Annotated in this window: 39 protein-coding genes (2 of these 39 running past the window's edge); 19 read left to right on the top strand and 20 right to left on the bottom strand. The window is 39.3% G+C overall.

Translation table 11 applies throughout. The features are described 5' to 3' along the window. Nucleotides 1–133, bottom strand: partial view of a DUF3120 domain-containing protein gene (locus tag AACU33_RS27100; protein WP_339376318.1) — the 5' end (the start) only. 647 nt of this gene lie to the left of the window's left edge; 133 of the gene's 780 nt are visible here — the first part of the coding sequence; its start codon is at nt 131–133; the stop codon falls past the left edge of the window. A 363-nt stretch (nt 134–496) separates the two neighbouring features. Between AACU33_RS27100 and AACU33_RS27095 the strand changes: the two genes are divergently transcribed. From AACU33_RS27095 to AACU33_RS27060, 8 genes are all read left to right on the top strand, one after another. Next, nucleotides 497–1,459, top strand: a complete 963-nt coding sequence (locus AACU33_RS27095; RefSeq protein WP_096592555.1) for an undecaprenyl-diphosphate phosphatase — start codon at nt 497–499, stop codon at nt 1,457–1,459. 90 nt (nt 1,460–1,549) lie between these two features. Beyond that, nucleotides 1,550–2,872 (top strand): TIGR03279 family radical SAM protein, encoded by a 1,323-nt coding sequence (locus AACU33_RS27090; protein ID WP_096592552.1) that lies wholly within the window; start codon nt 1,550–1,552, stop codon nt 2,870–2,872. Between the two features lie 211 nt (nt 2,873–3,083). Beyond that, on the top strand, nt 3,084–5,909 hold the full coding sequence (locus tag AACU33_RS27085) for a family 10 glycosylhydrolase (protein ID WP_096592550.1): 2,826 nt from the start codon (nt 3,084–3,086) through the stop codon (nt 5,907–5,909). Between the two features lie 613 nt (nt 5,910–6,522). Continuing rightward, complete coding sequence (locus AACU33_RS27080) at nt 6,523–9,798, top strand: PAS domain S-box protein (RefSeq protein ID WP_096592547.1); 3,276 nt, start codon at nt 6,523–6,525, stop codon at nt 9,796–9,798. Further along, complete coding sequence (locus tag AACU33_RS27075) at nt 9,776–10,969, top strand: two-component system response regulator (RefSeq protein WP_096592545.1); 1,194 nt, start codon at nt 9,776–9,778, stop codon at nt 10,967–10,969. The genes AACU33_RS27080 and AACU33_RS27075 overlap by 23 nt, the downstream gene beginning before the upstream one ends. 240 nt (nt 10,970–11,209) lie before the next feature. Then, nucleotides 11,210–13,513, top strand: coding sequence for an NACHT domain-containing protein (locus AACU33_RS27070; protein ID WP_096592542.1), 2,304 nt, complete (start codon nt 11,210–11,212; stop codon nt 13,511–13,513). A gap of 165 nt (nt 13,514–13,678) precedes the next feature. Beyond that, the gene (locus tag AACU33_RS27065; RefSeq protein WP_096592539.1) at nt 13,679–15,022 is read left to right on the top strand and encodes a PQQ-dependent sugar dehydrogenase; all 1,344 of its coding nucleotides are present in this window, start codon (nt 13,679–13,681) and stop codon (nt 15,020–15,022) included. 160 nt (nt 15,023–15,182) lie between these two features. Beyond that, complete coding sequence (locus AACU33_RS27060) at nt 15,183–15,587, top strand: phosphomannose isomerase type II C-terminal cupin domain (RefSeq protein ID WP_096592537.1); 405 nt, start codon at nt 15,183–15,185, stop codon at nt 15,585–15,587. 144 nt (nt 15,588–15,731) lie between these two features. Here the strand turns inward: AACU33_RS27060 and AACU33_RS27055 are convergent, their stop codons facing one another. After that, entirely contained in the window at nt 15,732–16,445 is a 714-nt protein-coding gene (locus AACU33_RS27055; protein ID WP_096592534.1) for a response regulator, read from the bottom strand. Nucleotides 16,446–16,745: 300 nt separating this feature from the next. Here AACU33_RS27055 and AACU33_RS27050 point away from each other — a divergent pair, with 300 nt between their 5' ends. Further along, entirely contained in the window at nt 16,746–17,849 is a 1,104-nt protein-coding gene (locus AACU33_RS27050; RefSeq protein WP_096592531.1) for a sensor histidine kinase, read from the top strand. Nucleotides 17,850–17,924: 75 nt separating this feature from the next. Here the strand turns inward: AACU33_RS27050 and psb35 are convergent, their stop codons facing one another. Further along, nucleotides 17,925–18,134, bottom strand: coding sequence for a photosystem II assembly protein Psb35 (psb35, locus tag AACU33_RS27045; protein WP_339376522.1), 210 nt, complete (start codon nt 18,132–18,134; stop codon nt 17,925–17,927). A gap of 123 nt (nt 18,135–18,257) precedes the next feature. Beyond that, entirely contained in the window at nt 18,258–18,440 is a 183-nt protein-coding gene (locus AACU33_RS27040; RefSeq protein WP_096595404.1) for a CsbD family protein, read from the bottom strand. 305 nt (nt 18,441–18,745) lie between these two features. Between AACU33_RS27040 and AACU33_RS27035 the strand changes: the two genes are divergently transcribed. Next, nucleotides 18,746–19,429 carry a hypothetical protein gene (locus AACU33_RS27035; protein WP_096592529.1) on the top strand — a complete coding sequence of 228 codons (684 nt, stop codon included), beginning with the start codon at nt 18,746–18,748 and terminating at the stop codon, nt 19,427–19,429. Between the two features lie 237 nt (nt 19,430–19,666). Here AACU33_RS27035 and AACU33_RS27030 read toward each other — a convergent pair whose 3' ends face one another. After that, nucleotides 19,667–19,882: a hypothetical protein gene (locus AACU33_RS27030; RefSeq protein ID WP_096592526.1), complete on the bottom strand. Its 216-nt coding sequence runs from the start codon at nt 19,880–19,882 to the stop codon at nt 19,667–19,669. A 328-nt stretch (nt 19,883–20,210) separates the two neighbouring features. Here AACU33_RS27030 and AACU33_RS27025 point away from each other — a divergent pair, with 328 nt between their 5' ends. From AACU33_RS27025 to AACU33_RS27005, 5 genes are all read left to right on the top strand, one after another. Beyond that, nucleotides 20,211–23,807 carry a response regulator gene (locus tag AACU33_RS27025; protein ID WP_096595403.1) on the top strand — a complete coding sequence of 1,199 codons (3,597 nt, stop codon included), beginning with the start codon at nt 20,211–20,213 and terminating at the stop codon, nt 23,805–23,807. A 156-nt stretch (nt 23,808–23,963) separates the two neighbouring features. Continuing rightward, nucleotides 23,964–25,622, top strand: coding sequence for an alpha-amylase family glycosyl hydrolase (locus AACU33_RS27020; protein ID WP_096592524.1), 1,659 nt, complete (start codon nt 23,964–23,966; stop codon nt 25,620–25,622). Between the two features lie 556 nt (nt 25,623–26,178). Continuing rightward, the gene (locus tag AACU33_RS27015) at nt 26,179–27,009 is read left to right on the top strand and encodes a CheR family methyltransferase (RefSeq protein ID WP_096592521.1); all 831 of its coding nucleotides are present in this window, start codon (nt 26,179–26,181) and stop codon (nt 27,007–27,009) included. Nucleotides 27,010–27,011: 2 nt separating this feature from the next. After that, a complete protein-coding gene (locus tag AACU33_RS27010) occupies nt 27,012–27,584 on the top strand; it encodes a chemotaxis protein CheB (protein WP_096592517.1) in 573 nt (190 codons plus the stop codon). A 474-nt stretch (nt 27,585–28,058) separates the two neighbouring features. Then, nucleotides 28,059–28,529: a response regulator gene (locus tag AACU33_RS27005; RefSeq protein ID WP_096592515.1), complete on the top strand. Its 471-nt coding sequence runs from the start codon at nt 28,059–28,061 to the stop codon at nt 28,527–28,529. On the opposite strand, the gene AACU33_RS27000 is transcribed toward AACU33_RS27005, so the two are convergent. Then, nucleotides 28,487–29,203 carry a response regulator gene (locus AACU33_RS27000; RefSeq protein WP_096592512.1) on the bottom strand — a complete coding sequence of 239 codons (717 nt, stop codon included), beginning with the start codon at nt 29,201–29,203 and terminating at the stop codon, nt 28,487–28,489. The two genes, AACU33_RS27005 and AACU33_RS27000, sit on opposite strands and share 43 nt — an antisense overlap. Nucleotides 29,204–29,661: 458 nt before the next feature. Between AACU33_RS27000 and AACU33_RS26995 the strand changes: the two genes are divergently transcribed. Together AACU33_RS26995 and AACU33_RS26990 are read left to right on the top strand one after the other, a co-directional pair. Next, the gene (locus AACU33_RS26995) at nt 29,662–30,408 is read left to right on the top strand and encodes a metal-dependent hydrolase (protein ID WP_096592510.1); all 747 of its coding nucleotides are present in this window, start codon (nt 29,662–29,664) and stop codon (nt 30,406–30,408) included. Between the two features lie 382 nt (nt 30,409–30,790). Next, nucleotides 30,791–31,165, top strand: a complete 375-nt coding sequence (locus AACU33_RS26990) for a hypothetical protein (RefSeq protein ID WP_096592507.1) — start codon at nt 30,791–30,793, stop codon at nt 31,163–31,165. A 212-nt stretch (nt 31,166–31,377) separates the two neighbouring features. On the opposite strand, the gene radC is transcribed toward AACU33_RS26990, so the two are convergent. Next, nucleotides 31,378–32,106, bottom strand: coding sequence for a RadC family protein (gene radC, locus AACU33_RS26985; RefSeq protein WP_096595402.1), 729 nt, complete (start codon nt 32,104–32,106; stop codon nt 31,378–31,380). A gap of 307 nt (nt 32,107–32,413) precedes the next feature. Here radC and AACU33_RS26980 point away from each other — a divergent pair, with 307 nt between their 5' ends. Beyond that, nucleotides 32,414–33,904 (top strand): outer membrane protein assembly factor BamB family protein, encoded by a 1,491-nt coding sequence (locus AACU33_RS26980; RefSeq protein WP_096592504.1) that lies wholly within the window; start codon nt 32,414–32,416, stop codon nt 33,902–33,904. A gap of 96 nt (nt 33,905–34,000) precedes the next feature. On the opposite strand, the gene AACU33_RS26975 is transcribed toward AACU33_RS26980, so the two are convergent. The 7 genes from AACU33_RS26975 to AACU33_RS26945 form a co-directional block, all read right to left on the bottom strand. Then, nucleotides 34,001–34,693: a Rho termination factor N-terminal domain-containing protein gene (locus AACU33_RS26975; protein ID WP_096592502.1), complete on the bottom strand. Its 693-nt coding sequence runs from the start codon at nt 34,691–34,693 to the stop codon at nt 34,001–34,003. Beyond that, nucleotides 34,690–36,021, bottom strand: coding sequence for an AAA family ATPase (locus AACU33_RS26970; protein WP_339376317.1), 1,332 nt, complete (start codon nt 36,019–36,021; stop codon nt 34,690–34,692). The genes AACU33_RS26975 and AACU33_RS26970 overlap by 4 nt, the downstream gene beginning before the upstream one ends. 220 nt (nt 36,022–36,241) lie before the next feature. Beyond that, complete coding sequence (locus AACU33_RS26965) at nt 36,242–36,610, bottom strand: hypothetical protein (protein WP_096592496.1); 369 nt, start codon at nt 36,608–36,610, stop codon at nt 36,242–36,244. Between the two features lie 597 nt (nt 36,611–37,207). Further along, on the bottom strand, nt 37,208–38,038 hold the full coding sequence (locus AACU33_RS26960) for a class I SAM-dependent methyltransferase (protein ID WP_096592494.1): 831 nt from the start codon (nt 38,036–38,038) through the stop codon (nt 37,208–37,210). A gap of 79 nt (nt 38,039–38,117) precedes the next feature. Continuing rightward, nucleotides 38,118–38,507: a type II toxin-antitoxin system VapC family toxin gene (locus tag AACU33_RS26955; protein WP_096592491.1), complete on the bottom strand. Its 390-nt coding sequence runs from the start codon at nt 38,505–38,507 to the stop codon at nt 38,118–38,120. After that, a complete protein-coding gene (locus AACU33_RS26950; RefSeq protein ID WP_096592489.1) occupies nt 38,497–38,748 on the bottom strand; it encodes a DUF6364 family protein in 252 nt (83 codons plus the stop codon). The genes AACU33_RS26955 and AACU33_RS26950 overlap by 11 nt, the downstream gene beginning before the upstream one ends. 85 nt (nt 38,749–38,833) lie before the next feature. After that, nucleotides 38,834–43,534, bottom strand: coding sequence for a non-ribosomal peptide synthetase (locus AACU33_RS26945; protein WP_096595401.1), 4,701 nt, complete (start codon nt 43,532–43,534; stop codon nt 38,834–38,836). Nucleotides 43,535–43,747: 213 nt separating this feature from the next. Here AACU33_RS26945 and AACU33_RS26940 point away from each other — a divergent pair, with 213 nt between their 5' ends. Further along, nucleotides 43,748–44,857, top strand: a complete 1,110-nt coding sequence (locus AACU33_RS26940) for an alpha/beta fold hydrolase (protein ID WP_339376316.1) — start codon at nt 43,748–43,750, stop codon at nt 44,855–44,857. Between the two features lie 18 nt (nt 44,858–44,875). Here the strand turns inward: AACU33_RS26940 and AACU33_RS26935 are convergent, their stop codons facing one another. The 6 genes from AACU33_RS26935 to AACU33_RS26910 all read right to left on the bottom strand — a co-directional run. Next, the gene (locus AACU33_RS26935) at nt 44,876–45,148 is read right to left on the bottom strand and encodes a SemiSWEET family sugar transporter (RefSeq protein WP_096592483.1); all 273 of its coding nucleotides are present in this window, start codon (nt 45,146–45,148) and stop codon (nt 44,876–44,878) included. 325 nt (nt 45,149–45,473) lie between these two features. After that, complete coding sequence (locus AACU33_RS26930) at nt 45,474–48,734, bottom strand: non-ribosomal peptide synthetase (protein ID WP_096592480.1); 3,261 nt, start codon at nt 48,732–48,734, stop codon at nt 45,474–45,476. A 109-nt stretch (nt 48,735–48,843) separates the two neighbouring features. Further along, nucleotides 48,844–49,791 carry a heme-dependent oxidative N-demethylase family protein gene (locus AACU33_RS26925; RefSeq protein WP_339376521.1) on the bottom strand — a complete coding sequence of 316 codons (948 nt, stop codon included), beginning with the start codon at nt 49,789–49,791 and terminating at the stop codon, nt 48,844–48,846. Nucleotides 49,792–49,912: 121 nt separating this feature from the next. Continuing rightward, on the bottom strand, nt 49,913–53,995 hold the full coding sequence (locus tag AACU33_RS26920) for a non-ribosomal peptide synthetase (protein WP_096592477.1): 4,083 nt from the start codon (nt 53,993–53,995) through the stop codon (nt 49,913–49,915). Between the two features lie 144 nt (nt 53,996–54,139). Continuing rightward, nucleotides 54,140–56,914 (bottom strand): insulinase family protein, encoded by a 2,775-nt coding sequence (locus AACU33_RS26915; protein WP_096595399.1) that lies wholly within the window; start codon nt 56,912–56,914, stop codon nt 54,140–54,142. A gap of 403 nt (nt 56,915–57,317) precedes the next feature. Continuing rightward, on the bottom strand, nt 57,318–57,671 hold the final stretch of the coding sequence (locus AACU33_RS26910; RefSeq protein WP_096592474.1) for a P1 family peptidase. Its footprint extends 597 nt past the window's final position; the window shows 354 of its 951 coding nt (coding positions 598–951); its start codon lies off the right edge, out of view; it ends in the stop codon at nt 57,318–57,320.

The following is a 57,671-nucleotide window of genomic DNA, read 5'->3' as shown; positions in this document are numbered from 1 at the left end:
TTGGCAGATTAGGAGAGTGAGAAAGTGTAGATTCCAATTCACTGATGGCTTTTTGCCCCGTGTCAGTGGAATGCAATTCAGTAGCTATAGAGGCCGTAGAAGTACTGTATGAGGACAATGTATTATTAATCAATGTTTTTAATAATTGTTACTAAACTTTATCTTACTTAAGATAACACAGCTACAAATCCCCCCCAGGGGCATATTTATCATAGCTTGTTTTTACCTAGATTTTTGAGATGTTACCGATCGAATACAAACCGATCTGATGTTGGTGGGTCACAAAAAATTTAAAAGATTGTAGTTAAGGCGTCATCTATTTCTGAGAAACTCTAGGGCGTGTCAGGTACTCTCTGAAACGGAGGATGGTAAATTAATGGCGCGCCTTTTTGGGGAGAGAAAGACAACCTGAATCATTCTTAGTTATTTTCCTGGCAAGTTCTCTCAGTCTGTGTTTGTTTAATTGGTTGTAATATCAGCGATCGCAGGTACAGTAATGGCTCTATTTAAACATCGATGGTTCTTCATCTTAAGTGCGGCATCTGCTACAGCCTCAGTAGCGGCATTTCCGCTTCAAGTTCTCAGCGCCCAGCCTAATCCAGCAGGTGAGGGCGTACAACAAATGAATATTTTCCAAGCGATTATTTTAGGATTCGTCCAAGGAATAACAGAATTCTTACCGATTAGTAGCACAGCCCATTTAAAAGTTGTGCCTGTAGTTCTGGGTTGGGGCGATCCTGGGGTAGCTTTTACAGCAATTATTCAACTAGGTAGTATTGCCGCTGTGTTGTGGTACTTCTGGGCAGACTTGGCGCGAATTGTTCAAGGATCGGCAACAGCGATCGCTCGTAAAGATTACGATAACTACGACCTACGGCTAGCCCTAGGCATAATTTTGGGTACTTTGCCGATTATCTTCTTTGGACTGTTAATCAAAAAGTTTATCCCCGATTTTGATAATTCTCCCATTAGAAGCTTAGGCGCGATCGCTGTTGCTTCGATAGTTATGTCGCTGTTACTGGGATTGGCTGAACAACTAGGTAAGCGCCAGCGTAACTTTGAAAAACTGACCATGAACGATGGCTTATTGATGGGTTTAGCGCAATGTTTGGCATTAATCCCTGGCGTATCTCGTTCTGGTTCTACTCTGACAGGGGGATTATTTATGGGATTGGAACGGGAAACCGCAGCTAGGTTTTCGTTTTTGCTAGGTATTCCCGCCATTACCCTAGCGGGGTTAGTCGAGTTAAAAGATGTTTTAGGAGAAGGATTAAGTAGTGCAGCAATACTTCCCTTAGTTGTGGGAGTGATTTCTGCCACAATATTTTCCTATATTGCGATCGCCGGGTTACTACGCTTCCTGAAAACCAGAAGTACTTGGGTATTTATTTGGTATCGATTAGCATTTGGTGTATTAATACTGGGGTCGATCGGTGCTGGTTTGTTGAAGAATAGTTAATAGTTAGTTGTCATTTGTCTTTAGTCCTTTGTCTCAAGCAAAAGACCAATGACAAATGACAACTGACCAATGACAAATACCCAATGACCCATGAGTACAATCCGTCCTGCCCGAATTAGCAAAGTATTACCAGATTCCATTGCCGCTGAGATCGGTTTTGAAGCAGGAGATGCGATCGTTGCAATCAACGGTACACCTCCCCGTGATTTGATTGATTATCAATATTTATGTGCTGATGAAGTTCTAGAATTAGAAGTTTTAGATGCTGCTGGCAAAACCCATCATCTAGAAATTGAAAAAGATTATGACGAAGACTTAGGGTTAGAATTTGAATCTGCTCTATTTGATGCTTTAATTCAGTGCAATAATCATTGCCCGTTTTGCTTTATTGACCAACAACCACCCGGTAAGCGTTCTAGCTTGTACTTTAAAGATGACGATTACCGTTTGAGCTTTTTATATGGCTCCTATTTAACTCTGACTAATTTACCAGAACGCGAATGGCAGCGGATTGAACAAATGCGCTTGTCACCTTTATATGTTTCTGTCCACGCTACAGAACCGGAAGTGAGAACTAGGTTGCTCAAAAATCCCCGTGCTGGACAAATTTTGCAACAATTAAAGTGGTTTCAAGCCAGAAGGCTGCAAATTCACGCTCAGGTTGTGGTTTGTCCCGGTATAAATGATGGCTCACATTTGGAACAAACACTACGGGATTTAGCGTCCTTTTATACTGGGGAAGTATCGACAGTCGCATCAGTAGCTGTTGTACCCGTGGGATTAACACGGTTTCGTCCCGAACAAGACGAACTGATTCCTGTAACCCCAGAGAAAGCTCAAGAAGTGATTTCCCAAGTGCGATCGCTCTCTTTAGAATTTCGTCAAAAGTTCGGTTCTAGCGTTGTCTGGTTAGCCGATGAGTGGTTTTTAATTGCTGGTGAAGAATTGCCTAGTGAAGCTGAATATGAAGAATATCCTCAAATCGATAATGGCGTTGGTTCCATTCGATTGTTTCTCAAGCAATTTGAGCAAGCTGCCAGATCGCTACCAACTAAAATATCTCCCAAGAAAAAATTAACTTGGGTAGTAGGTAATGCAGTAGAGAAAGCGTTTCAACCAATTCTCAAACAGTTAAATGCTGTTGCGGGTTTGCAGGTAAATATGCGCGCTCTATCTAGCGACTATTGGGGACAGAATATTAGCGTTACAGGCTTATTAACAGGGCACGATCTACTTTTAAATTTACAAGGGCAAGATTTAGGTGATGGAATTTTGCTGCCAAATGTCATGCTTAAACATGGTGAATTAATATTTTTAGATGATATGAGTATTGAAGAAGTCGCCAGCAAACTAGGAACAAAAATTTTCCCAGTAGCAGGAATTGAAGAATTAATCAATACCTGTATTGCTTAACGGCAAAGTAATAGAGATTTAAAAATCCAATGATTTTGGATTGAAATATCATCTAAGATTTAAAATTTGGTAATTGTGGATTGGTTTCACCCAAGTGTGGGTGATACATAAACCAGCCCAGTCTGAAATAAATATTGCGAAGTATAAAAAACAACTATTAGCAGTTAAAAATTAACTGTTGACAAATAACTAATAAAGTGAGGAGTGAGGAGTGAAGAATCAGGAAGACCGCATTACCAAATTAAAATTAAAAATTAAAAAAACCGGATTCTTCATTTTTAATTTGCAATTTCTACTATTAAATAGTTTGGCTATTTTACCAGCAATAGCCGCAGATGAAGAACCTGTATTGAGCATAGTCTATAGCCAAGATAATACTAATCAATGGACAGGCATCACAAACCGCTTGCAGGCAGCTGGGGTGAAGTATTGTGTGATCCCGCTAGATGCGGTTAGGAGTCCGGCAGATTGGGGCGATCGCCGGGTATTATTTTTGCCTAATGTAGAGACATTAACACCAGCACAAGCGATCGCCTTAGAAGAATGGATGAGTAAAGGCGGGCGCTTGATTGCCAGCGGCCCGGCAGGTAGTTTGTCAGCCCCAGGTGTACGGCAGTTGTTGCGCACGCTGTTAGGAGGTTATTGGGGATTCAGTCTCGGTAATACACAACAGCTGCAACCAGCCAAAACCCCGCTGCCACCGGGATTGGGCAACCAAGACCAAATGTTTGGTAAAGTGCATGGCGGTGTGGTAGTACCAGATAACTTTAGTACACCAGCTGCTGTTTGGAATGCCAAAGATAATCCGGCAGCAGTTGTGACAACCGATCATTCTACGTTTTTGGGCTGGCGCTGGGGTGTAGATGCAGTTACAACAGCAGATGTAGATAATGCTTGGTTAAAAGCTTCTATCGAGCGTTATATGAAATTACCGCCGAGTGCGAGTAGGAAAATAGAAGGCGGTTCGCCAGCTTGTTCGACTTCAGTGGCAGTTGCAGCTAAAACTCCTCAACCACAAGCAGTTTTTTCGCCAACGATTTTACAAGCTATAAAACCAAAACTGCCGCCGCAAAACACACAACCTAAAATTCCTACAACTACTGTTAATTCCAAACCTCAGACTCGGCAATTACCAGCAGCGATCGCTACTGCATCCCAAGCAAAACCAGTTACAAATGTTACGTCCCCAAATCCGCAAGAGCCGATTGACCAACTAGAACAAGCAGTACGTTTGGATGTTGTACCCAACTCTAACGCGCCGATTGGTAGCAACGAAGCGATCGCTCTCCAGAATGAGCTAGAACATCTCATTGGCAGAGTCGAAAGTGCCCATTTAGCTGCCGCAGCTTCTGACTCTGGCAACGCAGAAGCGTTAATTGGTAACACCCAAGCGCTGAAAGTGGATCGTACCAGCTTAGTTGCCAGCAGATCTGGCGTGCAAATCCCAGATACGGCACAAGCGATCGCCAAGGCGAGGGAAATTGCCAAAAACTTACCGCAGTTAATTGCCCAAAAAAACTATGCTCTAGCTCGTCAGCAGTGGTTAACAGCTAAAGCCAGTTTGTGGAAGCAGTTTCCCCTCGATCGCAAATTAGCTCAACCAGAAATTCGGTCGGTGTGGTTAGATCGGGGGACAATTGTCCGTGCTGGTAGCGAACAGGGACTAGCGCAAGTTTTTGACCGACTAGCACAAGCAGGAATTAACACAGTATTTTTTGAAACCGTCAACGCGAGTTATCCCATTTATCCCAGCCAAGTTGCACCGCAACAAAACCCCTTAATTCGCGGTTGGGACCCTTTGGCAGCAGCAGTCAAGTTAGCTCATGCCAGAGGTATGGAATTACACGCTTGGGTTTGGGTGTTCGCCGCTGGCAATCAGCGCCACAATGAAGTAATTAACGTCAAACCTGATTATCCAGGGCCAGTGCTGGCGGCTCATCCTGATTGGGCAAACTACGATAATCGTGGCAACATGATTCCGGTTGGTCAAACTAAGCCATTCTTCGATCAAGCTAATCCCGAATTGCGCGAGTACTTAATGAAGCTGTACGAAGAGATTGTCACTCACTATCAAGTAGATGGGCTTCAATTAGACTACATTCGCTATCCTTTCCAAGACCCAGCCGCAGGTAGAACTTACGGCTACGGAAAAGCAGCAAGAGAGCAGTTTCAACAACTTACAGGCGTAGATCCGTTGAAAATTTCTCCTAGCGATCGCGATTTGTGGCAAAAATGGACAGCATTCCGTACCGAACAAGTTAATACTTTTGTGGATCAACTTTCACAAAAGTTGCGGCAAAAGCGACCAAATTTAATTATGTCCGTTGCCGTATTTCCCCTACCAGAATTAGAACGCATTCAGAAGATCCAACAGCACTGGGAAGTTTGGGCTAGACAAGGAGATATAGATTTAATTGTGCCTATGACTTACGCCTTGGACACTCCTCGCTTCCAAAGACTCGCACAACCTTGGATTGCTTCCACAAAATTAGGCGCAACTTTATTAGTACCAGGAATTCGCTTGCTTTCCTTGCCAGCCGTCGGAGCCTTCGATCAATTGCAACTAGTCAGGGACTTACCAGTTAGCGGTTACGCCCTTTTTGCAGCAGAAAATTTGAACAACGAGTTACAAAAACTTTTCACTAATACCCAAGGTAAGGTGCAACCGACAACTAACGAACCGATTCCACACCGCAAACCTTTTCAAACTGCTGCCGTTCGTTATACTGCTTTGCAACGTGAATGGAAGTTTATTTTGCAAAACGACCAAATGCAGATGCCTGCAACAACTATTTCCGAGTTTAACAATCAAGCACAAGTTTTACAAAATGCTTTAAATCAGCTTGCAGCCTCACCTTCTGCCAGTAAGTTCGTCACAGCAAAAGCTACGCTAACTCGATTCCAGGCTCAATTTAGAACTTGGATGAGCCAGGAGGCTATGGAAAATCCTTATCAAGTCAAAGTTTGGGAGAATCGTTTGGCAACGATTGAAAGGTTATTGCGTTACGGCGAACGGCGCATACTGCCACGTCCTTAAGAGGTAAGGGGAGCAAGGGGAAAAGGGAGACCAGGGAGTGTGGGGAGTTTTCTTCCCCCTCCTCGCCATCTCTCCTCTTGCCCCATGCCCATTAACTCTTGACTCAGCTTTCATCAAATTTGGCACTTTACCATTGAGAAAATGGTAAATTTGAAAAAGATGAATCATTTTCTATTTCTATAACCGATTTCATCAGGTTTATAGCCTCGCTAGCTTTGCTCATTGAGGTTTATTGTGATTTTCTTTATTTCCTATTAATTTCAATGAAAGCTTAGTGTACCTAACTTTTAAATTGGGTTTACTTGTTGTAATTTATAAATAAATTTTCTATTTTGATTTGCAATCGATCGCTACTTGGGCGTTTTGAACGTTAATTTTGTGACGCTAAGTAAACTTAATTCTAGATTGCAATGATGATTCATATTCAGCTTGAGGATTGTAGACATTTATCCTTAAATTCTCATTAGACATACCAAAAAGAATGTTGTATATATAAAGAAAATTTCCCGTATTTCTACTCTCGCAATCATTAACGGCGAAAGAAAAAATATTATAAGTATAGAAAACAGTTTACTTAAATAACTATTTTTAATCATTACTATACTCAATATCTATGCAAGCCATACCACAACTTCTGTGGCTAAAATGCTTAAAGTCAATAGTTGATTTTTCGCCATTGACCGTTGAGCCAGAAACATTGTTGTTAGATGCGATCGCCCTCATGGCGAAGCAAGGCAAAAGCACTTTAGTCGGATTAGCTGGGGATATAGTTGGGTGCTTGACAGAGAAAGATGTTGTCAGGCTTGTAGCTTCAGGGATTGACTTCACAACCACAAGAATTGCTGAAGTTATGCAAACTATCACAATGACTCCGAAGCTATCGGAACTTGGAGATCTGGCAACAGTACTTTTTCTGTTGCGCCAATCGGATTCGGGTTTGCTTCCCGTAGCGGATGAGTATGGTTTAGCAATCGGTGCGATCGTATGGGATAGCATTTACCAACTTTTGGAGCCACAAGTAAAGGAAAGTGCTGCGATAAATCTCCAAAATCGAGAATCGATACATACCGAATGGTCTTTATCATGGTGTTCAGAAAATCGCTTGCAGCATTCTCAGGAAACGGAAGCGGGGATTGTTGCTCAAGCAGTAACCGAACAAACAGATACCAGAGAAATAATTGCCGATCGAGGCACAGCTACCGATATCAGCCAACAGCAAGCGGCGTTACGCGATCGCCAACAGGCACTAGCAGCACTCAGAGATAGTGAAGAACGGTTCCGCAACTTAATAGAAACCAGCAGCGATTTAATTTGGGAAGTAGACAAAAACGGCATCTATACCTATGTCAGCCCCAAAATTAGGGATATTTTGGGCTACGAACCAGAAGAAGTTTTAGGAAAAAGTCCCGTGGCATTTATGCCATTGGATAGGCGAGAGAGGATAGCTCAAGAATTTGCGGTAATTTTTATTACTCCCCAACCATTCCAATGTTTGGAGAATATCCAGATGCATCGAAATGGGGAACTAGTTTGGCTGGAAACAAGTGGGGTTCCAGTCTTTGACTCTGAAGGTAAATTCCAAGGGTATCGCGGTATGAGTCGAGATATTACCCAGCGTCAACAAGCAGAAACATCTTTGCGAAATACTCAACAGCAGTTACAAGCAATTATCGATAATTCCCCAGCGGTAATTTATCTAGTAGATGCTGAAAATAAATACTTACTGGTCAACAAGAAGTTTGAACAACTATTCAATCTCAAGCAAGAGCAGATATTAAAGAAAAGCATTTACGATATTTGGAACCAAGATATTGCCGAGCAGTTTGTAGTTCATAACCAACAAGTAATTACAAATGGTATCCCTGTAGAAACTGAAGAAATAGTCCCACACGCCGATGGGTTGCACACTTATTTGTCGATTAAGTTTCCGTTAAAAGATGCTAATGGTGTAGTTTATGCAATATGTGGGATCTCTACCGATATTACCGAGCGTAAATTAGTTGAAGAGTCACTCTTAGGCTTTCGCAAAGCTATTGAAAGTACCAGCGATGCTGTTTGTATGGGCAACATCTTGGGTGAAACTATTTACGTTAACCCAGCATTTGTCAAATTGTATGATTACACTTTAGAAGAACTGCGAGCTGCTGGAGGAGGACATGTGATTTTTAAGTATCCAGCAGAGTTTGAACAAATAGTCAGTAGTATCCAAAGCGGTCAGTCGTGGCGAGGCGAAGTATCTATGCAAGCCCGCAATGGAAGGATTTCGCAAGTATACTTATGCGCTGACGCCTTGAAGGATGCTACAGGGAAAGTTTTAGGAACAGTTTGTATTCATACTGATGTTACGCAACGCAAGCTGGCAGAAGAAAGTTTGAGACTCCGCGATCGCGCGATCGCAGCTTGCAGCAATGGTATTATGATTGCTGATGCCAGCATTCCCAACGGCCCAATTATCTATGTTAATTCTGCATACGAGCGCATGAGTGGCTACTGGGCTAGCGAAGTCATTGGCCAAAGCTTTTGTTTGTTCCTAAATAATGGAATTAATCAATTAGAGTTACAACAACTCAATGCAGCAATGCAAGCAGGTAAAGACTGCTCCGTGATTCTCCGCAATTATCGCAAAGATGGCAGGATTTCTTGGAACGAATTAAACATTTCTCCTGTTTATGATGTGGCTGGCGTACTTACCCACTATATCGGCATTCAAACAGATATTAGCGATCGCAAGCAAGCAGAAACAGCACTACTTGTCAGCCAACAAAGATTGCAATACTTACTTTCCTCTACCCCGGCTGTTATCTATACCTGCAAATTATCAGGAGATTTCGGTGCAACTTTCGTCAGCGAAAATGTCAAAGCGATGATGGGCTATGAAGCCAAGGAATTTGTCGAAGATTCAAGTTTTTGGTCTAGAAATATCCATCCCGACGATTTATCTGAGATTTTTATCGAACTTGCCCAAGCACTAGATCGCGGCCACTACAGCTTGAATTACCGCTTCTTACACCAAGATGGTAACTATCGTTGGGTGTGTGACAAAGGTAAATTAATGAAAGATGAAACTGGTAAATTAGTGGAATTTGTCGGTTATTGGGCAGATATTACAGAACAAAAGCAATTAGAACAAGAGTTAATTCACGCACTAGAGAAAGAGAAAGAACTCAACGAACTTAAATCTCGTTTTATCTCCATGACTTCCCATGAATTTCGCACACCCTTGAGTACTATCCTTTCTTCCGCAGAGTTGCTAGAACATTACCGACATAAATGGACTCAAGAAAAACAACTCATTCACCTGCGCCGTATTCAAAGTGCTGTCAGTCGCATGACAGATATGTTAAACGAAGTTTTGTTTATCGGTAAAGCAGATGCGGGAATACTAGACTATCAACCAACATCTTTCGATTTGGTTGAATACTGCTGCCAATTAATCGAAGATTTTGAGCTAGATCTCAATAATCAGCGTCGAATTTCTTTTAATACCCATCCTGAAGTTATACCATGTTTTATGGATGAAAAATTGTTGGGACACATACTTAATAACTTACTCTCGAATGCGATCAAATATTCCCCATCTGATAGCAATGTTGCATTGACTTTAACATGCCAAGATGGGCAAGCAATATTTGAAATCCAAGACCAAGGAATCGGGATTCCGCCAGAAGATATATCGCACCTATTTAAATCATTTCATCGGGCTAGTAATGTAGGTAATATACTCGGTACTGGTTTGGGATTGTCAATTGTGAAAAAATGTATTGATATCCACCAGGGTGATATCTCTGTATCCTCTACATTGGGAGTTGGGTCTAAGTTTACAGTCACTCTACCATTAAAAAACCAAATGCAATCAGGTGGGAATTATGACAAAAATTTTAGTAATTGAAGATGAAGAATTAGTGCGAGAAAATCTTTTAGATTTACTAGAAGCTGAGGATTTTGATACGCTTGCTGCTGCCAATGGCAGAATCGGGTTAAATTTAGCATTCTCCGAAATTCCCGATTTGATTTTGTGCGATATGATGATGCCCGAAATTGATGGTTATGGCGTGTTAACCACATTACGTCAAGACCCCTTAACCGCAACAATTCCCTTTATTTTTTTGACTGCTAAATCTGCGAAAGCTGACTTTCGACAAGGTATGGATTTGGGTGCTGATGACTATCTAACTAAGCCATTTACCCGTGCTGAACTATTAAGTGCAATTGTCAACCGTTTAGAAAAACAGGCTGCGTTAAAAAAGCATTTATTATCAAGCCAGCCTGCAAATGTGGCATTCTCACCAAAAATGCAGTTATTAGAAATTTATTTACAGCGAGTCGTCAAAGAAAACAAATTTCAGGAATTCGATTTATATTATCAACCAATAGTAGATATTGCCTCAGGTAAGATAATTGCAGCCGAAAGTTTATTGCGATGGCAAAGCCTTGAATTAGGCTCGGTTCCGCCACTAGAGTTTATGCAATTAGCTGAATCTACAGGTTTAATTGTACCTATTGAAAAATGGGTATTTACTAACATCTGCGAACAGATGAAGATCTGGCAAGATAATCTTAATTTGTTATCCTTGACGATTAATTTTAATGTATCTGGCAGTCAATTTTATTCTCCAGATTTCACCGAAGAGATATCGTCACTATTGATGAATAACAAATTGGCACCAGAACGTCTAGAAATCGAAATTAGCGAAAGCATAATTCTACAAAACATCAATAATGCGATCGCCATCATTGCTAAATTGCGTTCTCTAGGTGTCAAAATCGCTATTGATGATTTTGGGATTGCTTATTGTTCTTTAACTAAACTCAAAGAATTACCAGTTAACACCTTAAAAATTGGACGATATTATATTCATAATGTAGACAATAATTTTGAGAAATCAGAACTGACACAAGCCGTAATTCAAATGGCTCACAGTCTAAATTTACGCGTAGTAGCTGAAGGTGTAGATACAGAAGCAGAACTTGATTTCTTACGGCGATACAACTGCGATGCTATGCAAGGTTTTCTCTTAAGTCGCCCTTTACCAGCAGCAGAACTAGAAAATTTTTTTTAATATGCCAACATCTTACTAACAACCACTTAACTTATTACGAAAAGCTTGGGCATTGCTTTACAAGGCAAAATATTGTGTAGCAATGCCATAAGCTAGTTGGGTATGTAGAATTGGCTGACTGCATACTATTATAGAGAGCTAGTATTAGAGGTTGTGTTATGTTTTTGGTATAAGATAACGTATAAATTGTATAAGTTGTATACGAACGGCAAAATCAGTGTATAGTTTTTGATTAAAAGAATGGCAAAGCGATCGCTCCAAGCATCTGTAGAAGGTATTAGAAAAGCTAAACTGGCGTTTAAGCGCAAAGGCTGGACGCAAGAATATTTAGCTGCGACTGTTGGTTTAGAGACTCGTCAGCCAATATGGAAGTTTTTCACAGGTAAACCGATAGATCGCCAAGCCTTTAACGAGATATGCTTAGTTTTAGATCTAAATCCGGCAGAAATTTTACAAAAACCTACTGATGATGAAGTCTTTCTGGCAGAGAATCCTGCTCAGTTGACTTTAGATACTCATAGTCTAGTCGAAAAGCTGCGGTCTATTCACTATGACAAAATTCACGCCCAGTGCGGTACTTTGCATATTTTAGATATTGCCCAGCCTGTAGATTTGAATCAACTATATGTTGATGTCAATATCTTGGAGGAAATGAATAGCCAGACATGGATAAATATTAACGATCTACAAAAATGCGATCGGGATAAATTTGACAGATTTGGCTTAGGTAAAGTACGTCAAAAGCGGGTTGCTGGACTAGAAGCAGTTTTACAATATTCAAAGCTGATGGTTTTAGGAAAACCCGGCTCTGGTAAAACTACATTTTTACAATCAATTGCTATTAGTTGTAATCAAGGGATTTTTCAACCTGATTGTCTGCCAATTTTTATCAATTTAAAAAACCTGGCTGAAGATACTAGGGAATCTCCCCAGACAAGTTTAGTAAGTTATATTCATAACTATTTTTTTAGCTTTGAGATTAACGAACAGCAAATTTTTACAGTATTTGCTCAAGGTAAAGCTTTAATTTTATTAGATGCTTTAGATGAAGTTGCCGAAGCAGATAGCGAAAGAATTATTAAAAATATTAGACAATTTATTGAGACTTTCCCGAAAAATAGAATTATTATTACCTGCCGTATTGCTGCTCAATATTATAGATTTCAAGGATTTACTGAAGTAGAAATTGCTGATTTTACTAAATCGCAAATTGCTACCTTTGCGAGAAAATGGTTTTTAGCAGTTGCCAAAAGACCTCCAGCCAAAGCACAATCATTAGCCCATAAGTTTATTCAAAAATTAGAACTACCAGAGAATGCAAGAATTTTAGAATTGGCTTCTACACCAATTCTGTTAAATCTTACCTGTTTATTATTTCAATTTGTGGAAGATTTTCCCTCTCAGCGTGCTGAACTATATAAACAAGGTTTAGATTTACTACTAGTACACTGGGATGAAGCAAGGGGCATTAAACGAGATAAAATTTATCGCAATTTATCTTTACTCCAAAAAATCAAATTGCTAAGTCGCATTGCCGCAATTACATTTACCCAAAGAGATTTCTTTCTTCCAGAAGCTAAAATGCGGCAACTCATTGCCGATTATCTATCTCATCTTCCCCAAGCTACAACTGATGCAGATGCTTTGGAATTAGAAAGTGCAGCTGTATTAAAAGCTATTGAAGCGCAACATGGGTTATTAATTGAACGAGCGAGAGGCATTTATTCTTTTTCACATTTAACTTTTCAAGAATATTTTACAGCCAGAGAATTTTTTGCTAATGCCAATCCTCAAACACTACAAGAACTAGCCACTCACATTCATGAAGAACGTTGGCGAGAAATATTTTTACTAACTGTAGGGATGTTACAACCTGCCGATGATTTGTTGCAGATAATGAAGCAACAAACTGATAAGTTAGTAACTAGCAATGAAAAATTAAAGGCTTTCTGCAATTGGGTAGCGGCTAAATCCACTGCTGTAAACCAAGACTATCATCCAGCTAGCGTACGCGCCTTTTACATTACTATTGCCCTACCACCAGAACATCCTTTAGCCCGCAATCAAATTTTTGCTCTATCTTTAGATCCGCGGCTAGCAGGAAATCTGGCTAATGATTTAGCTTTAGATTTAGCTCTAACTCATGCACTTTCTGTCAGCTTGACGATGACTGCTGAGATATTTTTTCAACGCTTATTTACTTTGAGTTTAGCTTTAGATTTGGAACATCTGTTGACAGAGCAGCCATCGTTAAAGATATCGCTACAAGATTTAAAAAACCAACTACCATCACAAAAACAAAGTAGAGAAGCATTAAAACTTTGGTGGCAAACTCATGGAGAAACTTGGATTGAGAAATTGCGTAATTTAGCGATCGCTTCTCGTCAAATTGGTCATGCTTGGCAGTTTAACCAAAAAGATTGGCAGGAATTGCAACATTATTGGTATGCCAATGAATTAATATTAGATTGCCTCAATAATGCTGCGAATGTGACTCCTGATGTGCGGGAATCGATAGAGAATAGTTTGCTATTAAGTCAATAGTCATTTGTTATATAGTCCAGAGTCAAAAGCAAAGCATTTAATTTCCCCTTGCTTCCTAATCCCAATCTCCACTCTTCAGAGGGATGGGCAATGACGGCGCTTTCGGTACACTCAAAAATGAATACCAAGCTGTTTTTCTGTTGCCACTCTCGGAAGCTTCTAGTTATGAAATTATCTGCGCGTTTATTGTCACTACTTTTGTTGTTTACTACACTAACAGCCTGTAATCAGACTCGCGCCTCCTTAGATAATGCCACGCCGCAACCATCAGCATCTTCAGTTGAGTTGGCAGAGAATTCGACACAGCAGAACAATGTCATTCCCACTGAACCGCTTTCACCCACACCCATCCGTATTAACCTGAGCGATCTACCAGCACCTTTCGCTACAGAAAGTGCTTCTAAAAGTCCAGAGGTTGTACCAATTCCGCAAAAGCCAGTGCTGCGCGTACCGCCAGGATTTAAAGTTAATGTCTTTGCTGACGGTTTAGAAGCACCTCGTTGGCTGGCTTTAACTCCTAATGGTGATGTGCTGGTGACAGAAACTAGACAAAATCGCATTCGGCTGTTGCGCGACAGCAATGGAGATGGGGTGGCTGATGTACGCCAGACGTTTGCAAGTGCCAAAAATGGTCTAAATATTCCTTTTGGTATGGCTTTTAGTGGTAATTCCTTCTTTTTAGGTAATACCGATGCAGTGCTACAGTTTCCCTACACGAAAGGTCAACAGCAACTCACTGGTACGGGCAAAAAAATTGCCGATCTTCCTGGAGGTGGCTATAACCAGCACTGGACTCGTAATGTTGTAGTTTCGCCTGATGGTAACAAACTCTATGTTTCTGTTGGTTCGGAAACTAACGTACAGCAAGAATCCTTACCACGGGCTTCGGTACAGCAAATGAATTTGGATGGTTCCCAAAAACAGACTTTTGCTGATGGCTTGCGTAATCCCGTGGGTTTGGACTTCCATCCAGTTACGAAGGAACTATACACTACGGTTAACGAACGCGATGGTATCGGCGATGACTTAGTACCAGATTACCTGACACGGCTCCAAAAGGGAGAATTCTACGGCTGGCCTTATGCTTACCTCGCACCGAATAATCTTGACCCACGTCAGAAAACAAATAATAGAAGTAGAAGACCCGATTTAGCAGCCCGTACTCGTACCCCAGATGTGCTGTTTCAAGCGCACTCAGCCGCCTTGGGTTTGCAATTTTATGATGGTAAGACTTTCCCAGAAAAATATCGTAACGGAGCTTTTGTCGCTTTTCGTGGTTCTTGGAATCGCGATCGCGGTACGGGTTACAAAGTTGTATTTGTCTCTTTTGATACTAAGGGACGACCGCAAGGTTACTATGAAGACTTTCTCACAGGATTTTTGCTCAATCCATCTACACCAACTACTTGGGGGCGACCTGTAGGTTTACTGACATTACCTGATGGCAGTTTGTTGGTGACAGAAGAAGCCAATAATCGCATTTATCGCATTCAGTACGCAGGAAGTTAAAAATTAAGGGAGAGAAAGACAGATAGCAGAAGGCTTAAAAATATAATTCTGCTGTCTAGTCAAAGCTAAAGTACTTCTGCCGTCTCATTTATCCTCAGCTTAACCGTTTTACGCTAGATTATTGACAAAACAATAGTCATAGCAGGTTGAGAAATTATTTATGTCACAGCAAGAAAATAATGAGCAATCAAATACTGCTCCATCTTCTTCTCATTCTGGTACAAGATACTGGGGAAATGTAGAGGTTGTAGAAGAGGGTGAAAACTATAGAATTAGCCGTGTAGAAATCAAGCCTCGGCACGGCATCAAACCCCAAATCCATTATCATCGCAACGAACATTGGGTTGTAGTCTCTGGTGTTGCCAAAGTAACTTGTGGTGACAAGGAAATATTATTGAATCGCAACGAGTCAACATACGTTCCAGCCGCAACTCTACATAAAGTAGAAAATCCCGGTTCGATTCCACTGGTGATTTTGGAAATTCAAAATGGTGAGTATTTAGGTGAAGATGATATTGAGCGTCCTTACGATTTAAATTTGGTTAAGTCAGCCAACGAAATCTAAGCCACCTACAGGGGCATCTAAACTAATGAAGTTAACATTAGACATGGAGAAGAGATTTCAGGCTACTCTCCGTGTCATACTAATTATGCGTATAAGGTGTTTTGCAAGTTAGCGATCGCCTCAATTGTGACTGAATTTTGCTCTCTAATGCACCAAACCAGCACGCAAAGCCCTAACAGCCGCTTGGGTTCGATCTGCAACACAGAGTTTGCTCAAAATACCCCGAACGTGAGTTTTTACAGTACCGACAGTTAAATAAAGTTTGTTAGCAATTTCTGCGTTATCACATCCAGCTACAATTAACTCCAACACTTCGGTTTCGCGTTGAGTTAAGGGACAAGTCTCGATAGTTTTCTCCAGTTCTGAGTCCAGCCCATCAATCATTACCCTTTTGCCACTAGTTCCTGAGGTAACGTTGTCTTGGCGTACTTGCTTGAGTACCACATCTGCGATTGCTGGGTCAATCCAGGGACTACCAGTATAAGTTGTTTTGACTGCATCTACTAAGCGATCGCTCTCAATATCCTTCATGCAGTAAGAATCTGCACCCGCCCCAAATGCAGCTAATACAGCTTCCTCGCTGTTTTGCATGGTGAGAATCAAAAGTTTTGTTGTTAAATCTGGATTCTCTTGTTGGTATTGCCGATACCTGCGAGTTAACTCAATGCCATCCATATCTGGTAAACCGATGTCAATGGTGGCAACATCTGGCTTTAGCTGCAACAGCAGTTCCAATCCATCCGTTGCGTTAGCAGCCTCACCAATAATTTTAAGGTCTGCCTCAGCTTGTAAAGCAGCCCGTAAGCCTATTCTGGTAAGGTTGTGGTCTTCAATCACAACGACCTTAATCTCACTCATGGCTGTTACCTCTAACCAGGATTATCTAAATTACAGAATAAAATGACTTTGCTATCTTACTTTGAAGTTTATACCAAAAAGGAGATGATATTAATTTTCTCAAAAATACATCTAACTAAAGTCGTAAAATATGCATCAAAAGACAAAAATCTGCAACTTTACTAAAATTTTTTTTGCATCTATCCATTGATAGATTTTATGTTGATAGTAAGAATTGCAGAACATAGCCGAATAAAATCAAAATTCAGAGAATTGTGAATTGAAGTTAGCACACTTAAACAGTTATTTTTTTAATTAGCCATGTCACTAAATAATTCTGTCAAACAAGATCGCATCTTAGTAGTTGATGATGTGTATGACAATTTAATACTGTTAGAAACAGTTTTACAAGAAGATAACTACGAAATTATTTTAGCGCAAGATAGTAAAAGTGCTTTGGCTATAGTTGAGCAGTCGCCGCCAGACATAGTACTGCTTGATATTATGATGCCTGAATTAGATGGCTATGAATTCACTCGTCGCATTCGCCAAAATCAAAACTTACCATACATTCCTATTTTATTAATTACTGCGCATATTTACTCTAGTGTTGTTGAAGGACTTGATGCAGGTGCTGATGATTTTATTCGCAAGCCATTCGATCCAGATGAGTTAAATGCAAGGGTTCGTTCGCTTTTACGTTTAAAGCATACTATAGATGAACGCGACCATATGGCTAGTTTACGAGAAGATTTCGTTTCGCGGTTTACTCACGATTTACGAACACCATTAGCAGCTGCAAATAGAGTATTAAAGTTAATGCGAGAAGGGATGTTTTGCTCGGTTACGCCAGAATTTGCCCAAATTATTAATACTATGATTGGTAGCAATCAAGATTTGCTGGAAATGGTGAATACTTTATTAGAAGTTTATAGACATGAAGCTGGTTCCAAACATTTAAAATTCTTTCCCTTTGATATTCGAGAATTAGTTCGGGAAGTGACCCAAGAATTGAAGCCGCTAGCAGAAGAAAAAAACTTAGATTTAAAGGTAGAACTCGGCGAAAAGCTAGATTTAGAGCCAGAATCAGCAAATATGGTAATGGGCGATCGCATAGAATTGCGACGAGTTTTAACAAATATTATCGGCAATGCAATTAAATTCACAGCAACAGGATATATAGATGTCAGCTTATCTTTAGATGCTAATAACGTACTCATTAAAATTCAAGACACAGGCCCGGGAATTTCTCAACAAGACCAAGCATTTTTATTTGAAAGATTTCGTCCGGGTAAACACACAGGTTCGGGTAGTGGTTTAGGACTTTATTTATCTCGTTGCATTATTGAATCACATCAAGGTGCAATTAATGTAGAGTCTGAACCGGGACATGGGAGTACATTTACTATCAGTTTACCTAAATAAAAATAAAATAGCGTCCGCTATGACAGGTAGCGAACACTATAGACACTATGGCAAACAAGGAGACACTTAATTCAATTACTTATCAACATCGGGAACGAAATCAGGACGTTCTTTATCTTCCCAACCTACAGGACGTTTAGAATTGTACCAAGCAATAGATCCAATAATTGCAGCTGCAACAAAACCGACAATTAAAACAGTTGTTAAAGCAATAGAGTAGCTAGCACTGCTTTCTGCTGCTACAGGTGCTTGCGTCAAAAGGTAACTAAAGACAATATTCATCATCATTTTTAAACCTGAATTTACTAAGAAATCATAGCTAGAAGTCTTATTATTAAGACTATGATTATTTCTAACAAGAAGGGATAAAATTATGTTTATTATCCCTTCTTTCTAAAATGGCTGTTATTAGTCTAAAGCCTTCTTAACTTCATCTTTGAGGTTTTCGGCTGTATGGCGAACCTGAGATTCTGCTTGCTTTGCTTGTCCTTCTGCTTTATCGTTAGGGTTGCCAGTAACTTCACCGATTGCTTCTTGCACTTTACCTTCGATATTTTTAGCAACAGCTTTAGCTCTATTTTCTAGACTCATAATACGCTCCTGTGATTTTGTATATTTACTTAAGGCTGCTTGAGCCATCCAATGTTTATAGATTAACGGTTTATTTTGGAAAAAGATTCTATCTTGAGAATAGAGTTAATGAGATTCTTTTTATTCGTAATACATAGTTTATTAATAGTTCAATTAATCTCTAAGATTCACAACCAAAATCTTCAGATAGAAGCAGATAGATGCGCAGTTCCTTCTCCAGATAAAGGGTTTTGAACCCCTAGATAGGCGGCATACAGACGGCAGAACTGATAATTTATCTAGCTAGCGATCGCAAGAATAAAAAAATGACATTAGCAACACAGCAAATAGCAGTAGGCGTTTTTGCCAAATTTTCAGATGTAGAATTAGCAGTTTTTCAATTAATAGCTGCTAACTTACCCATGATTAAAGTATCTGTAGTTTGTGCCGTCACTAGTCGTCTAAGTAGTTTACTATCAAGTTTGGGAATTTCTGAAGAAGATATCAATGTTTTGACTGATTTAGTTTCCCAAGGTAACTACTTAGTAATAGTAAAAGCTACTCCAGAAGAAATCAACCTAGCTGAAAAAATTCTCAGCCAAGGAAGCATTCAACGCTGGTCAGTTTCTTCAGCGTCATCACTGTCTACAGGTCGCTATAAAAATGCAGTTTGTTTGTTTTTTAATCAACAAAATATAGAACGAGCTATTTTGGAGTTAAAAGTAGCCGGCTATCCCATGAATCAAATTTCTTTGGTAGCAGAAAGAATACTCATGAATGAAATCATTAGGGAGGTCAAGGTATTTAGTAAAGATGACTGGATAATCTTAAAAATCCCAGAAAATATTGCCAGGAATTATAAAAGTTTTTTGCATTTGGATGGTTATCTATTAGTGCTAGGTGGTACCGATATTCAAATTGCAGCTGCAAAAACTATTTTGCAAGCTAATGGAGTTGAAGACTTCCAGATTTATTATCCACTTAGTAGTTACGCTGTTCATAAAGTTTGATGATTTTATCCAGCATAAAAAAAGCAGTCTCTAGCTAGACTGCTGATAAATATTTTTATTAAAAAGATTGAAACTAGCTGCTAAATTTACCAACAAAAAGCTCCTTATATAGAAATTGATTTGTGGGGATACACTTGATATATTATAGATTTAGATTTCGGCAAGAGCGCATTGAAATTCAGCGATGCAAAAGCCTGAGATATAATTCTTTTGACTTTTGACTAGCTTGTCGCACTACTAGTTTACTGACAATGCAATATCTGTCTCAAATAACATAATCGTAGTTTCATAACCAATTCTACCCATTTCTGGTTCTTCTCCCATTTGCATTTCTACAAGATAAGCCCAAGTTTGAGAATTAGGGCTGCATTTAACTATCATTCCTTCTCCGCCAATAAATTCTACGGTTTGTCCTTGAGAAAATTTAGGTATTGTCAAAGTTTTGGCACTCATTGCAATCACCGTTTTTCATAAATATCATTTCTATTTAAATTTATAGTGTAAGATTTCTATTTCATTATCTATCGAAAGTTTAAATGCAGAGGTTAATAGCTTAATTCTAGAGAATTAATTTCTTAAATCTACAGATTAAATATTATTTTTTATAAACTTATTTTTTTTAGTTAACGATCGCAGCGATCGCATTTGTATTACTTTCTGTTAAAATAATATAAAAACTGTTAAAAAATGTAGTGTTACCAATTATGTAATATCTTTGTGATTAAAACAAGGCAGAAAAAGTAATATTTAAAAACCAATATAGTCGAAATTGACATTAGAAATGTTAAAGCGTTTGAAGATAGGAAGCAAAATCGGAGCTAGTTTCGCTCTCGGTCTAGCAATTTTAAGCGCGATTGGTATCATCTCCTATCGCACTGCTAATGCCTTGATTACAACTTCATCTTTGGAAAGTCATACATACCAAGTGCTGGCGCTGATTGAAGAAGTCAGCTCCAGACTTTTAAAAGCTGAAACTGGACAACGCGGTTATCTCATTACAGGAGCGCCGCCTTATCTAGAGCCGTATCAGACAGCAATAAAATCCATAGATCAACCTCTCCAAAAACTGCGTACTCTCACCACCGATAACCCCAATCAACAACGTCGCCTTGATATGTTGCAGCCGCTGGTAGTTGAAAGGGTAAATCTAATGCAAAGAGTGGTTGAAGTGCGACAAAGTCAAGGCTTTGAAGCAGCGCAGAAAATAGTGCTTTTAAATCAGGGGAAGCAGCTCATGGAGAGAATCCGCAACCTAACTGATGAGATGAAAACAGAAGAACGCCAATTATTAGAGCAACGTTCTAAGAAAGCAAAAATAGCAGCCGGGGAAACTCTCGCTACTATTACCTATGGTATTCCGATATCTTTTATCTTGATAGCTTTAATTGGCTATTTGTTGTCGCGCAATATCTCCAAACCTCTAAGACAAATTTCTCGCCAAGCAGAAAAGATTGCTGATGGCGATTTGTCAGCTAATTTACCACATACATTACGTCAAGATGAGATAGGCGCACTAACACGTAGTTTCAATCAAATGGTTGTTAATTTAAGAGAAAATCAGCAAAAAAATGAAGCCGAAAATTGGTTAAAATCGAATTTAGCTGAGTTTAGTAATATCCTGCAAGGGCGCAGAAATTTAGCAAATGTTACTCAATTACTCTTATCGCGGCTAGCACCTTTAGTTGGAGCGCAACAAGGAGTTTTCTATGTAATGGATGGCAGGGAAGATCGGCCTGTATTGAAGTTACTTGCTAGCTATGCTTACAGCGAACGCAAAAATTTAGCCAATCAATTTCATTTAGGAGAAGGATTAGTAGGACAATGTGCTTTAGAAAAGCAGAGAATTTTACTAACACAAGTTCCTAATGATTATATTCGGATTAGTTCGGGCTTAGGCGAAGCTCCGCCATTAAATATTGTGGTTTTGCCTGTATTGTTTGAAAACAAGGTGACATCTGTAATTGAATTAGCATCGTTTCAACATTTTAATGAATTACATTTAGTATTTTTGGAGCAAGTTAGCGAAGTAATTGGCATAGCGTTAAATGCTATTAATGCTGATATGCTCACTCAGCAACTACTCCAGCAATCTCAAGCATTGACTGAGGAACTACAAACTCAGCAAGAAGAACTCAAGCACAGCAATCAACTTTTGCAAGAACAGGCACAGGAATTAGAAGAATCGCAATTACTATTAAAACAACAACAGGAAGAATTACAACAATCTAATGAAGAATTACAAGCTTTAAATGAGGAGTTGGAAGAAAAAGCAGAATTGTTAGCAGTACAAAAACGAGAAGTTGAAGCGAAAAATCAACAGATAGAGCAAGCTAGGTTAGCTTTAGAACAGAAAGCCAAGCAATTAACTGTAACTTCTAAATATAAGTCAGAATTTTTAGCAAATATGTCCCATGAGTTGCGGACACCTTTAAATAGCTTGCTAATTTTAGCAAGATTGATGTCAGAAAACCCTGAGGGCAACTTAACAGATAAGCAAATAGAATATAGCCAAACTATATATGCTGCTGGAACAGATTTATTAGAATTAATTAATGAAATTTTAGATTTAGCTAAAATCGAATCTGGTACTTTTATTGTAGAGAATAAGCAAGTAAATTTTGGAGATTTGCAAAGCCATTTCCGAGCGACATTCCGCGAAGTTGCTCTAGAAAAAGGGCTAAGTTTTAATATTGAAATCGATCCAAAATTGCCGCAGAGTTTTAATACCGATCTCAAACGCTTACAACAAATCTTGAATAATTTGTTAGGGAACGCTTTTAAGTTTACCGAACAGGGCGGAGTCACTTTACAAATTAGCATGGCTTCAGCCGATACAGTTGCTTTTGCCGTCAAAGATACAGGTATTGGCGTACCCACAGACAAGCAGCAACTGATTTTTGAAGCTTTCCAACAAGCAGATGGGACAACCAGCCGTAAATATGGGGGAACAGGCTTAGGTTTATCTATCAGCCGCGAACTGGCTCACCTTTTGGGTGGGAGAATTGAACTAGTTAGCCAACCAGGACAAGGAAGTACTTTTACGCTTTATTTACCTTTACACAAAGTTTGGACAACAGCAGAAACTCAACCAGAAAATATTCCCGATCGCAAAAGCAAAGAAGACCAAAAGAAAGTTTCTTCACTGGCGATCGCGCCTTCTTTGCAAACGGAAATTCCAGACGATCGCAATCATATTCAATCGGGTGACAGAGTTTTGCTAGCGATCGAAGATGATGTGAAATTCGCCCGCATTTTGCTAGAAATGGGTCAAGCACAAGGATTTAAGGTTGTAGTCGCTTTGCACGGTAAACAAGGTTTAGCTCTAGCACAACAATTTAAACCCGATGCGATTACCTTAGATATTTGTATGCCAGATATGGATGGTTGGATGGTGCTAGACCGTCTCAAACACGATCTGGAAACACGCCACATTCCAGTACACATCTTTTCTGTTGACGATCGCCAGCAACGCGGCTTAGAGTTAGGCGCGATCGCCTACTTACAAAAGCCTGTTTCTAAAGAACAATTAACTGAAGCCTTAAGTGATATTAAAGGCTTTGTCGAGCGTAAAGTGAGAAACTTGCTGGTAATTGAAGACGACCCATTGCAAGCCCGCAGTATCATTGAACTCATTGGCAATGGCGACGTTCATAGTACAGCCGCAAATTCCGCCGCCGCTGCTTTAGCAACATTGCAATCCCAGCAGATTGATTGCATAGTGCTGGATTTGGGCTTACCTGATATGACTGGGTTAGAACTAATTGAGCAAATTAAAAAACAACCGAACTTACGGAAAATTCCGATTATTGTCTATACAGGCAAACAACTCTCCCGTCAAGAAGAAACCCAACTGCGCCGCCTAGCAGAAACAATAATTATCAAAGATGTGCGATCGCCTGAGCGTTTACTCGATGAAACTGCCTTATTTCTACATCGCATCCAAGCCAATTTACCCCAGCCGAAGCGGCAAATATTAGAGCAACTGCGTAGTTCTGACTCGATACTTGCACATAAAAAGATTTTAATTATTGATGATGACGTGCGCAATATCTTTGCAATTACTAGCTTGTTAGAAGGCTATCAAATGCAAGTATTATTTGCTGAAAATGGTAGAGATGGCATTGAAATATTGCAAGCCAACCCTGATATCAATGCCGTCTTAATGGATGTAATGATGCCAGAAATGGATGGTTATGAAACAACTCATGCTATCCGCCAACACCAGCAATTTCGTTCGCTGCCAATAATTGCTTTAACTGCAAAAGCTATGCAAGGCGATCGCGAAAAATGCATCGAAGCCGGAGCCTCAGATTATATTACTAAACCTGTAGATACAGAGCAATTACTATCACTGCTGCGAGTTTGGTTGTATCGGTAAAAGGCTACGCACTATCTTATGGATGACCCCGTGCAATCTTGAGAAAGAATCAGTTAAATAATTTTTTGTTCTCCAGTGTGATGTGCATCTTTAATGCTGCGTATGAAAATGCAACCATACAACGCTAATAAAGAGTTCGCCACACACAGGAATTATATGGCTAGTCCTATAGAATTTAATTTGTTTGCTCCTTATAACAAAGCCGTATCATTAATTGCTTCTTTTTCTGATTGGCAAGAAATCCCAATGGAAAAGGGTGAAGATGGTTATTTTCGCGCCACTGTAGATTTAGAAGATGGCACTTACGAATATAAGTTTCGCGTCCAGTCCAAAAGCTGGTTTTTTGAAGAAGACCAGTCGGTAGATGTTACTGACCCTTATGCTACCGATATTGATGGCATGAGCGCTAGTGAAAATAGCATTGTGCGGATTAAGGATGGTGAAAGAATTGTTGATACCTATGTTTGGCACCATGATGATAAACCTTTACCGGCTGACCATGAATTAGTTATCTACGAATTACACGTTGCAGATTTTTCTGGCGGGGAAGATGACCCCAAACTGCGCGGTAAATACAAGCATGTGATTGAGAAGCTAGATTATCTCTGCGATTTGGGAATTAATGCCATTGAACTAATGCCAGTCAAAGAGTATCCTGGCGATTACAGTTGGGGTTATAATCCTCGGCATTTCTTAGCTACAGAATCTAGTTATGGTTCTACCGCAGATTTGAAACATTTAATCGATGAGTGTCATGCCAGAGGAATTCGGGTATTGATGGATGGGATTTATAACCATTCCGAAGCGTCCGCACCGTTAACTCAAATAGACCACGATTATTGGTATCACCACGAACCCCGCGATCCTGATAATAACTGGGGGCCGGAGTTTAATTACGAACACTACGACGAAAATCTCGATATCTACCCAGCACGCAAATTTATTGGCGATACAGTGCGTTACTGGATTGAGGAGTACCACATTGACGGTATTCGTTACGATGCAGCAAGGCAAATCGCCAATTATGATTTTATGCATTGGATAGTGCAGGAAGCCAAGCAAACTGCTGGCAGCAAACCCTTTTACAATGTTGCCGAACACATCCCCGAAACACCTAGCATTACCAATGTTGATGGCCCGATGGATGGTTGCTGGCATGATAGCTTTTATCATTGCGTTCTAGAGCATATTGCTGGAGATACATTTGATTTAGAACGCCTCAAAGACGTGCTGGACTGCAAGCGCCAAGGCTTTATGGGTGCAACCAATGTAGTTAACTACCTCACCAACCACGACCACAATCATGTGATGGCCGATTTAGGCGATCGCGACATTTTAGGAGAAGAAGCTTTCCGCCGCATCAAGTTGGGTGTAGTTCTGTTGATGACTGCGGTAGGCGTTCCTCTAATTTGGATGGGTGAAGAGTTTGGTGAGTTCAAATATAAAACTACCGAGCAAGCAAAAATTGATTGGACATTGCTAGCTGGTGACGATAATCGTGGCTTATTTGAATATTACAAAGGTTTAATCGCTCTGCGCAAACAAAATCATGCTTTGTACACGGAAAATATTAACTTTTTCCATGAAAATCCAGAATCTCAAGTCATAGCATATACCCGTTGGAATGGTGAAGGTTCGCGTGTAGTAGTCGTTGCCAATTTTTCTAATGAATTTTTGGCAGGATATACAATTCCCGACTTTCCAGAAAATGGTACTTGGCACGAATGGACGGGTAATTATGATGTCGAAGCTGGTGATAACTCCTTGATGACTGATTTAGGCCCGTTTGAAGCTAAGGTATTTGTCTGGCAATAACAGTCAGAGATTTTGTTGCACAGAATCGTTATAAAGAGAATAACCAGGTTTCTTGATAAGCCTGGTTTTGTCTTTTTAGCTAAATATTTATTGTCTATATTTTCTTAACAATTCATCTTCAGCATTACATTAAATTCAATCCTAAATATTTCCTAAATTATTAATTTCAAATTAAATTCAATCGTAAAATACAAAAAGTTAGAACCATAGAATTATTTGCTTATCTCACTTGAGACGGGCGTAAAAATATTATCAAAGTTTTATTTTGGATATTAAGCGTAATTTCTATAAATTGCATTTTGGCTCATGAATATTCCTCAAGAAGTAGTTAGATTCAACTTGATTGCAGCTTTGGGAATTGAGTAGAGTAATTTATTTACTGCAAAGCCTGGAGAGATGTTTATGAGATAAAGAAAATTTTAATTAAAAAGCATGGTTGAGTAATTTCGCGTTATTTAGCCATAATCATTTTCCCAAATAGTTCATCAAATAATTAGTGAAGCTTGTCTTTCAAGATTAAAGCAAGAACACTAGTTAATTTTCTTGTGCCTTTATTATGTCTTTACCTAACCCAAAATTAGAAGATATCGAAATTCAGTTACTACTTGAAGGAGTTTACCGCTACTGGGGTTATGACTTCCGCAATTATGCCTTATCTTCGCTCAAGCGTCGTATCCATCATTTTATTAAAAAAGAAGGGCTGAATAGCGTTTCTAATTTGCAAGAGCAGGTTTTACACGATCGGGAATTTTTGGAACGATTTTTGCTGAGTATTACAGTAAATGTAACTTCCATGTTTCGCGATCCTAGCTTTTATCTAGCGTTGCGCAACGAAGTAATTCCGCTTTTACGTACCTATCCTTTTATTCGGATCTGGCACGCCGGATGTTCAACAGGAGAGGAAGTTTACTCGATGGCGATTCTACTAGAAGAGGAAAAACTTTATCAACGTTGCCGTATTTACGCCACAGACTTTAATGAAAAAGTACTGCAACAAGCTAAAAGTGGAATTTTTTCTCTCAAACTCATGCAGGATTATACCCAACTTTATCTAAAAGCTGGGGGAAATAAATCGTTTTCAGAATACTATACAGCAGGTTATGACAATGCCATTATTCGCTCATCTTTACGAGAAAATATTGTATTTGCCCAGCATAATTTAGCAACTGATAGTTCTTTTAACGAATTTCATATCATCATTTGTCGTAATGTCTTAATTTATTTCAACCAAACACTACAAAAGCGCGTACACGAACTTTTTTATAATAGCCTTTGCCCTTTTGGTATTTTAGGTTTAGGACGACAAGAATCAATTCGTTTTACAACTAAAGACCAGCAATACCAAGAGCTTGTCAAAGGTGAAAAGCTCTATCGGAGGTTGAATTAAAAGTGTTTAAAATTGTAGTTATTGGTGCATCTTCTGGTGGTTTATCTGCGATAAAAGTTTTGCTACAAAATCTCCCAAAAGATTTAGAATCTCCTATTGTAATAGTGCAGCATCGCCATCGAGATTCTTGCAATAAGTTAGGAGAGCTTTTACAGCAAGATACAGCTTTAACAGTCCGAGAAGTTGAGGATAAAGATGAAATTTTGTCAGGTTACGTTTACTTAGCACCTGCTGATTACCATCTCTTAATTGAATCAGGCTACTTTGCGCTTTCTATTGATGCGCCTGTTTCTTATGCTCGTCCTTCGATCGATGTTTTGTTTGAGTCGGCTGCTGATGTGTATGGCAAACAAGTAATTGCAGTAATTTTAACCGGAGCCAATGAGGATGGCGTGCAAGGTTTAAGAATGGTCAAATCTAATTTTGGGATCGCAATTGTTCAAGAACCTACTGATGCTGAATATGCTGTGATGCCAAAAGCTGCTATTACTGCTGTTGCTGTAGACTGGATTTTGCCGCTTGAAGAGATAGCAAAGAAATTAGTCTATCTTTGTCATTATAATATTAAAAAATAAAAATTTAGGTGCAACCTAAAATTAATATCCTATCTATGAAACATTAATCTGAAACTTTACTAGAAATGAGGAGAAAATAAGGTAAAGCTAACTTATAGCAGTCAGATATCATTTGTAAAATTCTTGTTCTTTCATGCTTCGGTTCCTTTGCGGTTCCTTAAACAGAATATTTTCCAAGACTCAGATAGGAATTGTTATATAAGGATATATACTTATCATAAAAGTTTATATTTTCAGCTTAACAACTTCAAAAATCATATATACAATCTCTTCTAGCTCTATAGTGCTTTGAATTTTAAATACAGATTTCTATATATACTTCATCTACCTAAAGATATAAGTTTATACATTAAATAATAGTTTTATAATGAGTTTATAGTTAAAGTTTTTCACCTTTGCTCATATTTTTTTTATCTGCTAGAATTCTGAAGAAACTATTAACTTTCACAAAGAAAACTGAGGACAGGGTAAAATATGCGGATCGCAAATAGCATAAATCCTGAAATTCCGCAAACATCTCTAACTTTAGAAGGTTTAAGAGTTTTGCTAGTGGAAGATAATGAAGATACACAACTCTTGCTAACTTTTTTGTTAGAAGATTCAGGAGCCAATGTAGCAGTAACAGCATCGGCCTATGAAGCGCTAGCAGTATTAGAACAAACGCAACCCGATATACTGCTTTGTGATATTGGCTTGCCTGAAATAGACGGGTGTACTCTGATACGAAAAATTAGAGCAATGTCCGCACAACAACTAAAACAAATTCCCGCAATAGCCTTGACGGCTTATGCTCAAGAAACTGTTGAACAGGAAGCACTAGCATCTGGATTTCAGGCATACTTTGTCAAGCCAATAGAACCGGTTGAATTTATTAATTCTGTGGCCAATCTTCTCAAAAGCAATTATCGAACCAATCCTGCGCGCAAAGCACGGACTGCAATTTGAGTGCGATCGCTTACCGAAAGCTTGTTTAAAATGTTGCGAACGTGGGTTTTAACTGTGCCAACTGTAATATAAAGCTGTTCGCCAATTTCGCTGTTGCTGCACCCATCAACAATTAACTTCAAAACATCTAATTCCCGTGTAGTTAAAGGGTAAGCAAGAAGTAATTCAGTTTCTGATTCTGACAAAGAGTTAATTGCAACTGTTGAAGGTTTAGTAGGAGAAGTTGCTTCTGTATAAACGTTATTGCTTTGTCGCAATACAATCCGAGCAATAGCAGGGTCAATCCAGGAATTACCTTCATGAGTAGTTCTGATAGCATCTGCTAACTTCTCTATGCTGGCATCTTTCATGTAATAAGAATCTGCTCCAGCAGCAAACGCAGCTAAAACAGTATCTTCACTATCATTCATAGTCAAAATTAAAATCTTAGTTGCCAAAGATGCGTCTGCTTCCGAATCTTTAAATATCTGCGTTAGCTCAATTCCACTTAGATCTGGCAAGCCTACATCTACTATCGCCACATCTGGTTGCAGAGATTTCAGTAGCGACAATCCAGATTTGCCATCTTTAGCTTCACCAACTACTTGAATTCCTTCTTGTTGCTTTAAAGCAGCACGCATACCTATACGAGTTAGGTCGTGGTCTTCAATTAGAATTACGCGAATCTCGTTCATCATTCAGCCTCAAAGAATCTATGTATACTTTTTTCAGCACTTGGAGATAACAGAATTCTTCTTTTTGGTAGGTTATCTCTGCTTTTTCAGCAATTCTAAAGCGATATAACAATTTGAGTCTATCCATCGGAGGAACTGTTTGCACGAGCCAATTCACAATCTCAAGAGCAATGCTCTCTCATTCGAGAGAAACCATCTAAAAGCTGCACAATTAGACTAAAGATTTTTTACTACCTATCTAGAGGTAGATGTTTTAAATTGGCAATATAGCAATAGTAACTAAATTAAGCAACCCAGACATATCCAAAAATGAATATAAAGACTGTTCAGTACTATCTCTACAACGATTTCAGCTAACTTAGCCTTAAATTCGTTTGCTTTCTAATATAAATTTGTTAATAGAAAATTTCTCGCAAAAGGTCTAAGACTGCTATATAATGCCAACAATTTAAGATGTTATGGCAAAACTAGAGACAAGACACGTAAATTTCGAGTTCTCTAACAAGATTGAAAGGTACTGGTTAGGAAATAGTGCTTTTAAAACCCATTTATTAAATAGCTTAACAATTCTGCTGCCGGATATTGAAAAATACTTAATTCAGAATGTCAAAAGAAGAATTAGAAAAATTGATAACCCTGAGTTAAAACAACAAGCACAAGCTTTTATCTGTGAAGAAGCCCAACATTCTCAGCATCATAGCAAATTTTGGCATAATTTACACTTGTTAGGCTATAAATTTGACGGCTATTTGCTTGTTCTTAGACAAATTCTTTTTAAGTTTTTGTCCGCCAAACTGAGTATAAGCCTAAATTTAGCTGTTGGGGCTGGAATTGAACACCTAACCACTTTAATGGCTGAATATGCTCTTGATGGCGATTTTATAGCGTCCGCAGAACCAAATTTAAAGCGGCTGTTTGAGTGGCACGCTATTGAAGAAATTGAGCATAAAAATGTGGTATATGATGTACTGCAATATAACAATAAAAGCTACTTCATCAGAATTGCAGGTTTATTAATATCAAATCTTTTAGTTCTCTTTTTTCTTTTTTGGGGCTTGGCTATTCTCTTGTACCAAGATAAAAAGCTCTTGAATAGAAAAGTTTGGCAAGAAACTATTCAATTTCTATTTACTAAAGAAAAATTTTTGCATAGAGCTTTATTAAACTCTATAGATTATTTGAGAAAAGATTTTCATCCTTCTTAAAAGTAGCATGGATTTATGATTCAGAAGATAACCTTTTCAGATTGAAATTATTGACAGCTAAAATGAAGATGGGTTTTTGATGGGATTGAGATACCTAGATATCAAAGCTTGAGCAGCTTGATGGTGCTTCTGTAATGGCTAAAAGCGCATTGATTATTAACTAACACAACGACGCGATCGCTAGAAAAGCTAAATACTAAAGTTTAGTTTAACTTCATAATCATTTGACAATTATACTTAAATTATCTTTGATTTTATTAGCTTAAATTAGTAATAGTAAATTTTTCAAATTAAGTGCTTTCAACATTAGTTATTTGATTGCTTAATGTCATTCTTAATGTAAGAGTACGGTCAAAATTATTAATTGTAGGCAAATCTATCTATGAAAAAAGGTTTGTACGCAGCTTCACTTGTGCTAATTTTTTCTTTGTTAGCAATACCAAGTGTTTTAGCTAAACCTAAAGCCGAGCGAGGGAACGCTAACATTAATTACAATGTCGACCCTAATGTATTGGTAGATAATTCCAATTTATCAGGAAATAATATTCGCTCTAATACTGGAGGAAGACTGCGCGGGCAGGAACGAGCAGCTTATGTTCATTGCTTGAATGCTGCAAAAAAGAACCGTGAATTTACTGGAATGAACAATTGCTCTCGCAATCAAGTTTATGGACAGAGTAGCAATAATGTTCAGCAATTGGTTCCGAATAACTTACCTGTTAATGTCAATTCCAGCGTCAACGTAGAAAAAGAATAATAACCCAATACGGTTCAGTTAAGAGAAAAAGCCTGATTATTTTCTCTGGAAAATCATATAAAATTTTTCAAAGCTCTCATATTTAAGTGAGAGCTTTTTCATGAGTATAAGAAAAAAAGTGTTTTTATAAATTAGGCATTTCTCGGAGAATTAAAATCAGCTATCGCTTCATTAAAAATAATATGACAGATCTAAAAAAGCATTTCCAGTTCTTAATCGCCTTGGGGATACTCATTCCACAAAGTTGTTATCTCTCGTAAACTTTGGTGATTTCCATTGCCCAAAATAAGATGGTCTAGTAAGGGAATACCTAAAAATTGCGCGCCTGCTAACAACTGGCGCGTTAATTCTATATCTTCTTGGCTGGGTTCAACATTTCCAGAAGGATGGTTATGTGCAACGATAACTCGTGTTGCTCCTTGACGCAGAACTTCTCGAAAAATTTCTCTAGGAGATGCTAAGGTTTCGGTGGCTGTACCGATTGTAATTACTTGTGTTCCCAACAAACGATTTTTCACATCTAATAATAAGACTCCAAAATGTTCTTGGGTCTGCCACATCAAATTTTGACTAAAAGCTGCCGCAGCTGCAAGCGGACTATCAATAGTTGCGCCTTCGGGACGAGATTGAAAGGCACGTTTGCCGAGTTCAATAGCCGCTAAAATAGTGGTTGCTTTTGCCGGGCCGATTCCCGGAATTTGCATTAATTCAGCAGGGGTAACTTCTCGTAAAACCGCCAAAGGATCGCGCTGATGTTTGCCCAATTCACTTAATATATATTGTCCCAAACCCACCGCAGATAGTTTTCCGGCTCCTTGTCCAGTACCTAGCAGAATTGCAATTAACTCGGCTGTGGCTAAAACTTTTGGGCCATGAGCCATTAAGCGCTCACGCGGTCGTTCAGTCTCAGGCATATCGGCAATTCTGAGGCAATAGGTCATAGAGTAACTGCGAGAATATTTACCATAGTTGGAACTATCTTTAGTTATCCCTTGTTTGCTCAATAAATTATCTCTACTTGAGAAAATCTTTAATTTTGGCAAATATTCTCACCAATACTTTGCAAGGGTGCGCTTCTTACTTGAGTCAGGGGTACGGAATAGTAGGCAAGCTCAAGATGGGAATAATATTTTATACCAATTTAATTAGTGGTTGTGACATACGGACTTTCGTCAAGGATGGCTACAGATGCATCTGTCGCATTCTTTTTCAAATTGAGATTAGCTTTTATACAACGGGTGCAAATCAATGGGATTTATTGTTCATCGAGGTGGCGATCGCTTTGTACTTCAAAGTCATGAGATGGGAACTTTCATCGGCTTGATGCTTTTGCCCATACCTGGAGAAACACTGCAAGCATTTGCTTATAATTTTGGCTCAACCTGCGATCGCAAAGAATTACTGAATGTTGCTGACTTCCCCGAACTGGCCCATGTAGAATTTTTTGCTATTGAGTATCCAGGTTTTCACGATTTCGATCGCTTCCTGCATAGCCCGGATTGGCAATCTCTGCATAATTTTTTGTATGCGGAGGCAAAAGCGATGGGCTACAACGCCAAACGGGAAAAACCTGCACCCAATCCCCTGACAGCTTTGTGGCAATACACACCGCCTAATCCGGCTGGTTCGTGGAAGGTTCCGGCGTTTGGTTTATGGGTGAATGAGCAAGGCTGTTGGCTTGGCAATCGAGATGGTTTAATACTGGCTATGGATTGTCAGGGACAATTTGCCTATCAGCACAAGCTTCCTCAAAATGTGCGCTGTTTGGTAGGAGACGATCGCTATCTCTACGCGAGTTGTGATGATGGTCAGATTTATGATGCGATCGCCAAATTGCCTCGGTCAGTTTACAATGCCCGTAATGACAGCGTTCCTCATTTTTATCTGTTTTTCATCTATGCCCTAGCGCTGCATGGCGATCGCCTTGTGGTGTTGGATGCCTACGGCAATTTAACTTACCTCGACTCTAACTTGAAGGTATTGTGGCAACAGAAAACTTCTACTTGGGGAGGCTGGTTTTTAGCTGCTGACGAGCGAGCAATTTATCACGGGCACAGTCGCGGCGTTACCTGCTACAACCCAAACACGGGTAAGATTGTTTGGGAGAATAGCACGGCAGCTCCAGTTCTTTGCGGACAGTTGACTGATGAGCAGCTGATTGTTGGTACAAGTGATGGCACGATTTATCAACTAGAGAAAGTTGGGGATCTTAAAATTCGGCAAACTCAAATCGCAACTCTTGCTAATTGTCAGTCTGCTGCCTATGCCTGTGCTATTTCTGAAGATCGACAGTTCCTATATGTGGCTGATAGTCAAGCTAATCTCTATTGTTTTATTGTCGGGAGCGATCGCTTTTCCATCTATCCCACTGGCTGCGGTGCAGTTCTCACGATGCGCCTCTGGAAAAATCGCCTTTATGTAACGACTACCGATGGTGCGATCGCCTGTTTTGATGTGGAAGCATTTGCAACTCCCAACTCACCCACTCCACAACCTCAACCTCATATAATAGCTGCTGCAACTACCTCCCCAGCAGTTAACGCCGGAATTTTGGTAGAATGCATCAAAAAAGGTAGCAAACTCAAAGTTTGTACCCTTTCTCCTGGCTATCACCCACACTGGAACGTGCAGTTTCCCCAGAATCTGCGTCAGGAAGGAGTACGCTATCGGGTGGACGCTTTAGAAGAAGCTAAACAAGGGGGATTTTACAGAGTAGTCGGTAATATTCAACGGGTATAATAGCGAGCCAGACAGCAAGCGATCGCTCTCAGTTTTAACTACCAATTAAATAACTGCGATCGCTTAAAGAGATGCGATCGCTCTGTTATCTTGTCGCTACTTGATAGGCTTACTCAATGCTTCCACAAGATCGTCTTTTTTCATCTTACTGATGCCAGTAATACCTCGTTTTTTCGCCATAGTTTTTAGATCGGCAGTTGACATTGTTTTAAGAATATCAGTGTCGACAATTGTCTCTGGCATAGGTTGAGGAGTGAGATAAAAAACTTGATTTAAAGCATCAAGTTGTTTACCTTTAGTAATTCCACATTTCAGATTAACGATTGGCTCTAATGTCTTCCAATATTGACGAGGAGCTTCATCTATCCGGTTTGTAGCTATAGCAGGTTTAACTGCTTTGAGAACGCTATCTGGTTGCTTAACTAAATATTCTAATGCTGCTTTGATTTCATCCCTAGATGCTTTAGAGAGATTGATTTTTGGAATCTCTTCACCTGCAAGGATTTTTGTTACTTCAACTGTCTCATCGCTACCATCGGCAATAATGCACCAAACGCGCTCCAAGCCAGCAGCTTCTGCAATTGCATAAATGAAAGAATTAGCAATTACTTGATACTTATCTTCGCCAGTTTCTTTGACAATAACAGGAATCCAATTTCTTCCACCTTTTTGGTTAAGTAAATGGGCTGAAGCTTTGATTAAAAATTCAGGTGCACCAGTTCCTTCACCAGGATCAATTTCATCCAAATATAAATGCATCAAATTTCCAATATCGCTGAGGCTACTCATTGTAAAAAATACTCCTGTGCTAAATCTTTGTAATATTCATGAGCAGAGCGATCTCGATAAACCGCAGGAATACGCGAGAAAGCTGAACTCGCTATATTAGCGTAGCTTGGAACCTCATGAATATGGAGGTCTCTTTTGGCGTTGGTATACCTGGGATAAAAGTAAGACAGTAAATCAAATCCCTCTTTTTTAGCAGTTTTAATAATGTTAGTAATTTCTTGTTGAGCAACTGCTAATTGAGGTGGTGTAGTCTTTTCTCCATTGAAAAAAATTGGCAATGGAATCGGGCTTCCATCAGCTTTTTGAGATTGTACTTCAGGAATAAATTTCTTCATTGCCATTGCAGCATTTTCTAAAGAGAAAAGATTGTTATGCTTTGTGGGAATGAGAATGACATCAGCCGCATAAACAGCCAATTGGCTAAACAATCGCCAGTTAGGAGGTGCATCTATCAGAATATAGTCATATTCTTGCCTTGAGAATTCTAGCTTGCGATAAAGAGTATTCTGTTTAAGATGATTACGCAAGATATTTTCAGACTTCTCTGCTAGTTTTTGATCGGCAGGGATAACATCAAACCGCAGTTCGACTTTAAGCTTTTTTAGAGGAAATTTATAAGGATATAGAGTAGTTTGAAGTTCTACATTCCTTTCTGTAAGAGCTTCAAAAACACTTCCTTTACTTAAAGGAAGACCTAAAGAACTTGTTAAATCTTGTTGGTTAGGGTCAAAATCAACCGCTAAAACTTTCTTACCTAAAAAAGTTAAGATGGCTGCTAAATTTACAGTAGTTGTAGTTTTTCCTACTCCTCCCTTATTGTTATAAACAGCAACAGTTAAAGCTTTAGCTGGATTTTCAATTTTTTGCCGAATTGAAGCAATTACACTATCAATATTATCTGCATCAATTGGAATACATTTTGTTGCTGGATAAATCACTTTTCCATGCTTACGGAAAATTTGAATATGGCAAGAATTAGTAATTATTCCCCACTGTACAGTTTGGCAATAAGGTGCAAGTAGATAACGCTTTAGTTGCTTAACAGTTGTTTGATATTGTGCAGTACCTTCGGATAAGTTAACATCCCTTCCTTTCAATTCCAATAGAAGGTAAGGATTAGATTTCGTGTTGAGAAAAACATCATCTCCAATTGTTTTTCTGGCTGCTTTATCAACGGCACCCTCACCAGTGTTATATTGTGGATGAATTTCTTCAGGTTGAAAACCTAATGCCCTCAATAATTGAGGGCTAAAATGGTCATTTACAACAGCTTCGGGTGCATATTCGGGAAGGCTTTGCATAGCTTCACGAAGGCTAGTAATTGTCATGCTCATAGTATGGGTTAACTTCCAGCAATGTCTTAGTCTAGTGTTCCCATTTGAAGACAATTATTAACTCAATAAATTGATTGTATAAATAAATTATATTTAAATAAGTAAAAAACTAAATTGTGCATTTATTTTAGTGTTTTTTGCAAACAAAAAGGCAAATTGTTTTCTCAATTTACCTCTTTGTTGGCTAATTCCAGTAATGTCAAACTCTAAATAATCACTCCGCAGATATGGGTGTTTGGTTTGTCGCTGAACGTGCTTTCTTTCTATTTGACCTGCGCGTTCCCCCAGCCATGCCATACTGATCGCTAGCTTTGCCATAGTGAGATGCAACACACAGTAGCATTTTCTCTGAAAGAGTATTCAACTCACGTTCTGCTTCTGTTAATGCAGTGTATGTCGTATCCATCATAGTTCGTGCTTGATTGTAGGTGGCTAGTTTATCTCGAATCTCTATAATCTTGCTGTTGTAATCAGCAATTGATAAGCCATTGCCAAAGTCTAACTGAGGATTAATCATTTGCATTCCTTCAATCCGTCGTTCGGCTTTGGTGAGTGCGCTGGAATTGCGTTTGCGTGGTGTCATGAACTTTTCCTGTTGAAATTTTGAGATGGAGAACCCCGATCGCTTTTAATACGGAGTTATTTAGATACCATCAACATACGCAATAAACAGATGTACCAGCCACAGTGAAGTTACAGAAGTTTGCAAGCATTAGGATGAGCAAACTAGATAAATAAGAGTATAATTCCGGAAATTAGCTGCAAAAGCTACTCTAAAAGTTGCAGAAGCTAGTCTAAAAGTTACAGAAGCTAAGGCTGAGAGTCACAATAGCTAGTGTAAAAGTCACAATAGCTAGTCTAAGAGTCACAATAGCTAGTGTAAAAGTCACACTAGCTACTCTACAAGTTACGACAGCTAGTTGACGAGTCACCACAGCTACCCTACGAGTTACACCAGCTAGTCTAAGAGTTGCAAGAGTTAGTGTTGAGAGCGATCGCACTGTTAAAATAGCTGGATCTGGCGATCGCGCTGATTATTTGTTAACAGCAGCATTATTCGGCGATACTTTTACAATTAATTCAGCACCTAATCTTTTCTAACCTGTAACCACCATTCCCATGTTTTAATATTTTGCTGTTGTTGTTCGCAAATTTCTTTGCAGTGCATTTGTCAGATTAACTATAACCTTTCTAGAACATAGCAATCTTCCTCTAAAACTTCCTCTGGATTTTCTAGTTGTTCTGTTGAAGCAAATTCCTGGCACAAATTGTAATAATTTTTATGTGTAACTAAAGAATAGTCTTGTTGTTGAGAATAAAAGCTTGTAGGAATTGTTGTAGGTGTAAAATTCCTCATTTTGTAATCTGTTCTGCAATAATCTACCAGCCTTTGAAACATTAATTTGTTACATTCTTCTGGACGAAATGAAGTGCTAGCTACAATATCGCCTCTCTGCTGTAGAGAAGCCAACATACTATAAAAATGACCGATCGCTTCAATTTGTAAGTAAAAGAACACTCCTTCAAAAAGTATAAATGAAGAGCGATCGCTTATCCATTCTCTCAAAATTAACTCAAGGTTGGAAATTTCCGCCAGATCGTTCAAATCATTCACAGTTATAAAGCGAATCTGGCGATGAGGAAGATAGCCCTTGATTTCAAACTCAGCTAGCTTTTGCTGCTTGAATTTGATATTTACTTCTGTATCAATTTCACAACAAGAAATTTCTGACGAGATAAGGTAAGGATAGTTTGTAAATCCAGCACCAATATTAATAAATACGCCATCTGGGGATTTATCAAAAAATTTATTTAAGCACTCAAGAAAAAATCTATGGCGAAGGGCGTGTACTAAAATTTCTGTTGAGCCAACTTGTTCTGCATACTTATTTGCCCAGATATCACTTTCTTGTGAAATCCATAATGCTGCAAACTTATCGGCGCTAATATGGGATTTTCTGGCTCGAAAAGCATTAACAATCAGGGCTGAATCGTGAACACCACTTGGCATATTTGGAGTGTTGAATAAACTTTAAACTTTTGGCGCTAGCGCATTGTGTATCTCTAACAAGCAATTGTATAGAATTCTATTACCAACTTTCCAAGATTAGCCCATCTACATAGGCAAAATCTGAATCATCCGTGGCCAACCGCCAACCATGTTCTAAACACTGGGCTGCAATCCAAACATCATTCATTGGAATCGGTCGTCCCTTCTGCTTCAATGCCAACCGAGTTCGAGCATACATTACCCCAGTTTCTCGACCTAAAGTTACTACTTCACAGGTTTCAATAAACTCTAGATAACGCGGTAGATTTTGCAAAGAACGACTTGAATTTTCCGCACCAAATAATAATTCACCTACAACCACAGTTGGTAGAATAACTGTTGTCAATGCTAATACCTGAGCCACAACTGCTTCATCGCCATTCAAAAAACGCACTGCGACAGAAGTATCTAAGGCTACGTTACCATTCATTTGGGTCTATCTGCTCAAACTCTGCGGCAATTGTCTGCTGCAATTCTCTAGCTTCAGAATCACTCAAAATTCCCGCAAACTTTGCTAAAGGATGTTCATTTTGGGCTATTAAATCAGGTTCTGGTAACTGACGTAGAAAATTGGATATCACATCAGAAAGCGACAATTGTTTTTGTTTTGCCCAACGTTCTGCTTTTTGGAGCAAAGCTTCATCAATTTCTAATGTAATTTTAGTGGTCATGGCTGTCCATGGTCTTAGACTCTCTCATTTTAACTGTTAGATTGATCCTGAAACCTTCTGCCCCCTGCCCTCTTGCCTTTCTTCGTTAATCCTCCTTACTCTGTTTGTTTAAAGAAGACAACTTCATCCGCCGGCTTTCACGGGATAATGGTACTAAAGCGGGGGCTTGAGTTTGAGTATTGCTTTGTTTAAAACTCTCCACTACCTTAGATAACTCTGCAATTGTCGATGCTTCAAATATGCTGCGCAAAGGTAACTCCAATTGCAAGCTGTCGCGCACTCTGGAAATCAGCTGAGTTGCTAATAAAGAATGTCCACCTAGTTGAAAGAAATTATCGTGAATCCCTACGTGCTTGATTCCTAGCACCTCAGCAAAAATTTTCGCTAACACTTGTTCTACATGAGTTCGAGGTGCAACATAACCTGCGGCTAACTCTGAGTTGATTAAATCGGGTACTTTTAAAGCACGGCGATCTACTTTACCATTAGCTGTCAGAGGTAAGTGCGATCGCACTACAAACATAGACGGGATCGCGTACTCCGGCAGCTTTTGGGTTAAATAAGTTTGCAATTGCGGTACTATCTTACGCGCTGCTTTAGCTTGTAGGGGATTATTTGCATAAGCAGACCATGCACGTTGTTGGTTGCTGTGTGGTAAAACAATTTTTTGATTTATTGCTTCTTCCTGTACAAAAACTACATCATAATTTCCTTCACTACTCGAATCTGACCAACTAATATTTACTTTGTAAGATAGTTGATTAGCCAGTGCATACAAATCTTCCGGATCTACTCCTAAATTCTCGATTCCTTGCAAAGCTTTTCGCATCTGGCCTGCTGTTTGCAAATCTTTTTCACCTGCTAGCCCTTCCGCTATTTTAACTGTTGTCATTACCCGTGCATTCGGTACATTAGTAATACCTAAAATCTCTGGGTGATTCTTAGTTAATAGCTCATCTACTGATGATATTGTTAAATTATTTTCGCCCCAGTCTAGCCATTGTATTTCTCTGCTTTCCGGCTGTTCGCTGCTAATATGAAGAATAGCGTTGTAACGAAACTGAGTTAATTCATTACTTTCTTTCCCTCTAATAAGTTGAATTTGTACGTCGCTAATTTGGGGAAAGCGCTGCTTTAATGCATCAAAAAAAGCTGGATCGATAACTAACTCTGTTTCTTGAAAAAGTTGCATTTGTACGCGTTGCTGCAACTGTGCGCGAGTTAAGGAAGATTCAGCTTGATACAGTTGTACAGATGCATGGAAAGCTGACAACAGCCGCAGATTACGCACATCTCCGATAAATATAACACCTCCTGGTGCAGTCGCTTTTATAGCACCTTCTAGTACCTGAATTAGATAATCAATACTAGGAAAATATTGCACAACAGAATTGAGAATTACCATATCAAAAGCAGCTGCTTCTATTCCAGAAAAATCAGCAGCCATTTTTTGATGCAGCGTTACTTGGGGAAGTTCTTGCTTGGCTAATTGCTGTTGGATGTAGTTAATTGAAATCGGGGAAAAATCTGTTCCATAATATTGAGAACAGTGAGGAGCAACTCTAAAAAGTACTAAACCCGTTCCACACCCAATTTCTAATACTCGCTGCGGTTGCAAAGCTAAAATTTGCGCGACTTGATTATTTATCCACTCACGCATCTGCTCTACAGGAATAGGCTTATTTGTGTAACTACTATTCCAGCCAATAAAATTAAGTTTTGGATCTACATCAGCAGCAGATTGATGATAAGTTTCGTTATAGAGCAGTTGCCATTGCAAAACCTGCTCCTCTTGCAATTGAATTAACTGCTGATTTTCTTGCTCGCTATTGTATTCACTATTCAGAACAACATAAGCTACTAAACGTTTTTCGCCTGCATCCTCATGAGTTATGACTACAGTTTGCTCAACTGCTGGATGCTGACTTAATACTGCTTCAATTTCTCCCAACTCAATGCGGTAGCCACGAATTTTTACCTGCTCATCAAGGCGTCCTAAAAACTCAATATTTCCATCTAATTGATAGCGAACTAAATCACCTGTTTTGTACAGACGGCTTCCAACTTCTGTCTTCTTAAAGCATTCAGCAGTTAAATCTGAACGGTTTAAATATCCACGCGCCAAACCATCACCACTAATATATAATTCACCTGGAATACCAATAGGTAAAGGTTGTAAATTTTTATCTAGAATATAAACTTGGGTATTAGATATCGGACGACCAATTACAGGTAGTAAATTATTATCTGAATTTTTAACAAGAACTTGCCCGGAAGTTGTGACAACTGTATTTTCTGTAGGCCCGTAGTTGTTAAATACCTGGAAATTATGGGAAGCTAAAGGATATTGATTTAATTTATCCCCACCTGTGAGTAATATTCGTAAAGCTGTATTATTAGACCAATCTAATTTTAGAATTTCCTCAGCTAAAGGTGTAGGTAAAAAAGAAATTGTAATTGCTTTTGATATCAGCCAATCTCGCAGATGTTCGGGTATTTGTCTTATTTCATCATCTACAATATAGATACTTGCTCCAGCAGTTAGGTAGGGCCAAATTTCCCAGCCGCAAGCATCAAAAGCAACTCCAGCAATCTGCGTTACTCGGTCAACAGATGAAACTGTAAAGGCTTTTTGATGCCAAAAAATCAGATTTAATAATCCTCTATGTTCAATTTCTACGCCTTTGGGCTTTCCTGTTGAGCCAGAGGTATAAATGACATAGGTAAGATTATTTAGTGTAACTTCACTGGGAAGATTATCTTCACTTTCTTGAGAAATAATTTCCCCATCTCTATCTAAACAGATTATTTGAGAATTGCGATCGCCTAAACGCTCAAGCCATCGCTGGTGAGTTAATAAAATTGGCACTTGAGCATCTTCCAGCATAAATTTTAAACGCTCAGGTGGATAGCTGGGATCTAAAGGTAAGTATGCTCCGCCTGCTTTCAAGATGGCTAACATCCCGATTACCATATCAAAAGAACGTTCTACACAAAGCCCTACTAAAACTTCAGATGTAACGCCTAATTTTTTGAGATAATGTGCAAGTTGGTTGCTGCGTGTATTTAACTCTTGATAGGTAATTTGTTGCTCTTGAAATACAAGTGCGATCGCATCGGAATTTTGCTCTACAATTCTCTCAAATAACTGATGGATACACTTATCTTGAGGATAATCTACTTTGGTATTATTCCATTCCACTAATAACTGATGTAATTCCCTTTCACTTAAAAGGGGTAAATCAGCAATTATTTGTTCTGGATTTGCAACTATACCCTCAAGTAAAATTTGAAAATGTTCCAGCATCCGAGTAATAGTAGCATCATTAAATAACTCGGTGCTGTAAATAACAAAACCACTAATTCCTCCCGAATTCTCTACCCAAAAACCATTCTTTTCTTCTGGGTTCCATAGGTGAAATTCTAAATCAAAGCGCGTTGTTTCACTATCGAATTGCCAGGTATTAACTGTTAATCCAGGTAGTTCTAACGCCGACATCGGCGCATTTTGCAGCGCAAATGCTACTTGAAATAGGGGATTTTGATTTAAATTTCGTTCTGGATGTAGTTCTTCAACCAACTTTTCAAAAGGCAAATCTTGATGAGCGTAAGCTCCCAAAGCTACATCTTTAACTCGACTTAATAATTCTCTAAAAGTTGGATTACCTGATAAATCAGTACGCAATACCAAACTGTTAACAAAAAATCCAATTAAACTTTCAATCTCACTACGGTTACGGTTAGCAATAGGCGAACCAACAGCAATATCTTCTTGCTGGGTGTAGCGGTAAAGTAATATTTTAAATGCTGCCAGCAGCGTCATAAATAAAGTTACGCCTTCCTGCTGGGAAAGAGCTAAAAGCCCAGCGCTCAAGCTTTTAGGTAGTTTGATAAATTGCCTTGCACCTCGATGAGATTGCACTGCTGGGCGTGGTTTATCAGTAGGCAGATTGAGTATAGAAATATTATCTAATTGCTTTCGCCAATAAGCTAATTGAGCTTCTAAAACTTCTCCTTGTAGCAATTGGCGTTGCCATTGAGCAAAGTCTGCATATTGAATTTTTAGTTGTGGTAACGGGGAAGGTTGGTTATTAGTAAAAGCTGTATATAGTGCGGCAATTTCCTGAACTAATACACCAATCGACCAACCATCTGAAACAATGTGATGGATATTCAGCAACAAAATATATTCTGCTTCATTCAATTGCCACAGTTTTACCTGCAACAATGGGTCAGTTGCTAAATTGAAAGGTTTTTGAGCTTCTTGGGTAATAAGTTTTTGTGCTTGGGTTTCGCGTTCGGCTGGCGGGTATTGTTGTAAATTTATGATTGGTAATGATATTTTTAATGTAGGTTTAATTACCTGAACTGGTTGCCCTGACTGCATAACAAAATTAGTGCGTAAAGCTTCGTGCCGTTGCACAATTTCGTTAAAAGTTTGCTCTAGTGCTGCTAAATTAAGCGAACCCTTTAAATGCAGTGCTGCTGGAATATTATAGAAAGGATTATTAGGTAATAATTGATCCAGAAACCATAATCTTTGTTGAGCAAAAGAAAGAGAAATATTCCCTATACGAGAAATAGATATAACAGAAGTAAAAGTATAATTATTAGTCCGATTAGCAGCTTGGAAAAATTCAATAATTTCTGCTTTACGCTCTTGAATTTCTCTACGCAGTTCTGCTGTTAAACTTCCTTCAGGAGCGTTACAGCGTAATATTTCGCCATCAATAAAAACTTGAATATCTAAGCTACGAAGATAAGATAAGAATTCAAACGTTTTCAAAATGATACCCTTGGGTAAAGAGAGGCAGAGGGGCACGGAGCAGGGAGCAGGGGAGGAAAGAAATAATAAATGACAAATGACGAATGACAAATGAATTTTTATCACACCTATATCACTGTAGAAATCATTCCTTGGGTTGAAAGATTCGTGATTGTAACTGTGATATGTAGCTAAAAGACAACGCAGTTCGCAAGGTTTAGGCTTATGATATTCATGCCTTTTAATTTCCTGCTTGTATGGCTAGTTCAACTGTTGTCGGTTGGGATACTTGGTGGGGGAATCTATATTCTCTATGAATGGTATGAACGAGAACTTGTAGGAACTTCTTACTTGGTGGCTGGAATAGTAATGGTGCTGTGGTCTTTTGGCGGTCGTTTTATCAGTTTGCCATTACTGCGCCGTCCTGGGTCGGATGAACCTGAGTTTATGCGTAGTCAAACGGTGCAGCGTTTGTCACGACCAGATGGTAGCGTACTGCAAGTAGAGTTTTTTGGCCCTGAGGATGGTCAACCGATTATCTTTTCACATGGTTGGGGGCCGAACAGTACTGTATGGTATTATGTCAAACGACAATTAAGCGATCGCTTTCGAGTGATTGTTTGGGATCTACCAGGGTTGGGAAAATCCACTAGACCGCAAAACAAAGATTATTCTTTAGAAAAATATGCTCGCGATTTAGAAGCTGTTGTTTCCATAGCAGGAGATAAACCCGTTATTTTATTAGGACACAGCATGGGCGGTATGATTAACCTCACATTTTGCCGCCTGTTTCCAGAACATTTAGGGCGCAGAGTTGCTGGCTTAATTCTTGTCGATACAACTTACACGAATCCTTTAAAAACTTGTATCTTTAGCGGTGTGGTACGTAAATTACAAAAGCCGTTGCTGGAACCTCTGCTTTACCTGACTATTGTGCTATCACCGATTTTGTGGTTGATGACTTGGCTTTCCTATCTCAATGGTTCGCTGTATATCACTGTAGAACTTTCTGGATTTACGGGTAGAGAAACACGGGGTCAACTTAATTTTGCCGGTTTGTTATCAGCTTTGGGTTCCCCCGGTGTTTTGGCGCGTGGCACGCTAGCAATGTTTAAGTTTGATGAAATCGAAACCCTGGCAAATATCCACATTCCAGCGTTGGTAGTGTGTGGTGCTTCTGATATAGCAACTAAACCCGTAGCGAGCGATCGCATGAAAGCAGAGTTACCTCATTCCCAAAGAGTTACAATCAATCCTGGTGGACACATGGCATTAATGGAGCAAAATCAGCAATTTTCTGAAGCAGTCAGCGATTTTTGTGCTGAGTGTACAGTAAATCATTAGAAGAGATAAACTGCCAAGTCATTTCTTTTTATAGTGTTTATAGTATGTTGCCAACAGTGTTACTACTCCACAGGTAATAAAACTAATTAAATTACCGTACATCAAAATCCAGTCTTTTTGATAATAACCATAGAGAATTCCATCGAACTGGATAAGATTAAACCCTGCAAAAGTAATTAAAGAAATATTCTTTGCATTTTTCCTTTTCCATATTCGCAGAGCTTGGGGAATAAATAGACTAGCATTAAATACAAAACCTAAGCCAAAGAAAAAAGATACAATTTCTCTCATGGTCATTAGAGTATATTTTAGTAATCAATCGTATTAAAGTTGATATTTCTTTACTTTAGTATTTGACCTAGGAAGTAATTAATATAGATGAGCTATATCTATCTATAGAGTGATGGTTGAAATTACAAAATATGTGCATAGATTTAAGTTAAAAGGTGCTGTTTAGGAGTGCGATCGCTGTTTTATAGCAATTAAAAAAATACAGCAGATTGGTAGGGGCACAACAATATTTGTGCCCTTACGAATAATCTATGCATCAAAAAGACTATCTAAACTGGTATTCTTTATTTAAGAAAACTTTGTGCGATCGCAATTTTTAATTTAGTTAAAACTCCAATTCTTCCCTTGAATTTTCGCTACTTCCAGACCTATTCAAATCTTGCATGAACCAAGAAATTGTTTCAATATATCTAGCAAGTTGTTCTACTGTTGGTGCTTCAAACAAATTGCGTACAGATACATCTATTTGCAAAGTATCCCGAATTCGAGAAACTAACTGAGTAGCAAGTAAAGAATGACCGCCTAATTCAAAGAAATTATCGTGAATACCTACTTGTTTCTTTCCCAAAACTTTCGCCCAAATTTCTACAAGTAAATCTTCAAGCTGGTTTCTAGGTGCTACATAATCTTGTTGAATAAAAGTGATTTTATCAGATGCAGGTAAAGCCCGGCGATCCACTTTACCATTGGGCGATAATGGTAGAGATTCCAATAAAACGTATGCTGTTGGAACCATATATTCTGGTAACTTTACTGTCAAAAATTGATGTAATTCCATGCTTGTTGGGATTTGTTCTGGATGAGGAACAATATAAGCTACCAATTGCTTCTCTCCAGGTATATCTTCAGCAGCAATTACTATAGCTTGCTTCACTGCTGGATGTTCGCTGAGTACGGCTTCTATTTCTCCCAATTCAATGCGGAAACCGCGAATCTTGACTTGGTTATCAATGCGACCTAAAAATTCAATATTCCCATCGATTAAATAGCGCCCCAAATCACCAGTTTTGTAAAGTCTTTCCTCTGCAATAAATCCCGTTTCAGGAATTGTAATGAAACACTCAGCAGTTAACTCAGGTCTATTTATATATCCTCGCGCTAGTCCTTCACCTCCAAGGTACAACTCGCCAAAAACGCCAATAGGAACAGGTTGTAAATTAGCGTCTAGTATATAAATTTGGGTATTTGAAATCGGGCGACCGATAGGAATAGATGTAGCTGATTCTGCTACTTCTTGTACTGGATAATAAGTAGAAAATGTAGTATTTTCTGTAGGGCCATACACATGAATTAAATTCTGAGGCTTACCATGTTTTAGAATTTTCCTTACCCATCTAATATCAATAGTTTCACCACCAAACAGCAAATATCGCAGAGTTGAAAAAGCTTGCGGAAAATCTCTAGCAATTTGTTGGAATAAGGCAGTAGTTAAAAACAGAACGCTGATACCTTTTTGTTTTAGCTGTAATGCCAATTCCTGAGGCGAAAGAATGACATCTTTACTAATACCAACAAGTTGAGCGCCGTTAAGTAACGCTCCCCAAATCTCGAATGTTGCTGCATCAAAAGAAATATTTGAAGCTTGGGCAATTTTGTCGTTAGTTTCTAATTTTATATAGTTTGTATTGCATACCAACCGATTTACAGCTTTGTGAGTTACAGCTACTCCTTTGGGTTTACCTGTAGAACCAGAAGTGTAAACTACATAAGCTAAATTATTACTGTTTACATTGCTGGTAAAATTTTCTTCAGTTTCTTGGGCGATATTTTCCGAATCTTTATCTAGACAAATAATTTGATGCGAGAATTCTGCAAAATGCTTGAGCAACTTTTCTTGTGTAACTAACACAAAAGCTCGTGCATCATCTAACATAAAATTTAGACGCTCTTGAGGATAGCTAGGATCTAATGGTAGATATGCTCCGCCAGCTTTTAAAATTCCTATTAAACCTACAATAAATCCTATTGACTGCTCTAAACAAATCCCTACTACGACTTCCGAATTTACGCCCAGTTTTTGTAAATAGCGAGCTAGTTGATTGCTGCGATTATTTAATTCTCGATAAGTGATTTGTTGATTATCAAAGCTTAGGGCTATGGAATTACAATGCTGCTCTACTTGCTCTTGAAATAATTGATGAATACATTGATTATGAGGATAATCTGCCTGAGTATCATTCCATTCGACGATTAGTCGATTTAGCTCCTTTGCACTCAATAAGGAGAAATTAGCTATAGGTTGCTCTGGATTTCTCACAATGCTTGCTAACAATATTTTTAAATGTTCTAGCATTCGGATAATGGTGGCTTTCTCAAACAAAGCTGTGTTGTAGACCATTACACCGCGAATACCTTCAGAAAGTTGCCACTTAGCTCCCCATAAACTTCTAAAATCTTCAGAACACTTCCACAAGTTCAACTCTAAATCAAAGCGAATTTTTTGTAGGTCAATATTTATAAAACTAGGCACTAACCCAGGCATTTCTATTGCTGACATAGGAGCATTTTGGAAACCAAATACCACTTGAAATAGGGGATGGTAGCTCAAGTTTCGTTCTGGATGCAGTTCTTCAACTAATTTTTCAAAAGGTAAATTTTGGTGGCTATAGGCTCCAAGAGTAACATCTCGGACTCTGCCTAACATTTCTTTAAAAGTTGGGTTGCCACTGAGGTTAGTACGTAACACCAAACTATTAACAAAAAAACCAATTAATCTCTCAATTTCACTGCGGTTGCGATTAGCAATTGGCGAACCTACTGTAATATCTTCTTGATGGGTGTAGCGATAAAGTAAAGTTTGAAATGCCGCCAGCAGAATCATAAATAAAGTGACATCTTCTCGCTGTGCAAGTGCTTCAAGTGCATCAGTTAGCTGTGATGGTAACTCTAAAAATTCTATTGCTCCTTGATAGGTTTGTATATTTGGTCGTTTTTTATCTGTGGGTAAATCTAGCATCGAAATACCGTTTAATTGCTGCCGCCAATAAGCTAATTGAGTTTCTAAAACTTCTCCTTGCAACCACTCGCGTTGCCAATGAGCAAAGTCAGCATACTGAAGAGGTAGTTCTAACAAAGGCAAAGGCTGGTTTTGTACAAAAGCTGTGTAAATAACACTCAGTTCCCGAATTAACACCCCAATCGACCAATCATCGCAGATAATATGATGCATATTCAGCAATAAAATATGTTCTGTTTGGGAAAGTACAAATAACATTACTCGCAGCAGCGGCCCTGAAGACAAATCAAAAGGACTTTCTATTTCTGCGCTAATCAAGCGTTTTGCTTCAGTTTCCCGTTTATCGATTGGCAATTGTTCCAGGTCTAATACATTAACAGGTATTGTTAAATTGGGCGCTATAACTTGTAAAGGCTGTCCATCTAACACCGTAAAAGTAGTGCGAAAAACTTCGTGACGACGCACAATTTCGTTAAATGTCTGCTCTAGCGCTGCTAAATTCAGCGAACCCGTTAAACGAATTGCTGTAGGTACGTTGTAAATACTATTGCCAGGATTTAGCTGGTCGAGAAACCACAATCGTTGTTGAGCAAAAGATGCTGGAAACACAAAGACTTCTTCAGAAGGCATATTGCTCCTTATATCAATTCGGAATTTAAATTTGAGATTTTGGATTAAAAATTCTTACTGACAGATAGTTTCAGAAATCTCAAACAATATTTACTATTCTGGTGATGCTTTAAACTTGATTTAGCCAATGTAAAATATTAGCTTTACTATCTGCTAAACCCTTATAAACTAGCGAATCTAGTGACATAGACTCAATCGCAGCACACAACTTTTCCCCTAACAAGGAATCTTTTTTGATTAAACTGCAATCTCTAAAATAAGTACGAATAGTAAATAATGCTGCTTCATATTCTGGTAATCCCCAAATTACTTGTCGCTCAATTCGCAAGTAAAGCTTGGGATTTTGAGGATCAAAGTTTCTACCTTGCCACTGACTAACTGACACACCAGGCGGTGCTTCGGGATGGTGGTTCAGGCGGGTGTCGGTACTCAAACCCCAAGCAAAACGCACCATTGGTTTATTAGTAATCATAGTCTTAACGATCGCATCTGCTCGGCGATTAATTTTTTCTATACCTGCAACAGGCGTATGGATGGCTGCAAAATCTTTACCAATTTTGTCCTCAGCTGACCAATGATTGGGATAGCACAAATGAACTGCACTCAGCCAACTGTCTCCATCGTTTCCACGACAGATAACTGTTAAGTCTTCTTGTATCTGCGCTGCTAGAGCATCAAGGGTAGAAGTGTAAGCTGGGACAACGGCACTACCTTCGACTCGCTGTAATTGCCAGTCTGCATTTAGATAGAGAGTTTCCTTGGTAAGTTGGCTATGGAATATCAAGGTGTTTGCTGTTGATTTTTGGTAGCCAAAGTATTCTGGACGATCTTCGGTGAGGCGCTCAACTATCAAACGAGCGATCGCACCTGCCACAGCCGTAGAATAGTTATAAGTCTGGTAGTATTTACTTAACCGTTCCGCACGTGCTAAAAGTTTAGCCTGACGGTAATCAGCAAAATTTTCATCAATTTGAAACACTTGGTTATCAGCTTCACCATTACCGAAACAAGAGCCAAACGCCATCATCCCTGGCTTGACTTCGTAGCGTCCGTTCATCAGGGGGAAGTAGCAAGCCGGACTATTAAAGACTGCGATTTGCGTGTCCACAAGCTATAGATGGTTGCATAAGCATAATATTTTTACGCTAGCTCAGATTTGGGAGTGCGATCGCAAAGTTCTATATCTTATTTTCAATGCAAGCTATAAGCTGTGCAGCCAAAACTTGAATATGAGGCTTTCTCAACATGGTTAAGTGATTACCTGGAATCTGATAAATTTCTGTTTGCTCAACAGCCAACTTATCCCACCCCATACTCAAATCTTCTTTAGCAATGCTTGATATCGTGCTTGTTTTAAACAGCGTAATTTGCTCAGGGTAGATCTGTGGAATATATTTAATAACTGCTTGACTATTAGCATAGAATATACGCAATATTGGCGTGATTGTTAACTCATGTAAAAGATGTAACTTACTATTATCAGATATTAAGTTACTTGGGAAAGTTTCTTCTAAATGCACGTGCATTAACAGATTTTTATCAAACCAGCTATTAAATTTTTTTAAAGCCTGAGAAATTAAATTTTTAATTTGATTCTTGCTATGAGCAGCTATTAGACAACAATATTCAAACAAAAAAGGCCATATATCTCGCGCCACAGTAGTAAAAAGAAACTGCAAGCTCTTACCCAAGGAAGGAATATTACCAGGAAGTGGTGCTAAAGTATCAAGCATAGCAAGTAAAGCCACCTCATCTCCAGACTTTTGCAGTTGTTGAGCCATTTCAAAAGCCACCCAACCGCCAAAAGACCAACCACCTAAAAAATAAGGCCCTTTTGGCTGCACTTGACGTAACGCTTCAATGTAGCGAGTAGCCATATCTTCAATGCTAGTTAGCGGCGGATTTTTAGCATCCATTCCTAGAGATTGCAACCCATAAAATGGTTGATTATTGCCTAAATGATGAGCTAATTCATAATAAGGAAATATCACACCAAAGATAGGATGAACGCAGAAGAAAGGCGGATTTGAGCCATGTGGCTGAATGCTAACCAAAGGAGAGCAAGCTAAAGACTCTGTTTTTGTTGATAGAGAAGTTGCTAAACTCTCAATTGTTGGGTTTAAAAATAAGGTAGCTAACGATAAGTCAAGCTGAAATTGCTGGCGTATCTGTTCTACAACCCTGACAGCAACTAAGGAATTACCTCCCAAGTCGAAAAAGTTATCGTGAATACCGACACGCTCAATATTCAGAACTTCAGCCCAAATTGCTGCTAACTTTGATTCTGTGGGATTACGAGGAGCGATAAAGGTTTTATCTATTGAACGGCTATTTGAAATATCGAGTGCTGTTAGTGCTTGGCGGTTTACTTTGCCATTAGGTGTAAGAGGTAGAGAATCTAAGATGACAAAGGTTTTTGGAACCATATATTCTGGTAATTTATCTTTGAGGAATTGCCGAATTTCAATTGTTGTTGCTGTATAGTTAGTATCGAGAACAATATAAGCTAATAATTCGTTTTCACTAGATATAGCTTCTTTAGCAACTACTACTGCTTCTTTCACACTTTGATGTTGGCATAATACTGTTTCAATCTCCAACAATTCAATTCGGAAACCGCGAATTTTTACTTGATTATCAATACGTCCTAAAAATTCGATATTACCATCTGGTCGATAACGTGCTAAATCGCCTGTTCTATACAAACGGCTGACTTTAGCTTGTTCAAAATGATTAGGAATAAACTTTTCAGCAGTTAATTCAGGACGATGAAGGTAGCCTCGTGCTAGCCCTTCATCAGCTATATATATTTCCCCGGTAATTCCGATGGGTACAGGCTGTAAATATTTATCTAATATGTAAATTTGCGTATTAGCAATTGGACGACCAATTGGTGGGTTCTCACAAGCAGAATTAATTTCAGCAATCGTTGACCAAACACTTGCTTCAGTAGGGCCGTAAGCGTTAAAAAATTTTCGATTATAACTCAACCAACGTTGGACAATCTCTTTTGGACAAGATTCGCCTGCACAAACGATAGTTTGCAATGCGGGAAGCGATTCTGTAGGTAAAACTGCCAAGACAGTAGGCGGAAGGGTAACGTGAGTAATAGCGTTTTCGCGCAATAATCTCAGTAAACTTCGACTGGGGAGAAGAGATTCTTTATCTGCTAAATATAGAGTCGATCCTGTTCCTAGCGCCATGACAATTTCAAAAATTGCGGCATCAAAACTTAATGAGGCAAATTGCAGAATGCGGCTACTTTCTGGCAATTTGAAAACTTCAATCTGAGCTTTTATTAAGTTAGAAAGTCCTCGATGTTCGATTAAAACACCTTTAGGCTTTCCTGTTGAGCCAGAGGTGTAAATAACATAAGCTAAGTTGCTAGATGTAATACAGGTATTTGTATTGTCCTGACTTTGAGAAGTAATTATTTCTCTATCTCGATCCAAGCAAATTACAGATATCTCATGATTCTCAAAAAGCTCAACAAATTCCTTTTGAGTTACCAAAACTGATACTTTCGCGTCTTCTACCATGAATTGAAGACGTGCTTGAGGATAGCTAGGATCTAAAGGTAGGTAAGCGCCACCCGCCTTCAGGATGCCCAAAAGTGCAACGATCGTTTCTAATGAACGCTCTATGCAAATTCCAACTAAAACATCTGCACCTACGCCTAATTTTTGCAGGTAGCGTGCAAGTTGATTGGCTTGGATATTGAGTTCGCGATAGGTTAGCTGTTTGTGTTCAAATACTAGAGCGATCGCATCAGGATTTTTCTCTACCTGTGCCGCAAATATCTCATGAAAATACTTCTTTTCTAATTCTTGCCTTTTAGGATAATTCCAATCAATTAATAACTGCTGCCGTTCTTTTGCAGTTAATAAAGGCAAGTTTGTTAAACGCTGTTCTGGATTAGCAACTATACTTTCTATAAGTGTTTGAAAATGCCCTAGCATCCGAGTAATAGTAATATCATCAAATAAATCGGTGCTATATACTACTTCTCCTTTAATAGTTGTTAAATCTTGCCACAGGTGAAACTCTAAATCAAGTTTTGCAGTTTTGCTGTCGAACTCGAATTGCGAAAGCTTTAACCCTGGTAAATCTAGTGCTTGAATGGGAGTGTTTTGCAGACTAAATACTACTTGAAACAAAGGATGATGACTTAAATCTCGTTCTGGTTGCAATTCCTCCACCAACTTTTCAAAAGGCAATTCTTGATGAGCATAGGCTGCTAAAGTAACCTCGCGGACGCGGTGCAATAATTCTTGAAACGTTGGATTGCCAGAAAAATCAGTACGCAGCACCAAACTATTAACAAAAAATCCAATTAATCCTTCTATTTCACTGCGGTTGCGATTGGCAATAGGCGTACCAACTGCAATATCTTCTTGCTGGGTGTAGCGATAAAGTAGAGTCTGAAATGCTGCTAACAGAGTCATGAACAAGGTAACGCCTGCTTGCTGACTCAGTTGCTCTAGCTTCAAAGTTAAATACTGCGGTAGTTCGAGAAATTGTTTTGCACCCTGATAGGTGGAAACTGCTGGCCTTAACCTGTCTGTGGGCAGATTCAGTATTGAAATTCCATCTAACTGTTTTTTCCAGTAAGCTAATTGGATTTCTAGCGGTGTACAGCCGTTCTTTGTGACTTGTTGCAACCATTCCCGTTGCCATTCAGCGAAATCTGCATACTGAATGGGTAATTCCGGCAAAGGCGCTCGCTGATTTTCGGCAAAGGCTTTATATAATATCCCCAATTCTCTAATTAGCACGCCAATAGACCAACCATCAGCGACAATATGATGCAAATTTAGCAGTAGGATAAATTCGGCTTCATCCAGTTGTAGCAGCGTCAATCGCAGTAATGGCCCGGTATTCAAATTAAAAGGACGTTGAGCTTCTGCGGTTGCAAATTGCCGCGCTTGTTGTTCGGGTTCTTGGCTCTCGTACTTGCGTAGGTCGATTACGAGTATGGGTATGGTTAAGGTGGGAGCTATTACTTGTAGGAGTTGCCCATCTGCCATGACAAACGTGGTGCGTAAAGTTTCGTGGCGACGGACAATTTCGTTAAATGTCTGCTGTAAGGCTGTGAAGTTGAGAGAACCTGTCAGGCGAAGCGCTGTGGATACATTATAAAATGGGTTCCCTGGTGCTAACTTGTCGAGAAACCATAACCGTTGTTGGGCAAAAGAAGCGGCAAATACAAAAACCTCTGCTTCTTCAGTACTAGTGGGATTACTAGAAATATACTGGTTCATAAGTGCCTCAACTCCAGCAGAACTGCCTTCTTGGGATGCTCTGAACCTATCGTAGAGTAGAATTCACGAACAAGACGCGGAGGTTTTTTTGACAAGTTTAGCTGATGCAGTAGAGCGAGCATTGCCCACTCTACTTTTAAAACATTAGCTGCCTTGGCGTGCAGTCACTTCAGAGCCAGCAGTAACAATTACTACATTCTCCGGCTTAATTAAATCCTTGATAACGTCTTGTACTTGGGTCATATTTACAGACTCAATTTGTTGAGGATAGTCTCGGATTTCTCTCGGTGAAAGACCGTAGACAGCATTACCCAAAATAATGTTTGCTACAGCGCTGGGATTAGCTAAATCTACGGGGTAGCTGTTGGAAATTGAACGTTTTGCATTGTTCAATTCTGCCTCAGTCACTCCTTGCTCGCGGATTTGTTTGAGTAAAGCCAGGGTGCTGGCGATCGCTTTTTCTGCATCTTGCGGATCTGTCTGCATCTGAATCAAGAAAGGCCCGGGATTGATTCCCGCAGCAAAGGCACTGTAAATACCGTAAGTTAAACCTTGGCGATCGCGGACTTCTGTACCTAAGCGACTAGACAAGGTATCACCACCCAAAATCTGATTCAGCACCATAGCTGCATAGAAGCGCGGATCTCTGCGCGAGATGCCATTATAACCGAGGTAGGTAACAGCCTCTGCCTTGCCGGGAATTACCTTGTTCAGGCGTTTCAAGCTTTGGGGTAACGCTACGTTAGGTAAGTTGAGCGTCGGTGGCTTACCTTGGACTTGCCATTTGCCAAAAGTCTGATTTAGCAAAGTTTTGACTTTAGCTGGCTCAAAATCTCCAACTAGAGCGATCGTTGTAGTATCCGGGCGGTAGTGTTCTTGGTAGAAGCGCAGTACATCATCGCGAGTAATACTATTTAAGCTTTCGACTGAAGGAAAGCTGTGGAAAGGATGATTTTCTGGGTAAATTGCCTGCTGGAATGCCCGTCTTCCCAAAGTTTCAGGGTCATCAAGTTGTAATTTTAAACTGGTCAATGCCCTTTGACGAGTCAGTTCTAATTGGTCGGCTGGGAAAGTGGCATTTTGTGCTACATCTGCCAGACTTTGAACTAAGATTGGCAAATCAACTGATAGTCCTTGACCGCTAATACTAACTCCTTCACGACCAGCACCAAAATCAAGACTAGCACCCCTGTCTTCTAAAGTTTTTGCTAAAGTCAAAGCATTTCGAGTTTTCGTACCATTCATTAAGTTGTTAGCAGTTAAATTCGCTAGCCCAGCTTTTTGATTGCCATCAAACACAGTACCCGCATCAATTTGTCCGCTAAGGTTAACAATCGGAACGCTGTGGTCAGGTAACAGCAGCACCCGCAACCCATTTGCGAGCGTAAACTGCTCTGGTAGAGCTTGCTGACTCGAACTGGTAGCAGAGGTAGCAGGAGGTAAATATTTAGCCAATTCTGCTGGATCTACAGGTTTACCGGGGCTAAAATTCTCTACAGTGCGACCGGAACCACCACTAGCAGCTGCTTGTTTGCCATCTGGTTGAGTTGGTTCAAAGAAACCGATGGTTTGTTTAGCAGAGTTGAGGTAAGTTTTCGCTACTCGTTGTACATCTTGTGGAGTTACTTTGGCGATCGCCGCTAGATATTTCTCCACAAAATGGTAATCTCCAGTAATGGTTTGGTTATATCCCAGTTGTTGCGCTTGACTGGTGATATCTTGGTTACTCAAGACAAAATTAGCTTGCAGTTGCGTCTTGGCGCGATCTAATTCTTCCTTAGTAACTGGCTGCTGTTGTAATTTCAACAAAGATTGTTGCAGTACTTGGGAAATTTTTGTTAACTCTTTACCTGGTGCTGCCGTAGCATTAAGTTCATACCAACCCGGTTCTAGCAGTTCTGCGGCGCTACCACTTACCGAGCTAGCCAGTCCAGATTCTACCAAAGCTTGATAAAGCCTAGAACTACGTCCGCCTGTCAGAATCATATCCATCACATCAATTGCTGGCACATCGGGATGGTTAATGTCTGGCAGAGGATACACCGCTTGCAGCAGTGCTGCACTTCCGGGTTCCTTCAAAACAATGGGCGCTTTGGAACTAGCAGCAGAATTTCCTGCTACCTTAGGTTGCTGCGTTCTCGCGTCTTTTTTGGATCTTGGCTTCACCTTGCCAAAAGTTGCTTTAACCGCTTTGAGTGTAGGTTCTGTAGCAAAATCGCCTGTAATTACCAATGTAGTATTTTCAGGGCTGTAGTAGGTTTGGTAATAATTACGCACCTGCTCCACCGTGAATTTTTCCACATCGGCTTTTGTCCCACCCACAGGTAAGCCATAAGCACGGTTGGGAAAAGCAGCTTGCATGACTGCCCTGTCAAGACGATAGCTTGGTGAATTTTCATACCCTTGCAACTCGGATATGACTACTCGTTTTTCACTGGTTAGTTGCTCAGGCCCAACTAAGGAATTTTCCATGCGATCGGCTTCGAGAGTCAACAGTGCTTCTAATTTGTCTCGCCGCACTGTGCCAAAATAGACCGTTTCATCGTAGCTAGTAAAAGCATTAAACTGACTGCCTAAAGCACTAAATAAACGCCCAAACTGCACCGGACGGTCTTTAGTCCCTTTAAATAACAAATGCTCTAATTGGTGAGAGATGCCACTCTCCCCTTTACCTTCATTACGAGAGCCTACTTTATACCATACCTGCACGCTGACTACAGGAGCAGTGTGTATTTCCTTGGTCAGTACCGTTAAGCCATTATCTAACACCGTTTTTTGCACCCCTTGGGAGAGCGATCGCCCAGATACAGGTGCTACTGCTGTTGGTGTTGCCGCATAAGTGAAATTGCCAGAGAAGGGTACAGTACTAAGAAGCAGACTGAGTAATAACCCTATAAGCATATATGAGCGTAGCTTCATAAACCATTCAGAATCAAATTCTAAATTTAACTTAAAACCTAGAGAAGACAGCAGAGTTACTAATTTATGGACTTGCAATTACAAATATCCTATCGCTGTGTAAGCTATTGAAGCAGAGTCAGCACAAGACAAAAATATCCTCGCTGTCTTATATCAATTTGAAAAAAGTGACAGATGAGTAGGGGCACGGCATCAGTAAGATAATTTGATATACCAAAAGATTGTCGGTGCCGTGCCCCCACAAAGAATTTATCTGTCGCAAACATTATTTGAATTGGTATTAGCTTTTAAAATTAGATAATTTACAACAAATTGTAATTAGATAAATTACACAATTATTGGTCTCAAAATCTAGCATCAATCCCGTGTAATTTCTATAATTCCCTCAGCCTGAAGTTGGCTGTTAATTTGATGAACTAGCATTAGCAAAACAACTCAAAACCGCGTCCCAAGCTAACTCAGAGGCTAGTATGCCTAAAGCAGTGGTTTCTAAATACTTATTCTCAACTTCGTTAGTGGTGACAGCGTAGAGAACGTCACCATCATCAAGCGTGTGAAACGGTTGAATTGCTCTTGCCATTGAACCGTGAACTTGCTTTGCTAACTGTTTAAGTTGTTTTGATTGCAGTTTTTGATTTGTAGCTACTAAGGTTAAAGTTGTGTTACCTTTAGCGGTTCTAGCATCCAGATGAAATTTGATTCGCTGTTCTAAATCATCGCTAGTGCAACATCGCTCTCCTGTATTTGGGTTTAACAG

Origin of the sequence: Calothrix sp. NIES-2098 (genome assembly GCF_963875125.1) — a bacterium.
Taxonomy (GTDB): domain Bacteria; phylum Cyanobacteriota; class Cyanobacteriia; order Cyanobacteriales; family Nostocaceae; genus Aulosira.
Note: the sequence above shows the minus strand (reverse complement) of the source record. Positions and strands in the feature narration are given on the sequence as shown.

What these genes read in the sequence shown, in the direction of transcription:
- AACU33_RS26940 (WP_339376316.1), top strand. Translation starts at nt 43,748, where the DNA reads ATGCCTTTTAATTTCCTGCTTGTATGGCTAGTTCAACTGTTGTCGGTT.
- AACU33_RS26990 (WP_096592507.1), top strand. Translation starts at nt 30,791, where the DNA reads ATGAAAAAAGGTTTGTACGCAGCTTCACTTGTGCTAATTTTTTCTTTG.
- AACU33_RS26970 (WP_339376317.1), bottom strand. Translation starts at nt 36,021, where the DNA reads ATGACAATTACTAGCCTTCGTGAAGCTATGCAAAGCCTTCCCGAATAT.
- AACU33_RS27050 (WP_096592531.1), top strand. Translation starts at nt 16,746, where the DNA reads ATGTCACTAAATAATTCTGTCAAACAAGATCGCATCTTAGTAGTTGAT.
- AACU33_RS26960 (WP_096592494.1), bottom strand. Translation starts at nt 38,038, where the DNA reads ATGCCAAGTGGTGTTCACGATTCAGCCCTGATTGTTAATGCTTTTCGA.
- AACU33_RS26935 (WP_096592483.1), bottom strand. Translation starts at nt 45,148, where the DNA reads ATGAGAGAAATTGTATCTTTTTTCTTTGGCTTAGGTTTTGTATTTAAT.
- AACU33_RS27040 (WP_096595404.1), bottom strand. Translation starts at nt 18,440, where the DNA reads ATGAGTCTAGAAAATAGAGCTAAAGCTGTTGCTAAAAATATCGAAGGT.
- AACU33_RS26980 (WP_096592504.1), top strand. Translation starts at nt 32,414, where the DNA reads ATGGGATTTATTGTTCATCGAGGTGGCGATCGCTTTGTACTTCAAAGT.
- AACU33_RS26965 (WP_096592496.1), bottom strand. Translation starts at nt 36,610, where the DNA reads ATGACACCACGCAAACGCAATTCCAGCGCACTCACCAAAGCCGAACGA.
- AACU33_RS27030 (WP_096592526.1), bottom strand. Translation starts at nt 19,882, where the DNA reads ATGAGTGCCAAAACTTTGACAATACCTAAATTTTCTCAAGGACAAACC.
- AACU33_RS27025 (WP_096595403.1), top strand. Translation starts at nt 20,211, where the DNA reads ATGTTAAAGCGTTTGAAGATAGGAAGCAAAATCGGAGCTAGTTTCGCT.
- AACU33_RS27000 (WP_096592512.1), bottom strand. Translation starts at nt 29,203, where the DNA reads ATGAACGAGATTCGCGTAATTCTAATTGAAGACCACGACCTAACTCGT.
- AACU33_RS26995 (WP_096592510.1), top strand. Translation starts at nt 29,662, where the DNA reads ATGGCAAAACTAGAGACAAGACACGTAAATTTCGAGTTCTCTAACAAG.
- AACU33_RS27095 (WP_096592555.1), top strand. Translation starts at nt 497, where the DNA reads ATGGCTCTATTTAAACATCGATGGTTCTTCATCTTAAGTGCGGCATCT.
- AACU33_RS27035 (WP_096592529.1), top strand. Translation starts at nt 18,746, where the DNA reads ATGACATTAGCAACACAGCAAATAGCAGTAGGCGTTTTTGCCAAATTT.
- AACU33_RS26950 (WP_096592489.1), bottom strand. Translation starts at nt 38,748, where the DNA reads ATGACCACTAAAATTACATTAGAAATTGATGAAGCTTTGCTCCAAAAA.
- AACU33_RS27090 (WP_096592552.1), top strand. Translation starts at nt 1,550, where the DNA reads ATGAGTACAATCCGTCCTGCCCGAATTAGCAAAGTATTACCAGATTCC.
- AACU33_RS27080 (WP_096592547.1), top strand. Translation starts at nt 6,523, where the DNA reads ATGCAAGCCATACCACAACTTCTGTGGCTAAAATGCTTAAAGTCAATA.
- AACU33_RS27015 (WP_096592521.1), top strand. Translation starts at nt 26,179, where the DNA reads ATGTCTTTACCTAACCCAAAATTAGAAGATATCGAAATTCAGTTACTA.
- AACU33_RS27005 (WP_096592515.1), top strand. Translation starts at nt 28,059, where the DNA reads ATGCGGATCGCAAATAGCATAAATCCTGAAATTCCGCAAACATCTCTA.
- AACU33_RS27065 (WP_096592539.1), top strand. Translation starts at nt 13,679, where the DNA reads ATGAAATTATCTGCGCGTTTATTGTCACTACTTTTGTTGTTTACTACA.
- AACU33_RS26975 (WP_096592502.1), bottom strand. Translation starts at nt 34,693, where the DNA reads ATGAGTAGCCTCAGCGATATTGGAAATTTGATGCATTTATATTTGGAT.
- psb35 (WP_339376522.1), bottom strand. Translation starts at nt 18,134, where the DNA reads ATGATGAATATTGTCTTTAGTTACCTTTTGACGCAAGCACCTGTAGCA.
- radC (WP_096595402.1), bottom strand. Translation starts at nt 32,106, where the DNA reads ATGACCTATTGCCTCAGAATTGCCGATATGCCTGAGACTGAACGACCG.
- AACU33_RS27020 (WP_096592524.1), top strand. Translation starts at nt 23,964, where the DNA reads ATGGCTAGTCCTATAGAATTTAATTTGTTTGCTCCTTATAACAAAGCC.
- AACU33_RS27055 (WP_096592534.1), bottom strand. Translation starts at nt 16,445, where the DNA reads ATGAGTGAGATTAAGGTCGTTGTGATTGAAGACCACAACCTTACCAGA.
- AACU33_RS26955 (WP_096592491.1), bottom strand. Translation starts at nt 38,507, where the DNA reads ATGAATGGTAACGTAGCCTTAGATACTTCTGTCGCAGTGCGTTTTTTG.
- AACU33_RS27070 (WP_096592542.1), top strand. Translation starts at nt 11,210, where the DNA reads ATGGCAAAGCGATCGCTCCAAGCATCTGTAGAAGGTATTAGAAAAGCT.
- AACU33_RS27075 (WP_096592545.1), top strand. Translation starts at nt 9,776, where the DNA reads ATGACAAAAATTTTAGTAATTGAAGATGAAGAATTAGTGCGAGAAAAT.
- AACU33_RS26925 (WP_339376521.1), bottom strand. Translation starts at nt 49,791, where the DNA reads ATGAACGGACGCTACGAAGTCAAGCCAGGGATGATGGCGTTTGGCTCT.
- AACU33_RS26920 (WP_096592477.1), bottom strand. Translation starts at nt 53,995, where the DNA reads ATGAACCAGTATATTTCTAGTAATCCCACTAGTACTGAAGAAGCAGAG.
- AACU33_RS27060 (WP_096592537.1), top strand. Translation starts at nt 15,183, where the DNA reads ATGTCACAGCAAGAAAATAATGAGCAATCAAATACTGCTCCATCTTCT.
- AACU33_RS26915 (WP_096595399.1), bottom strand. Translation starts at nt 56,914, where the DNA reads ATGAAGCTACGCTCATATATGCTTATAGGGTTATTACTCAGTCTGCTT.
- AACU33_RS26930 (WP_096592480.1), bottom strand. Translation starts at nt 48,734, where the DNA reads ATGCCTTCTGAAGAAGTCTTTGTGTTTCCAGCATCTTTTGCTCAACAA.